We start from the raw sequence: 57,671 nt of genomic DNA, 5'->3' as shown, positions 1-57,671 counted from the left end.
TCCGGCGAATACCGGGGCCAGTACTTCGTGCTGATGGGGGAGCTCTCGCCACTGGATGGCGTGGGGCCCCGTGAGCTGGGGCTGGATGTGCTTGAGCAACGCCTTAATGAAGGGCAGATCAGCGAGTTGATTCTGGCTACTGGCACGACTGTGGAAGGCGAAGCCACAGCCCATTATGTACTGGACCTGGCCCAGGACGCGGGAGTGGGTGTCAGCCGCATCGCCCAGGGGGTGCCCATGGGCGGTGAGCTTGAATTCGTTGATGGCGCTACCCTGGCACAGGCGCTGAGAGGCCGCAGGCCCTTTGACGCCTGATAAAGGGCACCTTCCAGGGTGTCTATCGAAAGCGTAAATCTCCTTTTCTATCCGTAAACACAAGCCGCGGTTTCGTCTGGTTTCCCTTGGCGGCTTTCTGTTATGGTTAAACCAAGCAAGCGCTAGGTTGTGCGCAATCCAATGAATCCAAGGAGGTCCAGTGAGCACCCTGAATTATTTCAATGAAACCCACCAGATGGTGCGAGATACCGTCCGCAAATTCGTTGAGCGGGAAATCCTCCCGGAGGTGGATGACTGGGAAGAAGCAGGGGAATTCCCCCGGGAGTTGTACAAGACGGCAGCGGATGCGGGCATCCTCGGCATCAATGCTCCGGAAGAGTTTGGTGGGACGGGTGAAGACGTCTTCATGAAAATCGCCGCCTGCGAAGAGCTGGTGCGTTGCTCGTCGGGCGGGCTGTGCGCAAGCCTGGGGTCGCTGGATATCGGGCTGCCGCCGGTCTGGAAATGGGGCAGTGAAGCCATGAAGCAGCGGGTAATTCCCGAGGTGATCAATGGCGACAAAATTTCCGCCCTGGCCATCACCGAGCCCAATGGCGGTTCTGACGTGGCGAACCTGCAAACCCGTGCCGTGCGCGATGGTGATCACTATGTGGTGAACGGTGCCAAGACCTTCATTACCAGTGGTGTGCGCGCGGATTATTACACCGTGGCAGTCCGTACCGGCGACAAGGGATACGGCGGCATCAGCCTGTTGTTGATCGAGAAAGGGACGCCGGGCTTTACGGTGGGACGGAAGCTGAAAAAAATGGGCTGGTGGGCTTCTGACACGGCCGAGCTGTTTTTCGAGGATTGCCGGGTGCCGGCGGAAAACCTGATCGGCCCGGAAAATGGTGGCTTCTATTGCATCATGAGCAATTTCCAGATGGAGCGTTTGATTCTGGCCGTGACGGCAAACAGCACGGCCCAGTTGGCGCTGGATGAAGCCATGAAGTATGTGAAGGAGCGGGAAGCCTTTGGCCGTCCTCTTGCCGGCTTCCAGGTGACTCGCCACAAGCTGGCGGAAATGGCGACGGATGTGAAAGCCAGTACCGAGTTTACCTACCGGGTGGCAGCCCAGATCGCAGCCGGCGAAAACTGTGTGCTGGATGTGTCCATGGCAAAGAATGTGGCAACACGCTGTGCTGACAGGGTGACCTATGACGCCGTACAACTCTTCGGCGGCAGTGGTTACATGCGTGGCACGGTGGTGGAGCGTTTGTTCCGCGACAACCGGATTCTGTCCATTGGCGGTGGCACCCACGAAATCATGAACGAAGTGATCGCCAAGCAGTTGGGGCTTTAAGAGACGCGACACGCTTCATGCTGCACGCAAAGCACGCTTAAAACCAAAGAGGCCGCGCCCAAACTCATGGACGCGGCCTCTTTTTTTCAGATTGCGACACTCTTGATCCGCGTTGTCGCGTGCAGCATGCAGCGTGGTGCGTCTCCCTTTAAGTACACTCCGCCCGCGCCGGTTCCATCTTGCAGCGTACCTTGCGCAGCAGGGTCAGCATGTCCGGGTCGTAGTAGCCTTCGTCACGAAGCTGGTTGCGGGCTTCCTGCATCATCACTTCGTACTCGGCCTTGTCTGCATCGGGGATTTCCACCCACCAACGCTTGTCCACGTGCTGGGCTTCTTTGTCCAGTTGATCGGTGATGCGGTGCAGGTTGTTGTAGAAATACTCCCGGGATTTTTGCGCCATCTCTGCCGGGAATTTGTCTTTCTTGGCGATCAGCTGAATGGTCAGCTGGGCCAGCGGATAATTGATGATGCCACCGTCCGGGCTCAGGCCCTTGTAGAGTTCCAGCGCGTTGTAGGCAACCAGTGGCGCAGCGATCACGTCTACCACTCCATTGTTGAACTTGGTGGAGAAGTTGGTGATGTCCGAGGCAACCGGTGTAGCGCCGACCTGGGAAACCAGCTTGGCCTGGGTTTCATCATATTCCAGCACGGCCACTTTCTTGCCGGCCGCTTTGGCCAGGGAGTTCACCTGGCGATCGTTAACGAATACATACGCAGCACCTGCAGGCGCAATCCCCATGATCTGGTAGGAGCCCTGTGACAGTTTGTCTGCGCTCTGGGGGTGAGAGAGAACCTGCAACACCACTTTCATGTGGTCCATGGAAGGGATGGCACCAATGGAATCAACCGTGCCGGCGTATTTGTTGAACGCCCGGCCGCGGATACCGGTAATCAAGGAGGCATCACAGACACCGGCTTTCAGGTCTTCCGCCGCAATGGCTTCGTTGGTGTAGGGCACCAGCTCGGTTTCCAGGCCCCAGTCCAGTGCGGCGGCTTTCCAGTCTTTCATGGCACCCATTACCGGGCCCACATTACCGACAATATCGAATACACAGATTTTGCGTTTAATGGTCTCTGCCTGCACGGAGAGGGAGGCAGTGAGCGCACAGGCCGTGACAACGGCGGTGAACAGCTTCTTCATCAGTCTCTTCCTGATTGTTATTGCTAGTATTTTGGCTGACGCCGGGAGCGTTCCCCGATACTAGTGCCAGGATCGGGGAACGCAAAAACACCAAGCGTCAGGAATGCGGGATATTAAGTCAATGGCCCGGCTGAGAGGGTGTTTCGCCGTCGGGTACATTCTGGTGCTCTTCTTCTGCGCTGTCCCAGGAAGGGGGCGGTACTTTGGCGTTGCGGCGGACTTCTCCGGGGGTGTGCCCTGTCCAGCCCCGGTATGCCTTGCTGAAACTGGCCTGGTCGCTGTAGCCCAGATACTCAGCAATTTTTTCCAGTGCCATATCGGTGTCCACCAGGTAGCGGGTGGCAAACATTTCACGAATTTCGTTGCGAAGGCCGCTGAAGGCAAACCCGGACAGGCTCAAATGGCGGCGTACAGAACGAGGGCTCATGCCCAGCTTGGCGGCTACCCGTTCCAGGGTGCTGTCACGGCCGGGAGCGTTGCGGATTTCATGGCGTACCTGAATGACGACCTTGAGACTTTCATCGCCCTGGGCCTGCTCCTGGGACCGGGCCGTGGCCAGATAGTTAGCCACGGTGGCGTCATCATCACGAGCCTGGCGCCCGGATAGTGGCAGCAGTACGCGGTTGTGCTCACAGTTGAATTTCATTTCGATGCCTTCGCCCAGATGCTGGAAACTGGAGGCTTTGGCTGGGCACGGAAAATCGTATTCAAACGTGAAACGGCGACAGACAAGCGATGCCAGTGCATGAATGCTGCCCATGTAGATGTTGGTAACAAAGGGTCTTAGTTCGCCCAGGTCCCAGCTGTCATGCAGGCGAATGGAGATGTCTTCGCCTGTGCAGTGGATTTCCATATCCATGATAGGCAATGAAACACGCAGATATTGCACCACCATATTAACCAGCTTGCGGTAATCCTGTTGGCGAAGCAGGGCAAAACCCAGCAGGCCATGACCCTGTAAATCCAGTTCCTGACCAAAGCGAAATGATGCGGTGTCGTCTTTGAGAAGGGCGTCGGCATGACGGAGCATGGTGAGAAGCTGCCTCATGGTCAGAAAGGCATCCGGGTTATCCAATAAGGCGGGGTCGATGCGGGCTTCTTTGAGTACGATGGTTCCACTTATTCCGTGTTTTTGTGTGAACCGTAAAAAACGGCGGGCATAGCGAATAGAAATTAGCGGAACGTCCAGTGCCATTCCATTATTTTTCATTTTTCTGCCTCGGCCATGCGGCCTGACATTGTTGTTATTTTACTTGTGATACGCGTCTCATTGGACGCGTTATTGTTACTGGTTTAAACCAGTGTTGCCATTTTTAACAAAAAAATGGCCGCTTTGACTATTAAGTAAATCACGGTCCGTGTAGATCATGAGCACCGCTTTTCAACGCATAAAAATAATCATGGAGCGGGAAAATGCAACGGGAAAATGCATCTAACCTGAAAGCCCGATATCTGCCCCTTTCCAAGGTGTCGGTACCCATAATGCGAAGAATGTATGAGATCTACTCCGGGTACTACGAAAATATAAGCCTGGATATTTTTTGCCAGGATATGGTGGAAAAGAGCGGTATATTTTTAGTGGAGGAGAAAGCAACCAAGCGCGTGGTTGGTTTTTCTACCTTGAAAGTTATCGACATGAACGTGGAAGGTCGCCGGGTAAAGGGCGTGTTTAGTGGCGACACCATCATTGAAGAAAAATACTGGGGTAGCAAAGCGCTTCAAGTGAAGTTTTTCTTCCGGATGATTCGCGAAAAAATACGCCACCCGTTCCGCCCCATGTTTTGGTTGCTGATTTCCAAGGGATATAAAACCTATCTGTTGCTGGCGAATAATTTCCATAATTATTACCCCAACCCAGAGGGAAAGGATCAGCGGTTAGCGCCGCTGGTTGATGCGTACTGCCAATCTCTATTTTCTGATTATTACTGCAATCAGCGCCGTCTTCTTGATTTTGGTGAGGGGTACACACATCTGAAATCCGATGTGGCGGGTATTTCTGACGAAATGCGTTTGGCGAACGAAAAAATCCAGTTTTTTGAAAAACAAAATCCATCCTGGCAGCGCGGTACGGAATTGCCCTGTATCGGACAGGTTAACCTGAAGCTCCTGGTTAGCTATCCGTTTCAGCTTTGGCAAAAAAAGCGCCGTAAAACCAAGCCTGCAGTGACCGCTGTGGCCTGCGAATAAGCCGGGAAATATCATGTTTGGACATCGTCTTCTGAAGCTGGCCGCCTGGCCAGGTGAGCGTCGTTTTGCGGCTGGCCGTGAGCGGCTGGAATCGGTACAGCGACAGAAACAGGCCGCGCTGCTAAAGCGGGTGGCAGCCAGCCCGCTGGGGCATCGAAACGGCATTCGGGGTGACTGGTCGTGGGAGGCGTTTGCGGACCGGCAGCCGGTTACGGATTATGAGCAATGGGCGGATGCGATTACCTTGTCGCGCGAGCACGGTGATTGTCGCTTGATCGATTCCCCCCTGGTTCGCTGCCAGCCAACCAGTGGCTCCACGTCAGCGATTAAATGGATTCCCTATACACGCCAGTTTCTTGGTGAACTGGATGCGGCCATTAGCCCCTGGATTGTGGATTTGTACCGGCAGTACCCCCGGCTGGTGCAGGGGCGTCATTACTGGTCCATGTCCTGGGTGCCCACCTCGCTGCGCGACAATATGCGCGAGGATGTGAATGACGACATTCAGCTGATGTCCATGGGCAAGCGCTTGCTGGCCGGTGCGACCCAGTGTGTGCCGCAGGATGTGGCGCTGGCCAGAACCTCCGATGATTCCCTGTTTGCCACCCTTGCCTATCTGGTCAGCGATCCGGCCCTGTCCATGCTTTCGATCTGGAGTCCCACTTTCGGGTTGGGGATGCTGCGTGCCATGGCACAGTGGCGAGAGGAGCTGGCTGAGGTGCTTAACACCGGATCCTGGGGGAACCGCATGCTTGGTGGTGCGGTGGATTCCTGCCCCTGGTCTCCGCAAGCGGCAGCCTTGTTGCGCGAGTGGGATGGCCGGTTAAACGCGGATTTCCTGATGGCGTTGTGGCCAAAGCTGGCGTTGGTGAGTGCCTGGGATACGGCGGCCTCCACGCCGTGGGCGAAAGAGCTGCATGCTTTACTTCCCCAGGCCGCGTTTCAGGGCAAAGGACTGTGGGCCACCGAAGGCGTGGTCACCATTCCCTATGCAGGGCGTTATCCGCTGGCGTATCGCAGTCACGTGTATGAATTTCAGGACCCTACCGATGGCCGTATCTTCGCGCCCTGGGAATTGGAGGCCGGGCAGCAGGTGATGCCGTTGCTGAGTACCGGCAGCGGTTTGTTGCGTTACCGGCTGAAAGATCTGGTGGAAGTGGATGATTTTGTCGGCGGTATTCCCAGCTTGCGTTTCCTTGGCCGAGCAGGAACCACTGATCTGGTCGGCGAAAAAATGACGGCGGCCGCTGTGGATGGTGCCATGGCCGCCCTGGCGTTACCGGAGGAATTGCTACCCGTATGCACTGTGGCGGTGGATCAATCCGCGCAGGGTTTGCCTGGCTATGTGCTGTTACTGGAAGGGGAGAACCCGGCAGTTGCCCAGCACATAGCGGTGCAAATGGAGTCGGCGTTGCAGTTGCACTTTCATTATCAGTTGGCGCGCAATCTGGGGCAGTTGGCGCCTTTGCGCTGCGTTATTCATCCGGGCATGCGTGAGCGTTATCTGCAGCATTGCCGTCAACGCGGCATGATCGAAGGCAACATCAAGATGGAGTCCCTGCAGTACTGGGCAGGGAGGGTGCCGACCTGGCTGGAAGCGCGCTCGGCACAAACACAGGAACCCGGAGTGACGGTATGAGTTACCGCATCCGGCCTGCCTGTGACCAGGATAACGGGGCCATCCTGGCGCTGCTGCAGGGGACGCCCCAGCACGGCGCGGTGACCCTGAATTTTGAGCGGCATCCGGATTACTTCCGGGGCGCCCAGGTGACCTGCGAACAGCCGGACGTGTGGGTGGCTGAGCCCAAGGGCGGTGCCGGTGAACTGGGCGCTGTCTACAATGTGGGTTGGCGGCACCTGTGGGTGAATGGCGAGGTGAAACCGATTCGCTATGCTCACGATTTACGTATCGCGCCGCAATTCCGTAATGGCCTGGTGCTGCACCGCCTGTTTCGCCAGTTGCGCAAGCAACTGTCCGAGGGCGAGTGGATGCAGACCACGGTGCTGCGCGACAACGAGGCCTCGCTGGGCTCGGTGGCCAGTGGCCGTGCCGGGCTGCCCACCTATTACCTCCACGGCACGATCGAGACCAGCCTGGTGTATACCCGGGCGCGCCATCAGCGGCTGCCAAAAGATGTGCAAATCCGGCAAACCGGTGAAGCCGACCTGCCCGCCATGGCGGCATTGTTGCAACGCGAAGGGGCCAGCAAGCAGTTCTTCCCCTACTGGGATGTCAGCCGGGTACGCGGTGATGCCTATTGTTATGGACTGAACCCGGAGAGCTTTCTTGGGCTATGGGTCAAGGGGCAGCTCAAGGGGTTGCTGGGATTCTGGGATCAGCAGGGTATAAAGCAGACGCGCGTGTTGGGTTATGCCCGGGGCCTGCGGTTTCTACGCCACTTCTACAATACCCATAGCGTGTTGCGCGGTGGCATGAAGCTGCCTGCGCCCGGCGGCATTCTGTCTTATCTCACCTTGCACTGTGTGGTGGTGGAAGATAACCAGCCTGATTTGTTGCGTCTGTTGCTAGATCACGCCGTGGACCGTTTTCATGGCCGATATGATGCACTGGTGTGTGGCTTCTTTGCCCAGGATCCACTGGCAACGGTACCGGCCCGCTACCGCCGTCGTCTGTTGTTGAGCGATCACTTTCTGGTGAGTTATGACGGCGATCCCCGCGAGCAACTTGATGATCGCCTGCCCTATGTGGAAGTGGCGCGCCTGTGAATACCGTGTCGACCCGCACCCTGTCGTCCCGGCCGCCGGTGGATTATATCGGCATGTGGTATCGCGCCCGAGCCGGGCTGGGTATTGATGATCGCATCGAATTTATCTTTATCGATCCGTGCAGTGGTGAACGCGATACCGTCGCCCTGCGTCATCGGGACCATGATGGCGTGGGCGGTATTGCCCAGGCCCTGAAACAACGCGGGGTGGCACAGCCTCCCATGCCGCTGAGCCGCCAGAAGCAGGCACCGCGCTGGTGGCAGCGTTGGCAACGGTTGCCGCACGACCTGCCTGCGCGGGAACCGGTGTGGCGCCACTGGCGCGATTTCCCTGGGCAAGCCGAAGCTGAAGAAATCGAAGACAGCCCGGTCTGCGTGCAATGGTTGAATCCGGCGCAGACCCGTGCGCTGTATCAGCGGGCTCACCAAAACAAGGTGTCGGTGAACAGCTTGCTATTACTGGCGTTGCACCGGGCGGTCTGCGACACCCTGATGTTGCACGGCATTGCCGGTAGCTGGTGCTTTCCGGTGAACATGCGCGGTGTGGTACCCATGCTGCGCGCGGATATGAACCTGTCCAGCGCGTTCTATCTCACCGTGGACCATGAGGACAAGGCCGCCAGGCTGGACCGTTCCGTGCGTGGCTACCTCAAGGCCAATGTGCACTGGCGGTATTGGCATCTGGCGCGTATTGGACGCTTGATCGGCCAGCGGGGAGTGAACTGGTTGTGTGGGCGCTTGCAGAAAGGCACCCAGCACTGCGGGTCTTTTTCCAGCCTGGGTGAATGGGAGATCGATTTTGCCTCCGCAGGGATGCGGGAAGATACCGTGTTTGCCTGCTGCGGCCCGGGCAGCCCGAGCCATCCGGTCGCCAACGGTGTGATTGTGGTGAATGGCTGCATGAGTCTGTCCCTGAAAGTGCACTCATCCCTGGGCGCGCCGCAAGCCACGGTGCGCCAGTGCTTACAGCGCTGGGTTAATTGGCTGGGAGTGGTTGAATGAAGTTGCCTGCCGGTTTGCGTTCTCTCAGCTTGCGAACACTGGTGGCATTGCTGGCCACCCTGGCCATGGCGATGGCCGTTTTTTCGCTTTATCTGGTGCCACCGGCGCCGCCGCCGGCCAAGGCTCAGGATAGTGTGCTGGCCCTCAATACCATGACTGTGGACTGGCAGGATGTGGTGATTCCGGTCTATAGCCAGGGGCAGGCCACGGCGCGCCATGATCTGCCCTTGAGTCTGGAAGTCTCCGGGCGAATCCAGCAGGTGGCGCCGGCGTTTGCCGATGGTGGGCGAGTGGCTGCTGGCGATGTGTTGCTCAAGCTGGACCCGGAGCCCTTTGCGCTGGAGGTGACCTCACGTCAGAACAGTGTCCATGCGGCGCGTCTGCACCTGGCCCAGACCCGGGCCAAGGCGCGGGTGTCTGGGGCTTCCGGGCGCTCGTCGGCGCTGGGGCGGTTCGAACCGCAACTGGACGAAGCCCTGAGCCGGCTGAGTGCTGCCCGTGCCAGCCTGCGTCAGGCGGAGCGTAACCAGGAACAGACCGAATTGTTGGCGCCGATCAGCGGGCGTCTGAAAGCCGTGCAGGTGATGGCAGGGCAACATGTGCAGGCGGGCAGCAAGCTGGCCCAGTTGTACCAGGAAGACCAGGTGGAAATTCGCCTGCCGGTCCGTGATGAGTGGCTTGGCTTGCTGGGTATCGTGCCTGGTGATGACAGCACACTGGAGGCGGTCAGTGTGATCCTGACCGGCCGTTTCGCCGGCAGGGAGGGGCACTGGGAAGGCAAGGTGGTGCGCCGTGAAGGGGGGCTGAACCGCAACCAGATGATGTACCTGATCGTGCAGGTCGCCAATGACGGTCAGTCATTGCCACTGGAGCCCGGTGTACTGGTGCAGGCCGAACTGCGCGGTGCGGCGACGCCGGCGGTGGCGGTGTTGCCCCGTTCTGCCCAGGCCGGTGACCAGTCTGTCTGGGTGCTGGACGACGACCAGCGTCTGCGTCGCCAGTCGGTGGCGATACTGCATCAGGACAGTGACAACCTCTACCTCCACGATGGAGTCAACAGCGAGACGTCGGTGGTGTTGGCCGGGGATCTGCAATTGCTGGAAGGCATGCGGATCGATCCACGCCCGGCCCAGACCGGTCTGGCCCATCACAGCGAGAACAGTGGTGAGGGACATCCATGAATCGTTCCATTGCCTGGTTCGCCAGAAATGGGGCGGTTGCCAACCTGTTGATGATGACCCTGCTGCTGGCAGGGCTGCTGGCTATTCCCCATACCCGTCAGGAAACCCTGCCCAATGTGCCGCTGGACCGCATCGGCATTTATGTGGCGTATCCCCAGGCCACCCCGGAAACCGTGGAATCGCTGGTGTGTACGCCGGTGGAAACGGCGGTGGACGATGTGGAGGGCGGCACTGAGCTGATCAGCGAATCCCGTGAGGGGTTATGCAGCGTGCAGCTGGATGTGCTGGAAGGGCATGATACCGGCGATGTGCTGGAGCAGATCCGCACGCGCCTGGATGCTCTGGATAACCTGCCCAAGGGGGCCGCACGCCCGCGGGTGCAGGAGCTGATTGTGCGTAACCGGGTGGTGCGGTTGCTGCTCAGCGGCTCCCTGTCCCGCACGGATCTGTACCAGCTGGGCAACCGGGTTCGCCGGCAGCTGCTCAACCGTGATGCTATTTCCAGCGTGGATATTGAAAACCTGCCGGAACGGGAAATGGCGCTGCTGGTCTCCCGGGATGATCTGTATCGCTACGAGCTGACGCTGGATGGTATTGCGGCTGCAGCCAGCCAGAGCGTGCAGCGCATCGCCGGCGGTGTGCTGCGCAGCGACAAGGGCGACTGGCTGCTGCAGACCGGCGAGCAACCCGGTGATGCCCGCGCTTATGAGCAACTGGTGATCCGCCAGTCGGAGCAGGGGGACTTGTTGAGCCTGGGCGATGTGGCCCAGGTGCAGGACGGTTTTTCCCGGGACACCCAGGCGGCCTGGCTGGATGGCAAACCGGCGGTGGCGCTGGATGTGTACCGGGTAGGCGATCAGAACGTGCTGGATGTGGCCGGGGCTGTGCGTGACTACCTGGCAGAAGCGGATCTGCCTCCCGGTGTCGGGTTACAGGTGTGGAGTGACGATGCTCGCCAGTTCAGTGAGCGCTCCAACCTGCTCTGGCGTAACGCCTTGCAAGGCCTGGTACTGCTGACACTCATGCTGGCCATCTTCCTGACCCTACGGCTGGCGGGCTGGGTGGCACTGGGGATTCCCGTGTGCATGCTCGGTGCCTGCGCCATGCTGCCGTTGCTGGGCGAGTCCTTCAACACCATCTCCCTGTTCGCCTTTATTCTGGTGCTGGGGATTGTGGTGGATGATGCGGTGATCGTGGGCGAAAGCATTGACCACCAACGCCGCCAGGGGCTGACCGGGGGGCAAGCCGCTATCAGTGGGGCGCAACGGGTGGCGAAACCGATTTTGTTTGCGGTCATGACCACGCTTTTTGCCTTTGCCCCCTTGCTGTTCTTGCCGGGGCCGGAAGGGGCATTGATGCGGGTTATTCCCATCGTCTCGATGACCATCCTGTTGCTGTCGCTGGTGGAGTCGCTGTGGATTTTGCCAGCCCACTTGAGCCACGATCGTCCGGCGCGGGGGCTGTGGCTGAAATCCGAACAACTGGCTACGCGCCTTAACGATGGTCTGGAGCGCTGGCTGGACCAGCGTGCCCGGCCGATTCTGCAACGCTGCCTGCACTGGCGTTATGTGTTGGTGGTGGTATTCGTGGGCCTGTTTGTTTTCTGCTGCGCGTTGGTTAACAGCGGCTGGTTGACCATGGTGTTGTTCTCCCGGGTGGAAGGAGACCGGGTGATGGCGGAAGTGGTGTTCCCGCAGGGCACCGGTGATCCTCGTCTGGCACGGGAAGTAAGGGAGCTGGAAGATTCCGCCCAGGCGCTGGCTCGCCAGCTGGCAGGGGACGGTGAGGCTGCTCAAGCCGAGGCACCGATCCACATCGATGCGGTGTTTGCCGAACAGGGCGTGCGCCAGAAAACCTCCAACGCTCGTGATCCCGGTGCGCGATACCGGGTTCGGGTGACCCTGGCGATCAGCGGTGATACCAGCGCCCTGCCGCCTCGGGAAATCGCGCGGCGGTGGCGCGATCAGCACGGGGTGATCGCCGATGCGTTGTCAGTGAAATTCCATGCCAGCCTGATGCAGGTGAAACCGGATATTCATATCAATCTGTTCCACCCGGACCTGACGACGCTACAGCGGATGAGCGAGCAGGCGGCGCTGGCGTTGGCGCGCATGGATGGGGTCCACGAGGTGGCCAATAATCTGCATGCCCAGCGAACCATTGTGGATATCAATCTGCGTGAAGAAGGGGAGCGAGCGGGTTTGCGGGCCGAGCAAGTGGGGGCGCAGGTGCGCAATGCGTTCCACGGCATCGAACTGGATCGCTGGTTTGAACAGGACCAGGAGGTGCCGGTGATGCTGCGGCTGGCCCAGGCCGACAGTCGCCAGATTACCGATCTGGAGCGAATGCCGGTGCAACTTGCGGACGGTGAAATGACCGTGCTCGCGGCCGTGGCCTCGCTATCGCGCCGGCAGGCGCCGGCCATGATTAGCCACTATGACGGTCGTCGCAGTGCTACGGTGAGTGCCTTTGTGGATGAACACACCACGTCTCCAGCTCTGGTGATGGCAGAGCTGCGCAAGGCGCTGCTGGATCCGATGATAGCGGTTGACGATAAAGCCGGCTGGACGGTGGCGGGCAAGCAAGCGGCGATCAAGGACTTCCTGTCACACCTGTCGATAAGCTACCTGATTGCATTGGCCGCAATCTTCTTCCTGCTCACCATTCTGTTCGGCGGTTATGGCCAGCCCCTGCTGGTGATGGCGGCGATTCCGTTTGGTCTGGTGGGGGCCTTTATGGGGCACTTTCTGCTGGGTTACAGCGTGACACTGTGGTCGCTGGTGGGAATTATCGCGGTGAGTGGCGTGGTGGTGAATGACAATCTGGTGTTACTCGATGCCATCAACGACCTCCGGGATAAAGGCGCATCGTTACGGGATGCGGTGATTAGTGGTGTGAGCGGGCGGTTGCGGCCAGTGATGTTGACGTCCATCACCACGTTTGCCGGTGTCGCTCCGCTGATGCTGGAAACCAGCGTGCAAGCCCGCTTTCTGATCCCCATGGCCGTCTCGCTGGCCTTTGGGGTGCTGTTTGCCACCTTGGTGAGCCTGTTGCTGGTGCCCAGTCTGTTGGTGGTATCCAATGATGTGAAGGGACTGGTCACGCGTTGGCTGGCCCGCTGGCGAGCGCCGCAGGCATCGGAACAGGATACCGTGGAGATGGCCTATGAACGCGGCCGCTTGTATGCCGGATGGGGAGGGGCCAACCCGTATCACGATGCGGTGCTGGGCTCCGCCTGGGAGGCGGGCCGGCAGGATTATATGCAAGGCCAGGTAGGCGCGCAGTGATGCAGGTTTCTGGCGGGGCTTTGTGCGTCAGGCGTCAGCCGTCCAGCAAACCCCATGAATGCAAGAGGCCGCACCCCAAACAGGGGCGCGGCCTCTTCGTTAACAGCAAGCTTTGCGGTTGTACGCGTTGTGGCGTGCCCCGTGAAGCCTGCTGCGTCTCTCTTTACGCCTTACCTTGATTGGCCACCGCTTCAGCTGCTTTCGCTGCCGCTTCTGCGTCGCCCAGGTAGTAGTTCTTGATGGGCTTCAGGTTGTCGTCCAGCTCGTAGACCATCGGCACGCCGGTGGGGATGTTGAGCTTGACGATTTCCTCGTCGGAAATGTCACCCAGGTATTTCACCAGCGCGCGCAGGCTGTTGCCGTGGGCGCAGATCAGTACCTGTTTGCCCGCTTCGATTTGCGGTTTGATGTCGCTTTCGAAGTAAGGCACGAAGCGGTCGACCGTGTCTTTCAGGCTCTCTGACAGGGGAATCTGCGCTTCACTCAGGTTCTTGTACACCCGGAAGTTGCCGGCGTAGCGCTCGTCGTCTCGCTCCATTTTCGGCGGTGGTGTGTCGTAGCTGCGGCGCCAGATATGCACCTGGTCGTCCCCGTACTTGGCGGCCGTTTCCGCCTTGTTCAGCCCCTGCAAGGCACCGTAGTGGCGCTCGTTCAGGCGATAGTCACGGATCACCGGGATCCACATCTGGTCCATGTTGTCCAGAATGCTCCACAGGGTGCGCACGGCACGCTTGAGCACCGAGGTGTAGGCCACATCGAACTCAAAGCCGGCTTCCTTCAGCAGCTCGCCTGCGGTGCGGGCTTCCTCGCGGCCTTGCTCGGTCAGATCCACGTCTTTCCAGCCGGTGAAGCGGTTTTCCTTGTTCCATACGCTCTGGCCGTGGCGGACCAGTACCAGTTTCGTGCTCATTAGCGTCATTCCTGTGCGATTTCAATGCGGCGCAAAGAGTAGCAGAAATGCGCCGGGAAATTGAGCGCCACAGCCCGTATAATCGTCGCAAATTCTGTTGCCGCTGCCGGCAAGGCCTGTCCTGTGTGTTTTTTTGCAGGCCATTTTGCCCTTTTCATGCGCAGCGATGACCTGTGAAAGCCGCTTCAAGGGCTTTTCATTCCCGGACAAGGCGAAAACATGGCGTATCTTTGGTGCGAGGACAATCAGGCAATCAGTGAATGGCAAGGTGGGCTGACGGCGGGGACCCCGCTGTATCTGGACACGGAATTTATGCGCGAGCGCACCTTCTGGCCGCAATTGGCGCTGGTGCAGGTACACGACGGTGAACAAATCCGCCTGATTGATACCACCCGGGTGGATGGCCCCACGCTGTCTCCGGTATTTCAGCAGCACACCCTGGTCATGCATGCTTGCTCGGAAGATCTGGAAGCCATTGCCACCTTTACTGGCCAATACCCGGCAGCCATCGAAGATACCCAGATTGCCGCGGCACTGAGCGGGGAAGACATGCAGTGGGGCTACCAGAAAGTGGTCCAGATGCTGTTGGGTGTCGATTTGCCCAAAGGTGCGACGCGCACCAACTGGCTGAAACGGCCATTGAGCGACGAACAGCTTCACTACGCCGAAGATGATGTGAAATACCTGCCGGAAGTGGCGGCGATTCTTGCCGAGCGACTGGACAAGCTGGGGCGTCGCGCCTGGTGGCAGGAAGAGTGCGAACGTTTGTTGAACCAGGCTCGCAGTGTCACGCCTGCCCAGGATGCCTGGCGCAACGTGAAGGGGGCGGGCCTGCTGCAGGGGGAAAGCCTGGCGGTGCTGGCGGCCCTGACACCCTGGCGAGACCAGATGGCCCGGGAGCGGAACCTGCCAAAGAGTTTCGTGCTCAAAGATGCCCAGCTACTGGACCTGGCCCGGGCCAGTCGTAGTGACCGGGGCTTGCTGGCGGATCTGGGCTTTCATCCCAAGCAAATTCGTCGCGATGGTGATGCCTTGCTGGCGCTGATGGAAGAGGGCCGCCGGCAGACTCCGCCGGACCCGTTGCCGGGCCCGCCGGATGCGGCACAGAAGAAACTCGCCAAGACCCTGCGCAACCGGGTAGGCGTGATCGCCGAAGAGATGGACATGAAGCCGGATGTATTGATGCGCCGGCGTTGGCTGGAAGCCCTTATCCGTCACCCAGACCGGGTGCCGGAGCCGTTGACCGGGTGGCGCCATGACATCGTCACCCAACCCCTGCTGGAGTTACTGTAGTGAGTGAGGGAGTGTTGAAAGGCAAGCTGTTTTGTTCGATCTACAAGAGCCGCCGCAAAAGCGGTATGTATTTGTATGTGGATCGTCAGAAGGGCCTGAAAGAGGTGCCAGAAATACTGATGGGGCAATTTGGCCATGCTGAACATGTGACCGACATGATCCTTAACCCGGAGCGGCCTTTGGCCCGGGCGGATGTGGAGCAGGTCATGGGTAAAATCCGCGAGCAGGGCTTTTATCTGCAGATGCCGCCGCCGCCGGATGAAGACCTGTTCATGGCCGATGGCCATCCGGACAAACCGGCCGGGCGTGATGCCTGAGGTGACCCTGCCACTGCGTGCGCAGTTCTGGACCCTGCCACTGGGCGAGCTCAATGCCCGCGAGTGGGAGGCGCTGTGTGATGGTTGTGGCCGTTGTTGCCTGGTCAAACTGGAAGATGAAGATAGCGGCGAGTTGGCGTTTACCAATCTGGCCTGCCGCTTTCTGGATAGCAAAAAATGTCAGTGTCGGGTGTATCCGGAGCGTTTTCAGCGGGTCCCTGACTGTATTCAAGTGACTGAAGCCATTGCCCGGGATACGGACTGGCTGCCGTCCACTTGTGCGTATCGTTTGCGCGCCCATGGCCAGCCGTTACCCGGCTGGCATCCGCTGCTCAGCGAAAATGCGGGCAGCGTGAAGCAGGCAGGTATCAGCGTGGCCGGGCGCGTGGTGTCCGAGCAGCTTGTGCCGGAAGACGATTGGGAAGAGCATATTGTTCACTGGATAGACTGAATGCAGGTGAGTGCCTGGCAGTGGATTCAATCACACGTGTAGGAGAAGTTGTGACAACACAAGCATATCTATGGGGCTGGTTTGCCTACCTGATCGGCAGCGTCGGCGTATTGTTTGTCTGGTGGTGGCTGACACGCCCGCTGTCACGGTGGGGCAAGGTGCCACTGCGTACCGTGTTGACGGCCCTGTTGCTGACCCCCTGGTCTGTTTCCCCGCAACATGACGAATGGGCGCCGGCCTGGGTGGTCAGCCTGTTCGATGGCCTGGCGCAGGAAGACGTGAGCCTGTGGCGCGCTGGTGGGCCGCTGTTGGCCATGCTGGTGGTGGCATTGGTGGTGGCAGCATTTGAACTGTGGCGGCAGCGGCGCAAACAAGCGGCCATGCCGGTTCAGCAATGAGCCAGTGTATTTTCTGCCAGATCCAGGCGGGCACGTTGCCCGCCAGCGTGGTTTACCAAGATGAACAGGCCATGGTGATTCTGGATCTTTTCCCGATCCGTGAAGCCCATTGCCTGGTCATTCCGCGTGAGCACGCGCCTCTGCTGGAAGGGCTGGACGCTGCGGTGACACACCACTTGATGGATCTGGCGCGGCGGACCATTGTCGCCCAGAAGCGGGCCGGCCTTGCCGTAAAGGCACACAACGTGGTGGTCAACGATGGCCGTGAGGCCAATCAGCATGTGCCCCATGTGCACGTGCACGTGATCCCCCGTCGCGGCGGCGATACGCTGGTAACGGCGCTCACCTGGGCAACCCGTCTACTCAATGTCTTCGGCATGGCGAAACGACGCAAGCGCCTGGATCGGCTGGCAGGCCTGTTGTCTGAGCACTTCCCCGACAGCGCCTGACGCTCGCTCGCGTGCCGCTTAATGGGGGCGCGGCTTTCGCCAGGCGCGCACCCGTAGTGGCCAGTGCACGGTGCGTGTCTGTGGCCCCCATTGTGTTCGCAGCGCTGCACTGAAGGGGGCCAGCGGACTCTGGCCGGCTCTGGCTGCATGTACCAGCGCGGACCAGGTATCCAGATAACCAATAAACGTCTCCACGGACCATTCCCGTTTTATGGTGGTATCCGCAAAGTGCAGGGCTGGCCAATGCAGCTGTGCCTGGGGGGAGCCAGCCACCACATCGGCGCGTTCCGCCGGCCACCATGGGCCCAGTGGGCCATCATGGAATGCCCTGACCATCCCTTCCAGACCCTCCACATCGCACAGGCCATAACTGACCAGGGCCAGTACCCCGCCGGGTTTCAGAACCCGCTCAGCCTCGGCAAAGAAGGCGGTTTTGTCGAACCAGTGAAATGCCTGGGCAACGGTGATCAGGTCCACACAGGTATCTGGCAGGGGAAGCTGATGGGCCTGCGTCGCCAGAAAGCTTGTGGCTGAGGCTGGCGCAGCCTGAAGTTGCCGAAGGCTGATATCGGTGCCGATCACATGCTGGAAGTGGGGTTCCAGGCCGCGGCTGGCCTGGCCGCTGCCACAACCCACATCCACAGCAAGATGGCTGGCAGGGCTTTGGGCGCTGAGCCATTCAAAAAGCGTATCGGGGTAGGTGGGACGAAACTGCTGGTAGTGCTGGCCGCGTTGAAACAGGCTGTCAGTCACTGAAATAACCGGTGGTATCAAAATGCGCCGCCCACAGGCGTCCGTCCGCCCGTTCCAGGTCCAGGGCGACACCGGCCAGCAGGTGGCCTTCCGGGGCTGCGCACCAGGCAATGGTGCCGTAAAGGTGGTATGTGCCGTGTTTTTCCAGCAGGGCAACCCAGAGCTCAACATCCGTATTGGGCTTGATCGGCGCAGGCAACTCCACGCTGATCCCGGCGAGGGAAATATCGTGGGTGGTCAGATACAGGCGATCTTCCGGTGCCACGGCATCTGACCCGGCGGGCAGCAAGGTAAGAGACAGGTTCTCTTCACGGCTGATCCGGGGGTGGCGTCGGTTGTCCATTGCTGTAGCCATATGACTTACCCGTAAATCATTCTGTCAACAACGTAAGCGGCGGTGGCCATGGTGGCAACCACCCCGAACAGGAACAGCAAGAACAACAGGGCGGGCTTGATCGTTTTGGGAAGCGCTTCGGTTTCGCGTGAAGCGCGGGGTTCCTGCGTTTTACTCATCAGTTATCTCCCTGACATATCCGCCTACTTTACAGTATCAGTTATTCCGGGACGATAGGAAACTGGGGCCTTGCAGGGCTGGCAACTTGAGCCCTGCAAGGGTTTTTGGCAGTTTGCGACGCTGATCACCCTGTGACGTCTATTTTCTGAAATAGCCAGTGATGCAGGCTGTCAGAGAGCAGCGGCACAAAGGCAACCAGCAACAGGGCCGTGAGCATGACGGCAATGGGCAACAGGTATTTTTCGTAGCGCCGGTAGAAAGAGCCATTGATGACTTTGGCGCTTTCCACCTCGTCATCACCGACGACCTGGCGCGTCAACAGGTGGTTAAGGGCGACGGGTGGAGACAGGTAGCCCAGCTCGAAGGCAACGAGGCTTATCATCCAGAAGTGCAATGGGGCGATGCCGTTATCGAACGCCACCTGGGCGATGGTCGCGTTCACCAGAATGACCGCCCCAAAGGGGTCCATGATCATGCCGATGATGACCATGGTCACCACCAGCAGCGTCATGGCGACCCAGATCGAAGGGAACGTTTCCGGCAAGGCTTCCATGATCCCTGAGCGTTCCAATAGTCCCCCCATGCTGACGGTCAGTGCCATCAGCATGAGCAGCGCACCAATATGCCCGGTGGTTTCATTGGTGGAGAAGCGCAGAGAGCTTTCCAGGTTGGTTCCAACCCCTTCTTCCTTGGCTGGCAGTTCTGATACCTCGCCGCTGGGTTTGAACAGATAATGGATAAGCAGACTGATGCCGAGAATCAGGTTTCGCCAGAACAGCCCGGTTAACGTATCGGAAAGCTGGTTGGCGGAGGTGCCAGATGGAATATTGCCGGCATCCAGTGCGTTGCTGACCAACCAGGCGTCATAGCTTGAATGGATCAGCAGTAGAGCCAGTACCGCGGCGCACAGGTGCAGGAAATGACGGCTGAACTTCTCATAGATCAGCACGGCCAGCATGATCATCGGCAGGATGATGGGCGCATAGTTTTCGTTAAGTTGGGCCCCCAGGATGTCTCTGAAAACCACCACCACGGTGCCAATGACAATGACGTAAGGCAGCAGGGGGACAAGCCGTTTCAGGCTTGCGGGAAACGCTTGTGAGAACGGGGCGATGCGTGCCGGTTCGGTGCGGGCAAACTGACTGTAAATGAAGAACAGTAATAGCGATAAACCGAAGACCTTGATGCCAGAAGTGAACAGTTCATCTGTGGTCACGCTGTTATTCAAGGCGGCGATAATGACCACCAGCAAACAGGGGCGCAACACGACACCCATGGACCCGGACATGGCCGCCCCGGCCAGTGCCAACTGCTTTCTCGCGCCGGCGCGGACCAGCTCGTGGTATACGGTTGCACCGGCAGCGATGATAAAAATACCGGATGCGCCGGTATAGGCGGTGGGGATAGCGGTAACAGCAAGAATCACAAAGCACATCAGTTCGGGTGACATGCGCCAGGGGCGCAGCACATCGAAAACCAGATGCACCATCTTTGTCTGTCGCAGCATCATCCCTACCCAGATATAAAGCCCCAGGCTGAGAAACATGGTGGAAAATTCCATCATCATGCCCAGGTAGACGCTGGTGCCGTGCAGGTAGCCCTGAGACATGAACTGGATGCTGGCACTGAGGCACATATACGCGTACAGCGGAATCGTTAGCAGTGCCTTGCCCCAGCTACCGCCTTCTTCCAGATCCTTGGGCGGAGAAAAAAGCTGCCAGAGAGACGCGGCGCTGAGAATGGCGAAGCCGCCTATCCATACTTGATGTAAATAAAAGTGGTTTACCTGGACGCCATCAGCCATCGCCTTGATTTCCTCACTGCGATAGATCAAGGCAGAAGCCAGAAGCAGCACATTGGCAGTGAGCTGGCCGAGGGTGGAGACCAGATGATCCTTGCGGGTGCGTGCCGGGCGCAAAGCGATATGGTGACGGGTCAGGGTGGCCGTCGCTGCGCAAATGAGCAGCAGCAAGCAAAGAATCAGTCGCTTGTAGTCGCCCAGAATGCTGACCACCTGTGCCACGCCTCCCTCCAGGGTGCGAAAGGCAATGACGCCGGGGGTGACCTTTTCCTGGACCATTTGGTAGTTTGCCCACTTTTCACGGCACAGCGTTTGTGCGGACTCCAGGGACTGGCGCAACGCCTTTTCATCGATTTCGGTGCCAAAAAAACCGGCGAGGGGATCGTCGGCCATTTTCTGTTTCTTTTCGGCAATGGCGCGTTCCAGCTCCCTGTCCAGGTCAGCATCCGCGTTGCAGGTGGGCTCATTCAGGGCGCCGGCACTACGCAGTTGAAAATAGTTGTCCCAGGTGTTTTCACCGATCGAGAGAAGTTGGGAATGAATAACCTGCCCGGAAGCCAGGAAAATCGTCAGCAATAGCAGCAGCAGGGTAGGCAGGGAGGAAAACCACTCTCGGGCGGTACGCCGTTCCATGCGCAGGGATGTGGCCATGTGTTGTCCTTGTTATTTTCCTGTGAGCAAAGATTTTGCAAATTAGCACGCTGGCATAGGTATGGAAAGGCAGTGCTCGATGGCGCAGGAAGGGGGGCGGGCCGCAAAGAGATGAGGGCACAACGTTGCTGACCCCAAAACGCAAAAAGGGCCCGAATGGGCCCTTTTTGCTGTGTCGGTTAGCGTTAGTGAACGCCGACCTGGATCTTCTGGAACAGGAACTCGTGGAGCGAGTCCGACATCAGCGGTACGTAAGAGACCAGCAGCAGCGCAGTCAGCATCACCGCGATCGGCAGCAGGAACTTCTCGTAGCGGCGGTAGAAGCTGCCACCCGGTACCTTGGCGGATTCCACTTCCTCGTCCCCGACCACTTGCCTTGTCAGCAGGTGGTTCAGTGCCACAGGGGGTGACAGATAACCCAGCTCAAAGGCCACCAGGGTGATCATCCAGAAGTGTAATGGCGCAATACCATTGTCAAAGGCAATTTGGGCAATGGTTGCGTTGACCAGAATCACCGCCCCGTAGGGGTCCATGATCATGCCGATAATCACCATGGTGACGACCAACAGGGTCATGGCCAGCCAGATGCTCGGGAAGGTTTCAGGCAGCATTTCCATGACGCCGGAACGCTCGATGATGCCGCCGACACTGACCGACAGGGCCATCAACATCAGCAGGGCGCCAATATGGCCGGTAGTCTCGTTGGTCGCAAAGCGCAATGAGCTTTCCATCTTGTCGCCCACGCCGGGCTCTGGCTGATAATGCGGATCCATATCCGGGGTTTTCACCAGGTAATGGGTCACCAGACAGGCGCCAAGGATGACATTACGCCAGAACAGTCCCCAGAACAGGCCTTCCAATTGCTCTGCAGAGGTGCCGGTGGGAATGGCGCCGCTGTTCAGTGCTTCATTGATGATCCACAGGTTGTAGCAGGAGTAGATCAGCAATGGCACCAGGACCACGGTGAACACATGCAGGGATTTCTGGCTCAGCTTTTCGTACGCCAGGATAGACAGCAGCATCACCGGCAGAATGATCGGTGCGTAGTTTTCGTTCAGTTCCGTATCCAGCAGGTCACGGAAGAGTACGACAACCGTCCCCATGATGATCACATAGGGCAGCAGCGGGATCAGTCGTTTCAGACTCTGGGGAACCGCTTCCGAGAACGGCGCAATACGTGCCGGGGCAGTACGGGCAAACTGGCTGTAAATGAAGAACAGCAGCAGTGACAGACCGAAGATTTTCAGGCCGGACGTGAAGAGTTCATCGGTGGTTACACTGTTGTTCAGAGCCGCGATGATAACCACCAGCAAACAGGGACGTAGCACCACACCCATGGAGCCGGACATGGCCGTGGCAGCCAGAGCCAGTTGCTTGCGGGCGCCGGCACGAACCAGTTCGTTATAAATGGTGGCACCCGCAGCGATAACGAAGATGCCGGAGGCGCCGGTGTAGGCTGTGGGCACAGCGGCAACCGCCAGAACAACGAAACACATCAGCTCTGGTGACATTTTCCAGGGGCGCAACACGTCGAAGACCAGATGCGCCATCTTGGTCTGGCGCAGCAGCATACCAATCCAGATATACAGCGCCAGGCTCAGGAACAGTGTAGACAGCTCCATCATCATGCCGAGATAGACGCTGATGCCGTGGTAGTAGCCCTGGCTGATGAACTGCGCACCGGCGGTAAGACACATAAAGCTGTACAGCGGGATGGTCAACATCGCCTTGCCCCAGGTGCCGCCTTCCTCAAGGTCTTTGGGTGGGCGAATCAGCTGGTAGAGAGCGGCCAGAGACAGCAGCAGAAAGCCTGCGATCCAGAACTGATGCAGATAGAAATGATTGACTTGAACCCCGTCGGCCATGGCGCTAATTTCTTCGCCACGGTACAGCCAGGCAGACATGAGTAGCATCACGTTGGCGGCAAGTTGCCCCACGCTGGAAACAAAGTGATCTTTTCGTGTGTGTGCCGGGCGCAGCGAAATATGATGGCGACTCAAGGTGGCGGTCGCGGCACAGATCATCACCAGCAGGCAAAGCAGCAGGCGTTTGTAGTTGCCCAGGGTGGTAACCACTTTGGCAACGCCACCTTCCAGGGTTCGGAAGGCAATCACACCGGGGGTGGCCTTCTCCTGAATAAGCTCGTACCGCTCCCACTTGCCGCGACAGTTCGCTCTGGACGATTCCAGTGACTTGCGCAGGGCTGTCTCGTCGACCTCTGTGCCGAAGATGCCCGCGAGGGGGTCGTCAGCCATTTGCTGTTTTTTCTGCTTGATGGCTTTTTCCAGTTCCTGATTCAGGTCTGGATCACGGTTACAGGTGGGTTGCTCCACCATGCCCGCGCCACGTAGCAGGAAATAGCCTTCCCAGGTGTTTTCGCCGATTTTCAGTAGCTGAGAGTGAATGACTTCGCCGGAAGCCAGAAAAATAGTCAGCAGAAGAAGAATCAGGGTGGGAAGGGAGGATAACCATTCCGCCACGGAACGGTTTGCAACAGTCAGAGAAGGTTTATCCATTGTGCACCCGGTTATTGTTATACCGCCGAAAAAGCCGAAGAGGTGAGGGCATCAGAGGACTCAACACCTTAACCTTCGCCTTTCTGGAGCAGCGTAAACGTATTGTTTACCTGGTACCCGAAGAGCGGGTAACAGAAACGTTGGTCGTTAGGGAAAAATGGGGCCATCTGGCCCCGTTGGAACATACAGAACTGCTTATTCGACAGGGTTTACGCATTCTGCGCGGGACGCTTCATGCTTGCAGCGTACCTTGCGCAACAGGGACATCATGTCTTTGCTGTAAGTGCCGTCTTTGGTGAGGGCGATGCGCGCTTCACGCAGCATTTCGTCATAACGCAGCTTGTCGGCCTCAGGGATACGAATCCACCACTTCTTGTTCACTTCACTGTTGGCGTTTTCAATCACACGCATGGCGCGGTCAAACTGGCTCAGCATGTATTTACGTGATTGCGCTGCGAAGTCGGCGGGGAATTTGTCTTTCTTCAGAATGACCTGAGCGGTCAGCTGGCCAAGGACGTAATCGATGATGCCGCCGTCCGGCTGCATGCCTTTATACAGTTCCAGAGCGGAGTAGGCTGCAATCGGTGCAAAGCAGATATCCACGGAGCCGTTGTTGAAGCGTCCGGAGAAGTTGGTGATATCTGACATTACCGGGGACATGCCCACGCGGGACGCCATATTCGCCTGTGCGGTATCGTATTCCAGTACCGCGATGGATTTGCCGGACAGTTCGCCGACGGTATCGATGGTGCGATCTTTCACGAACAGGTAGGCCGCGCCCATGGGGGCAACGCCACCCACTTCATAAGGGCCGGAAACCAGTTTTTCATTGATGGCCGGGTTGCCGCTGGCGAGCACGGTGATAACGGTGCGCATGGCGTCATAGCTGGGAATGGCGCCGATGGAGTCCATGCTGCCGGTGTAGCTGTTGAACTGGCGACCACGGATACCTGTCAGGACGGCGGCATCACACTGGCCGGCCTTCAGGTCTTCGGAGGCAATTTTTTCATCGGTGTAGGGCTTGAGCTCAAGATCGATGCCCCAACCCAGGGCGGCGGTCTTGTAGTCCTTCATGATGTTATAGATATCGCCGTTGGCACCGATAATGTCGAATACGCACATGGTGCGTTTTTCGGCGGCCTGGGCGGCAGGGGTGAACGTCAATGCCAGAGCGGCAGTGGCGGCTGCAGTTAACGCTTTAACGTAGCGCATGATTGTCTCCTGGTTACTTCTTACAACTTATTCAAAAGCGGCCCGAAGGCCGCAACAGGCTTATAGCAAATCGTCAATATTAACGGAGGGGCCGGATTGGGCCTGGTCATCCCAGAAGGTGCCAATGCCACCGATGGGGGTACGCTTACCGGTATTTTCAGTCCACTCGCGATCTGAGATGCCCTGAACGATGAAGCCGGCAATGGCATCCAGCATGGCGTAATCCGGGTTCAGGTTCTGGCCGTTGGCGGCGTAGTCGCGGATGGCCTTGCGCAGACGCTCGTCATTGCCTTTGCTGAACGCGCTCATGGCGTAGAGGGCGCTACCCAGACGGATACCGTTGTCGAAACCGGCCTTGGCCGAGGCTTCCAGTTCGGCCCACGCGTCGGCGTTTGGCGGAGCCAGCATCGGCAGCAGGTTCCAGACTGCAGCACGGGTGCCGCGGGGCACGCCCCACCACTTGTCGTTCTCCAGGCACTTCATGTTGCGCTCGACCTTGGCGGCGAGATCGCGGGGAACGCCCACCGCACCATCGGATGCGCCATCATTGAGCAGGGCTTGAACGCCGGAGATGTTGCCGACCATCCATACCAGCTCGTCGAAGTCGGTTTTCAGTTTCGGGCATTCGCCGTCTTTCATATCGCCGTAGGCTTCAACCATGTAGTTGTACGCCTTGTACTGGCGATCAGCGGCAACAGCGGACCAGCGTTTCTGCTCGATGCGGGCATCCTGAGCTTCACTTACCCGTCCATCTTTCACTGAACGCATGTAGCGCAATTCAGCGTCGAGGGCGATTTGTTCGGCACAGGTGGCGGCGGTGGTGAATACCATGGCGCCAAGCTTGCTGGGGTCAGAGCCAACGCGCTCGAAAGACATCAGTAGCGGGGTTTGGGCTTCACCGGTGACACACGCCATGCGTACGTCGTCGTAGGTCATCATGTAGGGCAGCATTTCGGATCGACCGAAGCTGATGAGGACATCGCCGGTGGTTTTGTAGATGACGCCACAGCCTTGCAGAGCCAGGATGGCGCCCCCTACCAAGGCCAGACCGGAATGTCGTAGCATTTTTTTCATGGAAAGAGAACCCATTCGTTAGCTCCTTGTTATTGTTCTCACATAGCGCGGTCAAAGGTACGAAAGTCCGCCAATTGGCACAAGCGGCAATTACAAAAAAGCCTGCAAGCAATTACAAACAATAAATTTGCTATATCATGGATTGTGTTGATCAACCCATGGAATCTACAGGGAAAATACGATTTTATTATGAGTGACCACAGTGGCGTTAAAGACATGCGGGCCTGGCTGGCGGGCGAACGGAGTGGCCTTTCCCTGGCATTGAATACCGCCCGGGGCGGACTGCGTATTCTCGAAACGCTCGGCGTCCTGGGTCGCCAGGGGCTCGGTTGGGCCCTGGGGGATCGCCCGCCAGTGCCGGCTTTGCTGCGTACGACCTTCGAATCCCTGGGCACGACTTACATCAAGCTAGGGCAGTTTATTGCCAGCTCCCCATCGATTTTCCCTGAAGAGTATGTAGAAGAGTTTCAGCGCTGCCTGGACCGTACGCCCCCCCTACCTTTTCATTACATTCGCGAAACCATTGAATCCGAGCTGGGCGCCAGCCTTGAATCGCTCTATCAATTTGTGGATCCCAAACCATTGGCCAGTGCGTCAATTGCGCAGGTTCATGCAGCAAAGATGAAGAACGGCCAGGACGTGGTTATCAAGGTTCAGCGCCCGGGTGTGAAGAATGTGCTGCTGACAGACTTCAATTTTCTCTACTTTGCCGCACGGATTACCGAGCAGCTGGCGCCAGGATTGTCCCGTTCGGCCATTTCCGGGGTCATTGAAGAATTGCAGGCCGGCATGTTGGAAGAGTGTGATTTCATCAAGGAAGCGAACAACCTGAAGGCGTTCAACGTGTTTTTGCGCGATACCGGGAATACCCAGGCGGTGGCGCCGGAGCCGATCATGTCGCACACCACAGGCAAGGTGTTGACCATGGAGCGCTTCTTCGGTGTGCCGCTGACGGACATGAATGTACTTAAAAAGTATACCGACGATCCGGCAGGCACCTTGATCTCCGCCCTTAACACCTGGTTCTCCAGCCTTATGTTGTGTGACTTCTTCCATGCGGATGTGCATGCCGGAAACCTGATGCTGCTGGAAGATGGCCGGGTAGGGTTTATCGATTTTGGTATCGTCGGGCGGATACGCCGTGAAGCCTGGGATGGCATGGCCACCTTTTTTGATGCTATTGGTCGCGGTGATGTGCGGCAGATGGCAGAAGCCATGGCCGTGATTGGCATGACCCGTGAAGAGGTGGATGTTGCAGCGCTGGCCCGGGACATTGAGGGGCTGCAAGGCTCGCTGGGTCAGGTGGACCCGTCTTCACTGGTGCAGGCGGACCGTAACGACAAGGAGGTGAATCGCCTGCTGATGGATATCGTCAAAATTGGTGAGAGCCACGGTATCCGTTTCCCGCGAGAGTTTGCCCTGTTGCTGAAACAGTTCCTCTACTTCGATCGTTATGTGCAGGTGCTGGCGCCGGAAATGGATATGTTCAGCGATAACCGGGTGGACATGTTCGGTGCCGTTGACGAAATGCCGGGTGGCTTTCTGCACTAATAGCAGCAAGCTACGACCTATGAGCCACAAAAAAAACCGTACCTGCGAAGGTACGGTTTTTTTGTTTGGCCTTGATGCGAGTGACGAGTAACGAGTTTCGAAAATCAAGAGATGGCGTTGTCAGCCTGGTGTTACTGCTTCTTGCTCTTCGAAACTCGAAACTCGAAACTCGAAACTCGAAACTCGAAACTCGAAACTCGAAACTCGAAACTCGAAACTCGAAACTCGAAACTCGAAACTCGAAACTCGTAGCTATCATTCCACCGGATTACTACACTCCGCCCGGCTGGCGTCCAGCTTGCAGCGGATCTTGCGTTGCAGGGTCAGCATGCTCGGGTCGTAATATCCCTTCTTGCGCAGTTGCAGGCGGGCCTCCTGCATCATGATTTCATATTCCTGTTTGTCTTCCTCGGGGATCTGGATCATCCAGCGCTCGGGGACCTTGGCCGCTTCGATTTCCAGGCGCTCCATGATCAGGTGATAACTGTTGTAGAACTCTTCGCGCACCAGTTGTGCCACCTCGTTGGGAAACTTGTCCTTGCGGCCGATCAATTGCATGGTGATTTGCGCCAGCGGGTAATCGATGATGCCGCCGTCTGGATCCATGCCTTTGTAGAGTTCCAGTACTTCGTAGGCGACCAATGGCGCGGCCAGGACGTCCACTACACCGTTGTTGAATTTATTGGGTGCAGAAACAATATCGGATGCGACCGGTGTTGCCCCGATCTGCGAGACCATCTCCGCTTGCGTGGGGTCATAGTCGAGCACCGCAACACGCTTTCCTGCTGCATTGGCAAGAGTGTTGATGCTTCTGTCGTTAACGAAGACATACGCGCCGCCAGCCGGAGCCAGGCCGAGAATGACATATTCGCCGCTTGCCATCTTGTCGGCGCTTTTCGGGCTGGCCAGGACCTGCAGAAGAATTTTCATGTGGGCCTTGGTGGGAAGTGCACCAATGGCATCGATGGTACCGGTGTATTTATTGAACTGACGACCGCGTAAGCCGGTAATGAGTGCAGCATCACAAATGCCGGCCTTGAGGTCTTCGGCAACGACGCTTTCGCTGGTGTAGGGCTGCACATCCAGATCCACGCCGTATTGCAGCAGGCGTGTACGCTGGTCTTCTGCCGCCTTGAAAATTGGTCCGGCGCGGCCTGCGATATCCCAGATGCAAATACGTCGTTTGAGCGGTTCGCCCTGGCTGAAGCCCGCCGCTTTCTGCATGGCCTTGATGCGATCATCCAGGCTCCGGTTCTGGTCGAAGGCAATGGCGCGTAACTTTTCTGCCAGCGCGGGGGTTAACTCCACGCCGGGTGCAAAGCTCTCCAGTTCAGCTTGCTGGGCAGGCGTCAGATCAAGCCTGCCATCGCTGAGAGCAAAGGGGCTGCCAATTAGCAGGGAAAGCAGAAAAAGGTGACGAAGAAATCGCACGATAGCCTCCGTGGCCATTATTGTTTGTTGTTGGCATCACGAGCTGGTGTTAGCCGTAATAGCGTTACAGCATTGTGGGCAGGTTAGAGGCGGTGCGTCGCTGGCTGATCAGCCCGCCTGCCCGGCGGTGCCGCCAATCGGGCTGATCAATCTTGCGTGGAATTCGGTGCGCGTTGGTTACTCTGCGCTTTGGCTGCATTCCGGTCGGTCGGCTTCAAGGGTGCAGCGTATCCTTTTCATAATGCTCAACATGGCCGGGTCATAATAGCCACTGCTACGCAGTTTGATGCGTGCGTCCCGCATCATGCTGTTGTAGTCGCGTTTCTCTTCATCCGGGAGAGGGATCCACCAATGTGAAGGAATGCGCCCGGCTTCTTTTTCCAGGGCCGTCTGCACGGACTGGAAACTGTCGGCGGCGACTTCGCGGATCAGACCGGCAAAGGCGGGCGGGAAACGATCCGTGTGTGCAATCAGTTGCGCGGTCAGTTGCACGATGGGGTAATCCACAATCCCGCCTGCGGGCTCCATCCCCTTGTAAAGCTCCAGGGCTTGATAGGCAATCAGCGGAGCAGGCAGCACATCGACACTGCCATTGTTGAACTGGCTGGGAGCCGTGGCCAGGGTGCTGGCAACGGGAGTAGCGCCAATTCGGGTCACCATTTTTGACTGGCCGGGATCAAAATCCAGAACCGCCACTTTTTTTCCCGCCACTTTGCCGAGGGAATTCAGGGCGCGATCATTGACGAAAAGGTACGCGGCTCCCGCAGGCGTGATGGCCAGTGTCTGAAATTTATTGCTGACCATGTTGTCGGCCAGTTGCGGGTGGGCCAGCGTGCGTAGCAGAAGGTTGACGTGTTCCAGTGTTGGCAGTGCGCCCAGTGCATCAATGCTGCCGGTAAAACGATTGAACTGACGGGCGCGAAATCCACTCATCAGGGCGGCATCGCAGTGGCCGTTTTTCAGCGAGGCAACCAGTACGCCTTCATTGGTGAATGCTTCCAGGCTGATATCAACATCATAACGGAGCAAATCCACGCGCAAATTGGTGGCGCCGTTATACACGGGTCCGGAACGACCGGATAAATCCCAGAGGCAGATATGCCTTTTCAGCTTTTCGTTTTCCGCAAGGCCCATGGATTGCCGTGCCTGCTTGAGCTGTGTTTGCTGCTTGTCGGTGAGCGTCAGCGCTGAACCATTGGCCGCAGCAACAAAAAGCAGTGCCATGCATAAGTATCGAAACGTCCCCATGACCGATCCTTTGTCATTAGATGAAACGCTTATAGCATGTTGCCGGGCGGCGAAGTTTTACCGCCTGTATGACAATTGTACGAAGCGCCCTGAAGGGCGCTGCGGGGCTGGAATTCTGTGTAAAGTTGGCCTGAGATGTTACTGGGTGATACTGCACTCGGAACGTGCTGCGTTGAACTTGCAGCGAATTTTTCGCTGCAATGTCAGCATATCGCCACTGTAATAGCCCTGGCCGCGAAGCGCGTCACGGGCGTCCTGCATCATGACTTCGTATTCCTGTTTGTCTTTTTCCGGGATGTTAATCATCCAGCGGTCAGGTACCCGTTTGGTTTCCTGTTCAATGCGGCTCATTACCATGGGGTAGGCTTCAAACGAGGCTTCACGAATCAGCTGCGCCACTTCATTGGGGAACTTGTCCAGCCTGCCGATTAGCTGCATGGAAAGTTGCGTTAGCGGGTAATCGACAATGCCACCATCGGGGCTCATGCCTTTATAAAGCTCCAGAATTTCGTAGGCAACGAGGGGGGCCGGGAGGATATCAATCTGACCGTTGTTGAATTTGTTCGGAGCGGAAACGATATCGGTGGTGACCGGGGTGGCACCGATGGCGGCCACCATTTCTGCCTGGGTCTGATCATAATCGAGCACGGCCACACGGTGGCCGGCGGCCTTCGCCAGTGAGCTGATGCTGCGGTCGTTAACAAAAATGTGGGCCGCACCGGCTGGGTAAATGCCCATTACCACGTAGTCACCTTGCACCATATGGCCGGCTTGTTTCGGATGAGAGAGCACCTGCAACAGGGTTTGCATATGCTGGTCGTCAGGCACGGCGCCAATGGCGTCCACGCTGCCGCTGTAAAGGTTGAACTGACGTGCCCGCAGGCCGCTCATTAATGCCGCATCACAGCGGCCAGCCTTGAACTCCTCCACCATCACGGTTTCGTTGGTATAGGGCACCATGTCCAGGTTGATGCCGTATTCCACGGCCAATGCCCGCTGCTCCATGGCGGCATTGAAAACCGGCCCATTGCGTCCGCCAATATCCCAAATGCAGATGGTGCGTTTAAGGGTGCTGCCGGCAGGCATTTGATCGAGACCAACCATCTGGCTGATGGCCTTGAGGCGACTGCGCACCGGCATGTCCCGGGTATAAAAGACGTCTTCGAGTTTTTCGATGGTGCTGTCGCTCAATGTCACGCCGGGCAGCAGGGTCTTGAGTTGGTCTTTCTGGGCCTGTGTCAGTGTGGCGGCACTGAGTGAAGAGCACAGCAGGCTGACAAGAAAGAAAAGCGTGATAGCGGTGCGCATGGCGGTCTCCCTGACGCGGCATTTTTTTTATGAACGTTATAAGTAGCATGCTGTTGCAGGATAAGGGAGGACTTTTGCGCAGGGGGTGGCCGCGTTACGGCAAGCAGCGGCGAAACGGTCAAGGGGCAGGCTGGGGATACTGACGGGAAGGGGGAAAAGGAAAAGGAAAGGCAAAGCGAGTGGCGAGTTTCGAAAATCTTGATCTTCGCTCCTCGTCACTCGCTTCTCGCGACTTACTTGGGCTGCGCGTCGATGGACTCCCCGTTGACCTCGCGGCTGGCCGGGCCCAGCAGGTACAGGTAAGGAGCCATGATGTCCGCCGGGGTCTTCAGTGTCTGCGGGTCTTCGCCGGGATAGGCAAGGGCACGCATATCCGTGCGGGTGCCGCCGGGGTTGAGAGTGTTGACGCGAATATTGCTGGTATTTTCCAGTTCTTCGGCCAGGACCTGGGCCAGATTTTCGGTGGCCGCTTTGGAAACCGCATAGGCCCCCCAGAATGCCCGGCCCTTGCGGCCCACGCTGGAGGATGTGAACAGCAAGCGGGCATCGTCGCTGGCGCGCAGCAGAGGCAGCATGGCCTGGGTCAGGTAGAAAGCGCTGTTCACATTGGTCTGCATGACGGACTCCCAGGTGCCGGCACCATAGCGGTCCATGGGGGTGATATCACCGAGCATGGAAGCGTTGTGAAGGATGCCGTCCAGGCGGCCGAACTCCTTGTCGAACAGACCAGCCAGTTCCTGGAAATCTTCCGGGCGGGCGACCGTCAGGTTGACCGGTGCCAGGGCGGGTTCCGGCCCGCCAGCGGCCTTGATTTCATCGTAAACCGCTTCCAGTTTTTCCTGGGTACGCCCCAGCAGGATGACTGTGGCGCCATGGGCGGCCAGTGTGAGTGCAGCGGTGCGGCCGATGCCGGCACCGGCGCCAGTGACAAGAATAATGCGGTCTTTGAACGTGTCTTGGGCGCATTGATAGTTGAGGGCGTTTTGCTGGATGTCGGTCATGGTGATTCCTGTGTTTCTTGTGCTGCAGGCGTGATGCCCGGCGCCGAATGCTTTAATCGTAGGGCGGAAATCCGCGCGAGTCACATGTGTGGCACATAAGCCTGGCCGTTGTGACGTTGGCTGATGGCGGAGGCGAATAATTGGCCTACTTCCGCCCTACGGTTAGTGTGCTTTTTGCTCGTAGAGTTTCTGTAAAAGTGGCAACAGTTCGCTGCCTTGTTCCAGATAATAGTTGGCTTGCCAGCCGCGCGGATCGTCGTCCGCGTCGATGTAGCCGAAGGCGGCCACGGCGGTTTCCATGCCCGCGTTCTGGCCGGCCTGAATGTCCCGCAGGTGGTCGCCGACGTACAGGCAGTTGGCCGGGCTGACGTTGTCATCATGGGCCGCGATCAGCAGGCCTTCCGGATCCGGCTTGCGCTGCTTGACGTGGTCCGGACAGATGACGGGCCCCACCCGTTGGTGGAGGTTGAGCCCTTCCAGTACCGGGCCGGTAAAGCGGGCGGGCTTGTTGGTGACGATGCCCCAGGGCAGCTGCTGGGTGTCGAGCCAGTCGAGTACTTCGGCCAGGCCGGGAAACAGCACGGTATCCACGGCCAGGTGTTGCTCATAGGCATTGAGCAGTTCCTCCAGCAGAGGCGCAAAGCTGGCATCGTCCGGCCCGACACCAAAACCCAGCTCGGTGAGTGCGCGGGCGCCGTTGGAGACGTTGGCGCGTACGGCAGAGTAGCTCACTGTCGGGCGGCCGTGCTTTTCAAGCAGGCTATTGAGTACCGTATAAAAATCCGGAGCGGTATCGATCAGGGTACCGTCCAGATCGAAATAAACGGCTTCAAGGCGTTCCATATAGTTCTCCGCTTGCACGCATCACGCTGGACGCAACACGCAAAAAAGCGTGTAAACGAGAAGCGTGATGCGTGTCGGCATGACGCCGAATTTATTCGCCTTTCACTGCATGCATCAGATAGTTCACGGATACATCCCGGTTCAGCTTGTACACCTGCGTTAGCGGGTTGTAGACCATGCCGGCGGTGTCTTTGACTTCCAGCCCGGTATCGCGGGCCCAGCCGGCCAATTCCGACGGTTTGATCAGTTTGGCGTATTCGTGGGTGCCACGGGGCAGCAGGCGCAGCACATATTCCGCCCCGACAATGGCAAACATGAAAGCCTTCGGGTTGCGATTGATGGTGCTGAAGAACACCTGTCCGCCGGGTTTGACCAGGGTGGCGCAGGCACGGATGACCGAGGAGGGGTCCGGCACGTGTTCCAGCATTTCCAGGCAGGTGACCACGTCGTACTGGCCGGCGCGCTGTTCGGCGATCTGTTCTGCCGGGGTTTGCAGGTATTCCACGGCCACGCCGGCCTGTTCCGCATGAATACGGGCCACAGCCAGTGGCGCTTCGCCCATGTCGATGCCGGTCACCTCGGCGCCACGGCGGGCCATGCCTTCGGAAAGCAGGCCGCCGCCACAGCCGATGTCGATGACCTTCTTGCCCGGCAGGCTGACGCGTTCGTCGATATAGTTCAGGCGCAGGGGGTTGATGTCGTGGAGCGGGCGGAACTGGGAATTCGGGTCCCACCATTGCTCGGCCAGGGCGTTGAACTTGGCGATTTCACCCGCGTCTACGTTCTGCTTGGAGGAGTGAGTCTGGGCTTGTTGTTCAGTCACGGTCGGCTCCGGCAATTTTTTCTTGCCACTGCTGGGCATTGTTGAGGATCAAGGCTTCATTGAGCGTGGTCAGCTGACGGTTGTCCATCAGGCAGCGCCCGCCGACCCAGGTATGGGTGATCTGGTCGCGGGTGGCGGCGTAAATCAGCTGGGCCACCGGGTCATAGACCGGCTGGGTTTCCAGTCGGTTCAGATCCACGGCCACCATGTCGGCCTGTTTGCCGATTTCCAGGGAACCGATCTCGTCGTCACGGCCTAGTGCCTTGGCGCCATTCAGCGTGGCCATTCTCAGTGTTTCCATGGCGGGCAGGGCATCAGCCTGCAGGCTCACGCCCTTGGTCAGGAAGGCCGCGGTGCGGGCTTCGCCGAGCATGTCCAGGTCGTTATTGCTGGCGGCGCCGTCGGTGCCCAGTGCCACGTTGATGTTGGCCTTGCGCAGTTTTTCCACGGGGGCAAAGCCGCTGGCCAGCTTCAGGTTGGATTCCGGGCAGTGCACTACGTGGGTGCCGGTCTCGGCCACCAGCGCGATTTCGTCGTCGGTGAGCTGGGTCATGTGCACGGCCAGCAGGCGTGGCGACAGCAGGCCGAGGTTGTGCAAGCGGGTGAGCGGGCGCTCGCCGGTGTTGCCCACGGCCATCTGGATTTCGCCGGCGGTTTCATGCACATGCATCATTACGGGCACATCCAGCTCTTCGGCCAGGGTGATCACCTTTTGCAGCGGTGCATCGGAGACGGTGTAGGGGGCGTGGGGGCCAAACCCGATCTGAATGCGTGGTTCATGCTGCCATTCGTCCATGGCGTCCGTGGCCAGGCGCAGATAATCCTCCGGGCCGGCCCCCATGGGGGTGGGGAAATCCAGCAAAGGGCAGAACAGGCTGGCGCGCAGGCCGGCTTCCACGGTGGCCCGGGCCGCATGGGCGGGGAAGAAATACATGTCGGCAAAGCAGGTGGTGCCGGAGCGGATCATTTCCGCCGCCGCCAACCGGGTGCCGTCGTATACGAAGGCTTCACTGATAAAGCGCCCTTCGGCGGGCCAGATATGCTTTTCCAGCCAGGTCATCAGGGGCAAATCGTCGGCGATGCCGCGCAGCAGGTTCATGGCCGCGTGGGTGTGCGCATTGACCAGGCCGGGGATCAGCAGGTGGCCACCCAGATGCTGCTGGTCCTCGCTCTGCCATTTTTCGTTGGCCAGGGCTGTGGGCAGCAAGTCGGCTATGCGGCCGTCCTTGACCACCAGGGCATGGTTTTCCAGTACCGTGCCCTGCGGGTCGACGGGGGCGATCCAGCGGGCGTGGACGATCAGGTCGGCCTGATTGTCGCTCATGCATAACTCCTTGATGGAACAGGGGGCTGTGGCCCCGAATTATGCGCCGCAGTATAGCCTGTCACGGCGCGTTTTGCCTTTGCTCTATGGTGAGAAAGTGCTCTCGCACTGGCGAAGAAAAGCCATCTTGCGAGGATCGACGCGAGTATGGCGCCGATACCGTCCAGCTGTGCTATCATCCGGGGCTTTTCCGGGCTTTATGAGCCGGAATTCGCGACGGTAGTGGAGCCGGGTAGGGCGTCTGCCCCCTGAAATTCCACTGCCTATAAGAACAGACTGCACGGGCGGCCATGGGCATCCCGTGAAATCGGCCCCGAAAATGGGCCGGCTTGGGGAAGCCGCAGGGGCTTTCCCAACACCTTGTGGATAGTAAGGATCGCTATGACGGATCTCGCCAGAGAAGTTACCCCGGTCAACATCGAAGACGAACTCAAGCAGTCATACCTGGATTACGCCATGAGCGTAATCGTCGGGCGGGCGTTGCCGGACGTGCGCGATGGCCTCAAGCCGGTGCACCGCCGTGTGCTGTTTGCCATGCACGAGTTGAGCAACGACTGGAACAAGGCCTACAAGAAATCGGCCCGTGTGGTCGGTGACGTGATTGGTAAATACCACCCCCACGGTGATTCCGCGGTGTATGACACCATCGTGCGGATGGCGCAGCCTTTTTCCCTGCGCTACATGCTGGTGGATGGTCAGGGTAACTTTGGTTCCATCGATGGGGACTCCGCCGCTGCCATGCGTTACACCGAAGTGCGCATGGCCAAGATTGCCCACGAGCTGCTGGCCGATCTGGACAAGGAAACCGTGGATTTCGTCGATAACTACGACGGCACGGAAAAGATTCCCGATGTGATGCCCACCCGGGTGCCCAACCTGCTGGTGAACGGGTCTTCCGGTATCGCCGTGGGCATGGCCACCAATATTCCGCCCCATAACCTGGGCGAAGTGGTAGATGGCTGTCTGGCGTTGATCGACGACGACAGCCTGACCCCGGACGACCTGATGGAATACATCAAGGGCCCGGATTTCCCCACCGCCGGCATCATTAATGGCCGCGCCGGTATTGTGCAGGCCTACCGTACTGGCCGTGGCCGTGTGTACATGCGCGCCCGCGCCGAAATCGAAGCCACCGACAAGAGCGGTAAAGAAGCCATCATCGTCACCGAGATCCCCTATCAGGTGAACAAGGCGCGGTTGATTGAGAAGATCGCCGAGCTGGTGAAAGACAAGAAAATTGAAGGCATCACCGAGCTGCGCGACGAATCGGATAAAGAAGGGATGCGCGTGGTGATTGAGCTGCGCCGTGGCGAAAATGCCGAGGTGGTGCTCAATAACCTGTACCAGCAGACCCAGATGGAATCGGTGTTCGGTATCAATACCGTGGCACTGGTAGATGGTCAGCCGAAGATCCTCAACCTGCGCGAGCTGCTGGATGCCTTTATCCGTCACCGCCGGGAAGTGGTGACACGCCGCACCGTGTTCGAACTGCGCAAGGCCCGTGAAAAGGCCCACCTGCTGGAAGGCCTGGCGGTTGCCCTGAGCAACATCGATCCGGTTATCGAGCTGATCAAAGCCTCCCCCAGTGGCGCCGAAGCGAAGGCCAAGCTGTTGGACAAGGGCTGGAAGCCCGGCGATGTACTGCAGATGCTGGAGCGTGCCGGTGGTGAAAACGCGGCTCGCCCGGATGGCCTGGATGAACAATATGGCCTGGTGGATGGCCTTTATCACCTGAGTCCGGAACAGGCCCAGGCGATTCTGGACCTGCGTTTGCAGAAGCTGACCGGCCTGGAACGGGAAAAGCTGATCAATGACTATCAGGAACTGTTGGAGCAGATCGCTGAATTGCTGAAGATCCTCGGTAACCCCGAGCGCCTGATGGAAGTGATTCGCGAAGAACTGCAGGCGGTACGTGAAGAATACGCCGACGAGCGTCGTTCCGAGATCGTAGCGTCCCGTCAGGACTTCAGCATGGAAGACCTGATCGCCGAAGAAACCGTGGTGGTGACCCTGTCCAACGGTGGTTACGCCAAGATGCAGCCCATCGACACCTATCGCGCCCAGAAGCGTGGTGGTCGCGGCAAATCCGCCGGGCAGCTGAAAGACGAAGATTATGTGGAACACCTGCTGGTAGCCGGTACCCACGACACCCTGTTGCTGTTTACCGATGCGGGCAAGGTGTTCTGGCTGCGTACCTTTGAGCTGCCCCAGGGTGGCCGGGCATCGCGCGGCAAACCGATTGTGAATTTGTTGCCGGCACTGGGCAATGAAGAGCGCATTACTGCCATTCTGCGTCTGGACGCGGAAATGGTGCGCCAGCAGAAAGCCGGTGGCGAAGAAGAAGAGATTGTTGATGCGGATGACGTGATCGACGCGGTTGACGATGAAGCCGATAGTGAAGTGGAAGGCGATGTGGAAGCGGTGGCCGAAACGGTCCCCGGGCCCTTTATCTTCATGGCCACCTCCAGCGGTATCGTCAAGCGGACCGCCCTGGCCAACTTCGCCCGTCCGCGCAGCTCCGGCCTGATTGCGGTGAAACTGCAGGAAGGCGAGCATCTGGTGAACGTGGCGATTACCCAGGGCCACGAAGACATCATGCTGGTGGCGCGCAACGGCAAGGCTGTGCGTTTCCATCAGTCCAAGGTGCGTGTGATGAGCCGTCTGGCCCGTGGTGTCCGTGGCATCAAACTGGCCGAGGGCGTAGATCTGATTTCCCTGATCGTGCCGGAAGAAAATGGCCAGATCCTCACCGCCTCCGAACACGGTTACGGCAAGCGTACTCCGCTCACCGATTACCCCACCAAGGGGCGTGGTGGCCAGGGCGTGATTGCCATGGTGATCAACGAACGAAATGGTGAGCTGGTCGGCGCCACCCAGGTGTTCGGCGAAGAAGACATCATGCTGATTTCCAACCAGGGCACCCTGGTGCGTACCGGTGTAAATCAGGTGAGTACGTCTGGCCGTAACACCCAGGGTGTTCGCTTGATTCGCCTGGCCGATGGCGAAGCCCTGTGTGGCCTGGCCACGATTCCCGAGCTGGAAGGTGTCGAGGAAGAGGAAGGTGAAGACGGCGAGGTGATCGAAGGGGAAGCGTCCCCGGAAGCACCGGAATCCGACACCAGCGACGACGCTGAGGAATAACCTGTAGGAGCGTCGCTCGCGGCGCGATTTACTTGCGATCAAGAATGATCGCGCCGCGAGCGACACTCCTACAGCGGCTTCGCATGAACTTTTGAGCAACAACCCGAGCCCGGTGTTACCGGGCTTCTTTGATTAACCGGATTCGTTTAAACGGAGAAAATGCATGTCCCGCGCCTATAACTTCTGCGCAGGCCCGGCGGCGTTGCCGCAGGCGGTACTCGAACAGGCCCAGCAAGAAATGCTGGATTATCGGGGGCTGGGTCTTTCCATCATGGAAATGAGCCACCGCGATAACGTCTTTGTGGAGATTGCCGAGCAGGCCGAGAAAGACCTGCGTGACCTGATGGGCATCAGCGATGATTATGCGGTGTTGTTTCTGCAGGGCGGGGCATCCAGCCAGTTCGCCATGGTGCCCATGAATCTGTTGGGTGAAGGGCAAACGGCGGATTACATCAACACCGGGCAGTGGTCCAAAAAAGCCATCAAGGAAGCGGGTCGTTACGGCAAGATCAATGTGGCGGCCAGCAGTGAAGACACCAACTTCAGTACTGTGCCGCCGCAGGACAGCTGGAACCTGTCTGATAACCCGGCCTATGTGCATTACTGCCCCAATGAAACCATCGGTGGTCTGGAATACAGCTTTGTGCCGGCGGTGGGCGACACTCCGCTGGTGGCGGACATGAGCTCTACCATCCTGTCCCGGCCAGTGGATGTGAACCAGTACGGGCTGATTTATGCCGGTGCCCAGAAGAATATCGGCCCGGCCGGCCTGACTCTGGTTATCGTTCGCAAGGATCTGCTCGGCAAAGCCGCAAGCAGCGTTCCAGCCATGCTTAATTACCAGATCCATGCTGACAACGGCAGCATGTACAACACCCCGCCCACCTATGCCTGGTACCTGTCCGGCCTGGTGTTCTCCTGGCTGAAAAAGCAGGGCGGCGTGGGCAACATGGGTGAAATAAACCAGCGCAAGGCGGAAAAGCTGTATGGTTTTATTGATAACAGTGGCCTGTACAGCAACCCGGTAGAGGTGATCAGCCGCAGCCGCATGAATGTGCCTTTTGTGCTGGCTGATGACCGTCTCGACAAGCGGTTCCTGGATCAGGCTCAGGCCGCTGGCCTGTTGAATCTCAAAGGTCATCGCAGCGTGGGCGGTATGCGCGCCAGTATTTATAACGCGGTGCCGGAAGCGGCAGTGGATGCGCTGATTGCCTTTATGGCAGAGTTTGAGAAAAGAAACGCCTAGACGCCTCACGCACCATGCACCACGCCATGCTTGGCAGGGTTGCAGTAACGGGAAGCGCAGTGAATTGTTTGAAAAGGTGGGCAGGACAATGAATTTGAACGGTTGGCGCCAGATCGTAACCAACGCTCCCACGCTTGTTCGCGTGTTGCGTGAAGCGTGCAGCGTGCTTGCGAGGGCAATATGACCGATTCCCTGGACAACTTGCGTCACCAGATCGATGAGCTGGATCTGCAACTTCAGAATCTGCTTAACGAACGTGCGACCCTGGCCCATAAAGTGGCTGAGGTAAAAACGGCCACCGACCCCAACCCGGTTTTCTACCGGCCTGAGCGTGAAGCCCAGGTGCTGCGCCGGGTGAAAGAGCGTAATCAGGGGCCGCTGGATGGGGAGACCATGGCGCGCTTTTTCCGTGAAGTCATGAGCGCCTGCCTGGCACTGGAACAGCGCATGAAGGTGGCGTTTCTGGGGCCGGAAGGCACCTTTACCCAGCAGGCTGCTCTCAAGCATTTTGGCCATGCAGTGGAAAGCCTGCCGCTGGGTGCCATCGATGAAGTGTTCCGCGAAGTGGAATCCGGTGCCGCCAACTACGGTGTGGTGCCAGTAGAAAACTCCACTGAAGGGGTGGTGAATCACACCCTGGACACCTTTATGACCTCCAGTCTGAAAATCTGTGGGGAAGTGGAGCTGCGCATTCACCATCACCTGCTGGCCGGTGAGCATACCCGCCAGGACAAGGTGACCCGGGTGTATTCCCATCAGCAGACGCTGGCCCAGTGTCGCCAGTGGCTGGACGCCCACATGCCCGGCGTGGAGCGGATCGCGGTCAGCTCCAATGCCGAAGCGGCACGTCGCTTGAAAGATGAGTGGAATGCGCTGGCCATTGCCGGGGAAATGGCGGAAGAGTTGTATGGCCTCACTGCCGTACAGCGCAACATTGAAGATCGCCCGGACAACACCACCCGCTTTATTATCATCGGTCGCCAGGACACGCCGGCTTCCGGCTGCGACAAGACCAGCCTGATGATCAGTGGCAAAAACCGCCCGGGGTTGTTGTACGAAGTGCTGTCCCCTTTCCGGGACGAAGGCATCAACCTGACCCGCCTGGAATCCCGCCCCTCGCGCACCGCCAACTGGAGCTATGTGTTCTTCGTGGACTGCGAAGGCCACAAGGAAGACGCGACCTTGCAAGCGGTGCTGGACAAGCTGGAAGCGGCAGGCAACACCATCAAGCTGCTGGGTTCCTACCCGAAAGCGGTGCTTTAAGGGAGTGCTTGCACGCATCACGCTCCATGCCGCACGCCATGTTTGATGTGCCGGAGTGGGCGGATCGGCGTAAGGTTTTCTGGTAAGTGAAAGACTAGGTTGCTGGTTGCGGCGGTTCGCAAGCACTCGGTTTCAAGCGTGTTGCGTGCCGCGTGCCAGCCTGAAGCATTCGCGGAGCGAATATGGACTACATCAAACTCGCCAACAACGGTATCCAGCAGCTCAAGCCCTACGAGCCGGGCAAGCCCATCGAGGAGCTGGAGCGTGAGCTGGGCGTCACCGATATCGTCAAGCTGGCCAGTAACGAGAATCCGTTGGGGGCCAGCCACAAGGCTCTTCATGCCCTCAAGCATCTTCACGAGCTGCATTTGTATCCGGATGGCGCCACGTTTTCCCTGAAAGCTGCGCTCTCGGAAAAACTGGGTGTGCAGAGCACGCAGCTGACGCTGGGTAACGGTTCCAACGATGTGCTGGATCTGGTTGCCCGGGCCTACCTGCAGGAAGGCGACGAAGCGATTTTCTCCGAATACGCTTTTGCGGTGTACCCGATTGTGACCCTGGCTTGTAACGCCACGCCGGTGCAGGTGCCGTCCAATTTGTTCGGCCACGATTTGGCGGCCATGGCCGAGGCCGTGACCGACCGCACTCGGGTGATTTTTGTTGCCAACCCGAACAACCCCACCGGCACCTGGTTTAATGCCCATGCCCTGGATGAATTCCTGTCACGGATTCCCGAGCGGGTGGTTGTGGTGCTGGATGAGGCCTACGTGGAGTATGTGGAAGAAAGCCACTATCCGAATGGTATAGAGCGGCTGGGCAAGTACCCGAACCTGATCGTGACCCGCACTTTCTCCAAGATCTATGGTCTCGCCGGGCTGCGGGTGGGGTATGGCATCTCCAGCCCGCAGATCGCCGATGTGCTGAATCGCGTGCGCCAGCCGTTCAATGTGAATACGCCGGCCCAGGTGGCGGCGGAAGCGGCCCTGCAGGATGACGATCACATCGAAAATTCCCGCAGTGAGAACACCTCGGGTCTGGTGCAGATCGCCGAAGGCCTGCAGACGTTGCATCTTGAGCAGATCCCTTCCGTAGCCAATTTCATTGCCTTCGATTGTGGCCGTGACGCCATGCCGGTCTATGAAGGCTTGTTGAAGCAGGGGGTGATCGTGCGTCCGCTGGGTGGCTACGGCATGCCCAACCATTTGCGCGTCACCGTGGGCACCAGCCGCGAAAATGAACGCTTTCTGGATGCCCTCAAGCATGTGCTGAAGGATTTGGCGAATGGGTAACGTCAAGCCGTTGGTGTCTCCCCCTGTAGGAGCGCCGTTCAGGGCGCGAACCGTACTTGGCACGGCATATCGCAAGCAGGTTCGCGCCCTGAACGGCGCTCCTACAGAGGAAGGTAGGCGCTCGAATGTCTGACCCAATTTTTAATCGCATTGCCGTCATTGGCCTGGGGCTGATTGGTGGCTCCTTCGCCGCCGCCGCGCGCGAAAACGGCCTGGCCCGTTCCATCGTGGCCGGTTCCCGCTCCGAGCGGACCCTGGAACAGGGCATCGCTTTGGGCGTGGTCGACGAGGGCAGTCAGGATCTTGCCGAGGCCGTGGACGGGGCCGATTTGGTGTTCGTTTCCACCCCCGTGTCGGCCATGGGGAAGGTGCTGGCGGCTTTGAAACCGGGCCTGTCCGGCACGGCCATCGTCACTGACGGCGGCAGTGTGAAGGGCAACGTGGTTACGGCCGCCCGTGAAGCATTGGGGGAACATTTCTCCCGGTTTGTGCCCGGCCATCCTATTGCCGGTAAGGAAAAAAGCGGTGTGACCGCCGCCGATGCGCAGTTGTATCGCGATCACCGGGTGATCCTGACGCCCACTGATGCCACCGACCCGGCGGCCACCGCCAAAGTACGGGCCATCTGGACGGCCATGGGCGCGGAAGTGCTGCAGATGTCGCCGGATTACCACGACCAGGTCCTGGCGGAAACCAGCCATTTGCCGCATCTGTTGGCGTTCTCGCTGGTGGATACGCTGGCCAGGCAGGGAGATTCCACCGAGATCTTCCGCTATGCTGCCGGCGGTTTTCGCGACTTCACCCGCATCGCCAGCTCCGATCCGGTGATGTGGCACGACATCTTTCGTGAAAACAAGGCGGCCTTGCTGCAGGCGCTGGACCAGTTCAGCGATGGCATCGGCCGCTTCCGCCAGGCGGTGGAAAATGAAGATTCCGATGCCCTGATGGGCATCATGACTCGGGCGAACACCGCCCGGGCCCATTTTTTGGCTATGAACGGGCGCACTTCCTATACGCGCGCCCACCATGTTCAGTGTGCAGGTGACGACGTAACCATGACAGACAGTAATGACGCCGCCCAGAATCCCACTTTTGTGGTAACACCGGGTGGTCAGCTACAGGGCCGCCTGCGCGTGCCCGGCGATAAATCCATGTCCCACCGTTCCATCATGCTCGGTTCGCTGGCAGAAGGGGTGACCCAGGTAGAAGGCTTCCTGGAAGGGGAAGATGCCCTGGCGACCCTGCAGGCATTCCGCGACATGGGGGTGGTGATTGAAGGCCCCCATAACGGCCAGGTGACGATTCATGGGGTCGGGTTGCATGGCCTCAAGGCACCGGGTAAAGCGTTGTACATGGGCAACTCGGGCACCTCCATGCGCCTGCTGACCGGCTTGCTGGCCGGCCAGGCTTTCGATGTGGAGCTGACCGGGGATGCCTCCCTGTCCAAACGTCCCATGGAGCGTGTCGCCAAGCCGCTGCGGGAAATGGGCGCCCAGATCACCACGGGCGAGCAGGGGCGCCCCCCGGTGCGTATTCGTGGCGGTCAGCCCCTCAAGGGCTTCCATTACGACCTGCCAATGGCCTCCGCCCAGGTAAAATCGGCGGTCCTGCTGGGTGGCTTGTATGCCGAAGGGGAAACGTCGGTGACCGAACCGGCTCCCACCCGGGACCATACCGAGCGAATGCTGGGCGGTTTTGGCTATGACGTGCGCCGTGACGGCGCCACCAGTGCGCTGACGGGCGGTGGCACACTGTCTGCCGGCAAGCTGGAAGTGCCGGCAGACATTTCCTCCGCCGCCTTCTTCCTGGTGGGGGCGTCCATCGCGGCCGACAGCGAAGTGACCTTGCCGCACGTGGGCATCAACCCCACACGCACCGGCGTGATCGACATTCTCAAACTGATGGGGGCGGATATTCGCCTGGAAAATCAGCGAGATGCCGGCGGCGAGCCGGTGGCGGACCTGGTCGTCAAGGCGGCGCCGCTCAAGGGAATCGAGATCCCCGAAGCACTGGTGCCGCTGGCCATCGACGAGTTTCCGGCGATCTTCATCGCTGCGGCCTGCGCCGAAGGCGAGACAATCCTGCGCGGCGCGGAAGAGCTGCGCGTGAAGGAATCCGACCGCATCCAGGTGATGGCCGATGGCCTGGCCGCGCTGGGCGTGAGCCATGAGGTGTTCGAAGACGGCATTCGCATCACCGGGGGTGAGTTCGGTGGCGGTGAGGTCCAGTCCCATGGTGACCATCGCATCGCCATGAGTTTTGCCATGGCCGCCCTGCGCGCCACTGGCCCCATTACCATTCATGATTGCGCCAATGTGGCCACCAGCTTCCCCGGGTTCGCCCAGTTAGCGACCCATGCAGGCCTGAAGCTGGAGGTGAAATGACCCCGATTTTAACCATTGATGGGCCGGTATCGTCCGGCAAGGGCACCGTGGCCCGGTTGGTGGCAATTCGCCTGGGCTGGCACCTGTTGGATTCCGGTGCCTTGTACCGTGTGCTTGGATATCATGCACGAAATCAAGGTGTTGCGCTGGATAACGAGCCTGCATTGATCGCTCTCGCGGAGGATTTGCCGGTGCGGTTTGTGGAGCAGCAAGGCAATACCGCGGTGATTCTTGCTGGTGAGGATGTGTCCAATATCATTCGCCAGGAAAGTGTCGGCGAACTGGCCAGCCAGGTGGCCGTGCTGCAGCCTGTGCGTGACGCCTTATTGGCCCGTCAGCGGGCTTTTGCCGAGTCTCCCGGGCTAGTGGCGGATGGTCGTGACATGGGCACTGTGGTGTTTACCTCCGCTCCCCTCAAGATTTACCTCACTGCCAGCGCTGAAGAGCGCGCCAGACGGCGCTTTGAGCAGTTGAAGGAAAAGGGCTTTGGTGCTACCCTCGCGACCCTCGTCGAGGACATCCGCACCCGGGATGATCGTGACATGAACCGTGAGGTGGCGCCATTGCGCCCGGCAGACGATGCCGTGGTGATCGATTCCACCACCATGACGGTTGATGACGTGGTAAACCGGATTCTTGATGAGGCTGCCGCACGCCAGTTGGCGTAACGGTAGCACACACTTCGTTAGCGCCCTTCGGTGGACCGCCATCGTGGGGCAACTCTGTGTTAAGCGGCCGATCTGCTCAACCCTGAAAAAGTAAGCCAGCTGGGGAAGGGCGGGTCTCATCTATTGACTAACCCATGTCTGCTGGTTGGCATGTGCGAAAACTTGAGTGAATTTCATGACTGAATCTTTTGCTGATCTCTTTGAAGAAAGCCTAAAGGACCTGGACGTTGCCCGTGGCTCCATTATCAAGGGTACCGTTGTATCCATCGATAGCGACTGGGTAACCGTTAACGCAGGCCTGAAATCCGAAGGCATTATTGCCCGTGAAGAATTCCTCAGCGAGGCAGGCGAGCTGGAAATCGTTGAAGGCGACGAAGTCGATGTTGCTGTAGACGCCATCGATGACGGTATGGGCTTCACCCGTCTGTCCCGTGAAAAAGCCAAGCGCGCCGAAGTTTGGGGCGAGCTGGAAAAAGCTTTCGACGAAGACGAGATCGTAAAAGGTATGATTTCCGGCAAGGTGAAGGGTGGCTTCACTGTCGACATCGGCCCGATCCGCGCCTTCCTGCCCGGCTCTCTGGTTGATATCCGTCCGGTTCGCGATGTTGCGCACCTGGAAGGCAAAGAGCTGGACTTCAAGGTCATCAAACTCGATCCCAAGCGTAACAACGTAGTGGTTTCCCGTCGTGCAGTGATGGAAGCAGAGCACAGCGCAGAGCGCGAGCAGCTGCTGGAATCCCTGCAGGAAGGCATGGAAGTCAAGGGTATCGTGAAGAACCTGACCGACTACGGTGCGTTCGTGGACCTGGGTGGCATCGACGGCCTGCTGCACATCACCGACATGGCCTGGAAGCGTATCAAGCACCCGAGCGAGATCGTGGAAGTTGGCCAGGAAATCGACGTCAAGGTACTCAAGTTCGACCGCGAGAAGATGCGTGTCTCCCTGGGGCTGAAGCAGCTGGGCGAAGATCCGTGGCACGACATCGTGGGCAAGTACCCGGAAGGTACCCGCGTGAAAGCCAAGGTAACCAACCTGACCGACTACGGCTGCTTTGCCGAAATCGAAGAAGGTGTGGAAGGCCTGGTTCACGTTTCCGAAATGGATTGGACCAACAAGAACATCCACCCGTCCAAGGTTGTAGAGATTGGCGACGAAGTGGAAGTGATGATCCTGGACATCGACGAAGACCGTCGTCGTATCTCCCTGGGTATCAAGCAGTGTCAGTCCAACCCGTGGGATGCCTTCGAGCAGAAGTACCAGAAAGGCGAGCGCATCAGCGGCAAAATCAAGTCCATCACTGACTTCGGCATCTTCATCGGCCTGGAAGGCGGTATCGATGGTCTGGTGCACCTGTCCGACATTTCCTGGGAAGAGCAGGGCGAAGACGCCGTGCGTAACTTCAACAAGGGCGATGAGCTGGAAACCGTGGTACTTTCTATCGACGCAGAGCGCGAAAGAATTTCCTTGGGTATCAAGCAGTTGACAGATGATCCGTTTGCTCAGTATGTTGCTGCTAACGATAAGGGCGCAATTGTTAAGGGCGTAGTGAAAGCAGTCGACGCGAAAGCGGCCACTGTTGAGCTGGCTGAGAACGTTGAAGGTACCCTGCGTGCCAGCGAAATCAGCCGTGATCGCGTTAACGATGCGACCGAGGTTCTCAAGGTCGGTGACGAGGTGGAAGCCAAAATCACCAACGTTGATCGCAAGAACCGTGTTCTTAGCTTGTCCATCAAGTCCAAGGATCAGGCTGATGAGCGTGAAGCCGTCGAAGGCCATCAGGAGCAGCAAGACGCTAACGCTCCGAAGACCATTGGCGACTTGATCAAGAAGCAAATGGAAAGCAGCAACGAGTCATAAACGGCTCCTCCCGGGGGCCGGCATCGCGCCGGCCCCACTGGGCTGGGAGCCCAGGGAGTAAGCTGTAATGGCATTAACCAAGTCAGAACTGATTGAGCGCATTGCCGACAGGCAAGCGCAGCTGTCCCCCAAGGATGTGGAGCTGGCAGTCAAGACCTTGATCGAGCAAATGGCCGATTCCCTGGCCGGCGGTGGTCGCATTGAAATTCGCGGCTTCGGCAGTTTTTCCCTCCATTTCCGCGCCCCCCGTGTGGGCCGCAATCCTAAAACCGGTGCCAGCGTCGAGCTGCACGGTAAATACGTTCCTCACTTCAAACCTGGCAAAGAGCTCCGTGAGCGGGTCAATGAATCGCTGAGTGCAGACTCCGGCGAAGATGTTGATAATAACGGTAGCAACGGCAATCAAGCTGCCGCCAGTTAGTGTTGCCTGGCTTTCGAGCCTGGCCAGAAAAGGACGTTCCCGATGCGAAACCTTTACCGGATTCTCGTAATTCTGGCCGTTGTGGCCATTTTTCTTGTCGCCTTCCTGTTTGTGACCAGCAATCGTGATCTGGTGATGATCGATCTGTTGGTGGATGCCTGGCAGTGGCAGGTCTCACTGGGGGTACTGGTTGTCTCCGTGCTGGCCATCGGCTTGCTGCTGGGCCTGCTGGCCGGAGTGGGCCTGCGTGGCATCAAGGGCCTGTTTTCATGAGCGAATCGTTGTGGCTGATTCCGCTGTTTTTTGTGGCCATTTCTGCCGGTTTTTTCATGGGGCGACGCGAAAGCAAGCGTCGCCAGCGCCGCCGCATGGCGTCCCTGTCCAAGGACTATGTGGCCGGTATCAACTTCTTCCTCAATGAAGAGCCTGACAAGGGCATTGAGGCCTTGCTCAACAGCCTGGACGTGAGTGAAGAAGGGCTGGAAACCCACCTGGCCTTGGGCAAGCTGTTTCGCAAGCGGGGCGAGTTTGACCGTGCCGCGCAGTTGCATACTCATCTGCTTGAACATGGCGACTATGGTCGGCCGGTACAGGAAGAAATTCAGCTGGAGCTGGCCCAGGATTATCTGGCCAGCGGCATCTTTGATCTGGCCGAACAAGTACTGCTGGAAATGCTGGACCAGGATTGCCAGGCCAAGGATGAAGTGTGTGAGCAGTTGATGGGTCTGTACGAACAGGAGCGTGACTGGGTCAACGCTATCAGCATGGGTGAGCGCCTGCTCAAGAACCGTGCGAACCTGGCGCCGGTACTGGCCCAGTTCTGTTGTGAGCAAGCGGAAACCCTGCGTCGGGATGGCGACATCAATCCAGCCCGCCGTATGCTGCGCCGGGCGTTGTCATTCGATAACCAGTGCGTGCGCGCCAGCCTGGCGGAAGGTGACCTGGAAATGGCGGAATCCAACTGGGGCGCCGCGATTGATGCCTTTCAGCGGGTCTGGAACCAGGACAGCGACTTCTTTGATGAAACACTGGAACGCCTGCGAGAGTGTTTTCAGCATCAGGAAAAGGAAGAAGATTTCATCCAGATGCTGGCCGATTACAGTGCAGAGAAACCCAGCACCACGCGTATTCTGTTGCTCTCTGAAACGTTGAAAGAGCGTTATGGCGACAAGGAAGCGGCGGACTTTATCCGTGAATACATGAAGGCCAACCCGTCCGTGCGGGGGCTCAACCGCATCATCGATATGAGCCTGGCCAGCACCGCCGAGGGCGAGGCCCGTGAGCATCTGGACATGCTCAAGCAGGTGTCGGAGAAACTGCTGAGCGACAAGAGCCTCTACAAGTGCCGCCGCTGTGGCTTTGAAACCCCATTGATGCAATGGCGCTGCCCAAGCTGCAAACGCTGGGGCACCATCAAGCCGGTGGTGAAGGAAGTCTAGAAAGAAATCCAGAAGCGAGTTTCGAGCTGCGAGTTTCGAAGATCAAAGGCGAAACCCGCACGTGCCTCCGGGGTTTGCCTTTCGCAACTCGAAACTCGTCACTCACGACTGTTTGACCATTCTTGAACCGCTTCTGCGCAGCGCCTACCATAGCCCCGCCTACCCACCACTCAGGAAGCTCGCCATGTCCATCACCAGCCCCGTTATTGTCGCTCTGGACTACCCCGATGCAGCCCAGGCTCTGGCCATGGCAAAGCAACTGGATCCGGCCAAGGTGCGGGTAAAGGTGGGCAAGGAAATTTTTACCCGCAGTGGCCCGGCGGTGGTGGAATCGCTACACAAGCTGGGCTTTGAGGTATTTCTGGACCTGAAATTCCACGACATCCCCAATACCGTGGCAGGCGCTGTGGCGGCTGCCGCAGACATGGGCGTGTGGATGGTGAACGTGCACGCCAGTGGTGGCCAGCGGATGATGGAAGGCGCGGCCAATGCCATTGCCAATCACGCCCAGCGTCCACACCTGATTGCCGTGACTGTGCTGACCAGCATGGATGACAGCGACCTGCAGCAGGTGGGCGTGGTGGATGTGCCCAAGGTACAGGTGCAGCGCCTGGCAGAGCTGGCCAAGGCGTCAGGCATGGATGGCGTGGTCTGTTCGGCCCAGGAAGCGGTAATGCTGAAACAGGCCTGCGGATCGGCCTTTGAACTGGTGACCCCGGGGATTCGACCGGAAGGGTCAGACGCGGGAGATCAGCGTCGGGTGCTTACACCGGTACAGGCTCGTGATGCGGGGGTGGACTATATGGTAATCGGCCGGCCCATCACCCAGTCCGCCACACCTACGGATGTAGTCGACGCTATATTACAAAGTCTGGCCTAATCTGCTTACAACACCGTTTGTGGCTGGCGGATAACAGCAGTATTTATGCCTCCTTAAAGTGAGATTTCCATTCAGAATAAAGAATACGGAGATCTCATATGAAACCCTGTTACGTTGCGATTCTGCCTCTGCTGATGGCCTTGGTAATGCCAGCCGCTGCCGTCGAACTGCAGCCTGCCCCTGGCACAGACGCTGTCAAAACCGCCGCCGCAGAACCCGCCAAGGCGGCTGGGGCGAAGGCAGAGAACCGTGCCGTCAATTTGAATACTGCCGATATGGCCGAACTGGAAACACTGCACGGGGTTGGCCCGAAAACGGCCCAGGCGATCATCGATTTTCGGGATAGCCAGGGTGGCTTTACCAGCCCGGATCAGCTGCTGGCGATCAAGGGTATCGGGGAGAAAACACTGGCGAAAATGCGCGACCAGATCGTGGTGCAATAGCACGCCAGGGGCTGATTGCTGCGCGGGAAATCTATCCCGCGCAGCGATTCAGCGAGAGAATCAGGGGTGAGGTTCGTTGTCTTCATCATCCTGATGGTCGATAACACTGAGGTCGTCGACACGATCCACGTCCCGTTCAGGTCGCGGCGCCTTGGGAGGCACAGGCTCGCCGTTTTCCTCCGGGTTTTCCGCTTTCCCGCCTTTCTCTCCTTTGCTTTCTTTTTCCTTGCTGGCTTTTTCTGCCTGGGCTTCCACTTCCTCGGTGCTCTTCTCTTCACCGATGCGGAAGGCCGCAAAGCCGGCGTGGACCACCTGGTTAACCGCCATGCCCAGCACGCGCCCGTTGTAGGGGGCGATAATGGCGCTGCCCGTATTGCTGATGGGGTCGGTGACGGTGCCCAGAATCTGCCCCTTTTTCACCTTGTCGTTGAGTTTCACCTCGGAGAGCAGAATCCCGCCCTGGCTGGCACGAATCCATTCTGATTCGAAGAACACCGGCTGTGGAGCGCTCCAGAAACGGCTGGCCTTACGCATCTCCAGGTTTTCCAGCAGGGTTTCAATGGCCTGCACGCCATAGTTCACTGCCTGGGTTTCCAGCCGGTTGGGGCCACCGGCTTCCATGGTCACGGCGACGATGCCGTCTTTAACCGCCGCATCGCGGAGCATGCCGCTGACACCGGGGCTGTGCAGCACTGTCATGCCGCCAAAGTGCTTGGCGAAGGCGACCACGTCCTGGTTATCCAGATCCGCGCGTAGCTGAGGCAGGTTGACCCGCTTCTGGGAGCCGGTGTGCAGATCGACCAGATAGTCGCAGTGGCTGACGATATTGCCAAACAGGGAATGGGCCACGCGACTGGCCGCGCTGCCATCCTTGTTGCCGGGAAAATAACGGTTCAAGTCACGGCGATCGCTCAGGTAGCGAGTGCCACTGCGAAAACCGTCCAGGTTGACGATGGGGACACCAATCACCGTGCCGGCTAGCTGATCCGGTTCCAGTTCGTACATCAGCCGGCGGACCATCTCGATGCCGTTCAGCTCATCGCCATGGATGGCGGCGGTGAGGCAGAGTTTGGGGCCGGGTTTGTCACCGTGGGCGACCAGTACCGGCACCGGCGTGGCAATGGACGCGAAGGACTGATCCGGCGTCCAGTGCAGGGTGGCAAAGGTGCCGGGTTCCACTGTCTGGCCCAGCAGTGGCAGGGGGGAGGGTTTTTCCGGCTCCGCCTCGGCGTTGCCAGACGCTTCGTCTGCGTCACTCTGGTTGCTGTCCGCCCGGTGAGGAGGCTTGTTGGGCGTGTCAGCGTCGGTTTCCTGCTGCCGCTCCAGCGCTCGCTCTTCGTCTTCCATTTCGGTGGCCCAGACGGGCTGAGCCAAGGCGGTGAGCAATGACAGGATGCCCAGGGTTATCCATGACAGGCGTTTGTGCACAAACGGCTCCTTGCGTGTCGTTTTCCGTACGGCCGGCGCGGCGCACCGCGCCCGCGCTAGCCCTGTTGGTCCAGCTCATCCCAGCGGGAGAAAGCCACTTCCAGTTGCTGCTCCAGCTCACTTTGCCGGGCTTGTGCAGCACTGATATCAGCCGGCTCACCCTTGTAAAAATCCGGGTCGGACATGCGTGTCTGTACCGCGTCCAGATCCGCTTCCAGCTGTTCGATGCGAGCGGGTAATTGTTCCAGTTCCCGTTGATCCTTGTATGACAGCTTCTTGCGGGCAGGAGCAGGCTTTTCCGCTACTGCGGCCGGCTTGGCGGCTTTGACGGCTTTTTCCCGCTTCGGTTCCGGACGCTGGCGTAACCAGTCCTGATAGCCGCCCACATAGCTGTTCAATTCACCGTGCTCGAAGACCAGCGTGGAGGTCACCACATTGTCGATGAACTCACGGTCGTGGCTGACCAGCAGCAGGGTGCCCTGGTAGTTGATCAGCTGTTCCTCCAGGAGTTCCAGGGTTTCCGCATCCAGATCGTTGGTGGGCTCATCGAGTACCAGCAGGTTGAAGGGCTTGGTGAACAGCTTGGCCAGCAGCAAACGGTTGCGCTCGCCGCCGGACAGGGATTTCACCGGCTGGCGAACCCGGGCGGGGTCGAACAGGAAATCCTGCAGATAGCCGATCACATGCTTGCTCTGGCCATTCAGGTTGATCACATCGGAGCCTTCCGCCACGTTGTCGATCACGCTTTTTTCTTCGTCCAGGGTATCGCGCAGCTGGTCGAAATAGGCCACCTGCAGCTGAGTACCCTGTTTTACGGTGCCGCTGTCCGGAGCCAGGCGATCCAGCAGCAGGCGAATGAGCGTGGATTTACCACAGCCGTTCGGGCCCAGAATGCCCACCCGGTCGCCGCGCATCAGGGCCACGGAAAAATCGCGGACAATCTGTTTGCCGCCCACCGCATAGCTGATTTGGTCGGCTTCCACCACGATCTTGCCGGAGTTGTCGCTACTCTGGATGGTCAGGCTGGCGGTGCCGGTGCGGCTGCGGCGCTGGGAAAATTCGTCGCGCATGGCTTTCAGGGCACGCACCCGGCCTTCATTGCGGGTGCGGCGTGCCTTGATGCCCTGGCGAATCCACTTTTCTTCCTGACTCAGTTTCTTGTCGAACTCGGCATTGGCTCTTTCTTCCGCATCCAGCGCCGCTTGTTTGCCACTCAGGTACTTTTCATAACTGCCGGGCCAGCTGGTCAGCTTGCCGCGATCCAGCTCGATGATGCGGGTGGCCAGTGAACGAATGAAGGCCCGGTCGTGGGAAATAAAGACCAGGGTAGTGCCAAAGTTTTTCAGGAACTCTTCCAGCCACTGGATGGATTCCATGTCCAGATGGTTAGTGGGCTCGTCCAGCAGCAGGATGTCCGGGTCCTGTACCAAAGCACGGGCCAGCAGTACGCGCCGCTTCATACCGCCGGAAAGGCCGGCGAAAGACATGTCGCCGTCCAGATTGAGTTTGGAAAGCACGGTGTCCACCCGCTGGGACAGCTGCCAGGCACCGCGGGCCTCGATCTCGGTGCTCAGCTCTTCGAAGCGGGCCAGTATCTTGTCGTCCCCGTCGCCCAGATGGTGTACCAGCTCGGCGTGTTCGCTGAGCAGGGCGCCTTGCTCCCCCAGCCCTTCGGCCACCATGAAGTGCACGCTGTGCTCCTGGTCATCGGGCACTTCCTGTTCCAGCCGGGCCACACTCAGCCCCTGGCTCTTCTCGATCTGGCCGTCATCGGCCTGAATTTCTTCGGCGATGACCTTCATCAGGGTGGACTTGCCCGCCCCGTTACGGCCGATCAGACACAGGCGCTCACCCACGTCGATGGACAGGTTGACGTGGTCCAGCAGCGGTTGTTGGCCATAGCTGAGTTGAATGTCGCGAAGGGTAATCAGTGGCATACTTTATAAATCCAGGCGTCATGAAACGCGCATCACGCAGCCCTCAGCCTTCAAACCCAACAACACCGGGCGAACGAGACAATGGCAAGAGGTGAGAGTCAGTGCCTCGCGCCCGGGCCTTTAAGCAGGGAGAATGGGGGCCGGATAAGTACGGCCTGTCCCGGTTGAAGCGGGTCGCGTGCTGCGTGCAGCGTCTATCTAATTGAACGCGCAGTGTAGCAGCTTGTTACGGGCGTGTACTGGTACTTGGCGCCAGGCCGCTGCAGCATGGTCTGGCAAAGAAAGGCTGGCGGCAGGGCCGCCACAGGACAAGAAAGAACAAGGAAGGGAGGGGTAATGTCGGAATTTCTGCGCGAACGCTACGAAGAGGTGGATCTGACGCCGGGGCAGGGCAAGATTACGGCGACGATCTCCATCGGGCTGGGTTTTTTGGCGCTGCTGGGAAGTTTCTGTTTTCTTTATCCGGAACTGTTTACCACGCCTGAATTCAGGGCGTTTTACAATGCCGAGATCTTGCGGCTGCTGCTGTTTATCGGCATCGGTATCGGGTTTACCTGCGGGTTTTTCAGCGTGTTTCGTCACCAGGAACGGCGTTACGGCATCATCGGCATGGTGCTGGCCTGCATGGCTGCGCTAATCGGTTCCGGGCGCCTGGATGTGCCACCGGTGGATGGCCGCAGCCTGTATGCCGGCCTGGATTATTTTATCCTGACACTGCTGGTGCTGGGGCTGGTCTTTATTCCGCTGGAGCGTGCCTACCCGAAGAACCGGGAACAGAAGACCCTGCGCGGTGGCTGGGTGACGGACATGAAGTACTTCCTGTTCAGCCACGTGGCCCTGCAGCTGATCAGCTTCTTCACCATTATCCCTATTCAGGTGTTGCTGCACGACAAGGTGGATATCGGCTTCCAGCAGGCCATTGCCAGCCAGCCCTTGTGGCTGCAGTTCATTGAAATTCTGATTGTGATCGATCTGGGCAGCTACTGGATTCACCGGGCCTTCCACGAAGTGCCCTGGCTATGGAAATTCCACGCCGTGCACCATTCCACCACCCAGATGGACTGGTTGGCCTCCTCACGGCTGCATGTGGTGGAAATCATCGCCAACCGTTTTATTGGCTATCTGCCGATCTTTATCCTCGGCTTCTCGCCCTCGGCGGTGTATGCCTATCTGGTGTTCGTGTCGTTCCACGCCATCTTTATCCACGCCAATGTCCGTTTCCGGTTCCCGGGCGTGCGCTGGCTGATCGCCACCCCGGAATTCCATCACTGGCACCATTCCTCGGAAGACGAAGCCGTAGACAAAAACTACGCCGCCTTCCTGCCCATCTACGATAAACTGTTCGGCACCCTGATCATGCCGGATCGCCTGGCCGCCGAGTACGGCACCCGTGCCAGCACCCAGGTGCCGGAAGGGGTGGTCAAACAGTTCCTGTTCCCGTTCCGTCGGGGCTGAATATGCATTCCCATCGCAACCCTCAAAGATGAATTTATGGATGACGTGATAGACATGCTGCGCGAACGCCATGACGGCGGTCTGGTGGCTCTGGAACTGCCAGACGAAGACCGTTTGGTGGAAATTGAAGAGCAGCTGCTGATTTCACTGCCGGGGGACTACAAGGAATTCCTGCTTACCGCCAGCGACATCGTCTGTGGCAGCCTGGAGCCCGCCACGGTGATGGACGACTACGCCCACAACTTCCTCCCGGAAATGGCCGCCAACGCCTGGGACCAAGGCCTGCCTCGCTATCTGATTCCCGTTTGCGAAGCCGCCAACGGCATCTACGCCATGTCCCAGGAAGGGGAAGTGGTGCTGTGGGAGCCGGGTAGCGGCATCAACGAAGACGAGGTGTGGGGCAGTATCTGGCAATGGGCGCGGGAAGTGTGGTTAGAGAGTTAATTAACAGTTAATAATGAATAATTAATAGCTAACTAAAACCCAAAACCTGTCTCACGAAGCCGCTGTAGGAGCTCCTCTCGAGGTGCGAACCCTTGCGAAGCAAGGCTCTTCATTGCGCTGGAGCCACCGCTCCTACAGAGGGCGGTGTATCCATTTCGAGGAACCGGGAGGCCACGGCCAGCGCCGTTTCCTCGCCTGGGCTTGGATTCGCACCTCGAGAGGAGCTCCTACAGCGAGTCGGCCAGGCGTGTCAGAATCCCGCCAGATCCAGTTCATTATTAATCAGCACTACGCATTGCGACGCAAACAGCATGGTCGGTCCCAGGCTGATCTTCTCCGTGCCCAGTCGCTTCAGGCTGTTGAAGCTCTTCTTCGGCATGGGAATGTGATCAGTGAGCAGGAAGCAGGGCTTCTCGGCAAAGGTGAGCTCGCGGATGCTCTCTCCCTTGGGGTCCATCATGTACAGCTGATGCCCATCCTCAGCCAGTTCCTTCACCAGCTTTTCAAAGCTCTGCGTGCGCACGGTAATCCCGCTCTCCACGGCTTTCATCTGTTCCTTGCCCATGCCGGCAGAGGCATCCAGCGCCCGCACCACCTTGGTCAGCAGTGCCTGCTCATGAAACCCGCCAATATCCCGCATCTCTGCCGCCACAAAGGTAATGGTGCGGGAATAGTCCTGAGTGCTTTCCAGCACCAGATGCACTACCGCATCGTCTCGGTGCGACTGGGCCACAAAGATCGCATTCATCAACGTATGCGCCAGAATCTCGCTATGGGCATCCCCGCCCACATTGGCGAGCAAGGTCTGGCTGTTGGTGGAGGCCGCGCGGGCACGGAGGACAAAGGTACGCATGGTCAGTGGCTCAGAAAAATGTGGAAATATTGTACATCACAGGAGGCTCTAACGTGATCGCAAGATCGTAAAGTTGCATGCGTCGCTCGTTTTCAGCGGAACGTTCCGCATAACCCGGAACGGGCAATACCAATACGCTGAATCCACGAATTGAATAGGGGGGCTCCTTACTCTTCAGAATTTCTATTCTTTTTAGGGTCGATAATACACTCAAGTCTGATGGCCTCCTGATTGAACTTTCCTAAGGTTGTGGGAATCGAAGGAAGCAAATTCAGGGTGTGCTTGTGCCCTGGATGAAAATAAAAAGCTGGCCTAACGCTTCCCAGGTAAATGACTCATGTATAGAACTCTCGCGATAATCATGGCGTTTTTGCTGTTTGCCATTCAGTACGGGTTTGCAGAAGAGGGAGTGCCTTTAATGCGGCCGGATGGATCTGCAATCACTTTCTATCTGGACAAGAAAGGAGGTCGGCATCTGCTGGTGCTGATGCAGGGATCGGATTGCAATAGTGTGGTACACAGCAAGGTGATTAATGACCGCTTTGCCGCTGTGATCGGTGATGCGGATGTTCTTACGGTGGAAAAATATGCCCTTACCCGGTCGGTTCCCTGGAACGGTTCGGGTGACAGTCCGGAGTGCCCGGCATCGTATTATGAGCATGATTCTCCGCGACAGCGGGCGGACGACTATCTGCAAGTGATGTCATGGTTAGATGAGCAACTTGAATATGACGACATTATTCTTCTAGGGGGGAGTGAGGGGGCACTGGTTGCAGCGATGGTTGCTTCCCGGAGTGATAAGGTGAGTGCGGTTATCACTCTTAATGGCGGAGGCCGATTTTTCGTTGATGACGTTTTTTATAGCATGAGCATTGATCTTCCACCGGAAGCATTTGAACAGGCAAAACAGGGGTTTCTGGAATTTAAAGGAGCTATCGAAAGTTCCGAGAGTATGACTCTTGTGATGAGTGGGCACGGTTTTCGTTGGTGGAAGAGTATGTTGGCTGCAGATCAGACTGAACTGTTGCTGAGTGTCAGCGCCCCTTTGCTGATTATTCAGTCCGAACTGGATAAGAGTGTTTCGCCAAAGCTGGCTTATGATCAAGCGAGAATGCTGATGAAAAAAAGGAATAACGTCGAATTTCGCACGGTTAAGGGAGTTGATCACAAGTTTCATGATCCTTCTGGAAAGGACCGCACAAGCGAAGTCGTCTCTTCCGTTAAAAAATGGTTGGGAAGCAGCCAGATAACAAGCGAAATCCGGTGATGATGTAGTTCCCCCGCTTTAGTGAACACTTTCTCATAACGGTGTAGCGTATCCGCAGTCAAACCTCTCGTTTCCCCTTACTTGCTTTCAGCAGGGAAATGGGAAGATTGGCCTTTTCCTCGATAGCCTGAGTTCCAGGAGAAATTCAATGCACACCAACGAACGACCACCGGGTATGAATGAAGCGGATCGTGTGATCCTGTTTGATGGTGTTTGCGTGCTGTGCAGCTACTGGGCGCGGTTTC

The 57,671-nt window shown here is 58.3% G+C and carries 50 protein-coding genes (2 of these 50 running past the window's edge); 30 read left to right on the top strand and 20 right to left on the bottom strand.

Annotated elements, in window-relative coordinates:
• Positions 1-315, top strand: partial view of a recombination mediator RecR gene (recR, locus tag F1529_RS15465; protein WP_007149477.1) — the 3' portion only. 288 nt of this gene lie to the left of the window's left edge; only the last 315 of its 603 coding nucleotides appear in the window; its start codon lies beyond the left edge, outside the window; its stop codon occupies positions 313-315.
• A gap of 160 nt (positions 316-475) precedes the next feature.
• Entirely contained in the window at positions 476-1,618 is a 1,143-nt protein-coding gene (locus tag F1529_RS15460; RefSeq protein WP_290518092.1) for an acyl-CoA dehydrogenase family protein, read from the top strand.
• A 148-nt stretch (positions 1,619-1,766) separates the two neighbouring features.
• On the opposite strand, the gene F1529_RS15455 is transcribed toward F1529_RS15460, so the two are convergent.
• Positions 1,767-2,759, bottom strand: a complete 993-nt coding sequence (locus tag F1529_RS15455; protein ID WP_155136083.1) for a putative solute-binding protein — start codon at positions 2,757-2,759, stop codon at positions 1,767-1,769.
• A gap of 118 nt (positions 2,760-2,877) precedes the next feature.
• Positions 2,878-3,969, bottom strand: a complete 1,092-nt coding sequence (locus F1529_RS15450) for an AraC family transcriptional regulator (protein ID WP_155136080.1) — start codon at positions 3,967-3,969, stop codon at positions 2,878-2,880.
• Between the two features lie 203 nt (positions 3,970-4,172).
• Between F1529_RS15450 and F1529_RS15445 the strand changes: the two genes are divergently transcribed.
• Genes F1529_RS15445 through F1529_RS15420 form a run of 6 tightly spaced genes read left to right on the top strand, consistent with a single transcriptional unit; the run spans position 4,173 to position 13,142 of the window.
• A complete protein-coding gene (locus F1529_RS15445) occupies positions 4,173-4,946 on the top strand; it encodes a hypothetical protein (RefSeq protein ID WP_039926139.1) in 774 nt (257 codons plus the stop codon).
• A gap of 13 nt (positions 4,947-4,959) precedes the next feature.
• Positions 4,960-6,585, top strand: a complete 1,626-nt coding sequence (locus F1529_RS15440) for a GH3 auxin-responsive promoter family protein (protein WP_155136077.1) — start codon at positions 4,960-4,962, stop codon at positions 6,583-6,585.
• Entirely contained in the window at positions 6,582-7,673 is a 1,092-nt protein-coding gene (locus F1529_RS15435; RefSeq protein ID WP_155136074.1) for a hypothetical protein, read from the top strand. Before F1529_RS15440 ends, F1529_RS15435 begins: the two co-directional genes overlap by 4 nt.
• Positions 7,670-8,674 (top strand): hypothetical protein, encoded by a 1,005-nt coding sequence (locus F1529_RS15430; RefSeq protein WP_155136071.1) that lies wholly within the window; start codon positions 7,670-7,672, stop codon positions 8,672-8,674. The genes F1529_RS15435 and F1529_RS15430 overlap by 4 nt, the downstream gene beginning before the upstream one ends.
• Entirely contained in the window at positions 8,671-9,855 is a 1,185-nt protein-coding gene (locus F1529_RS15425; protein ID WP_007150274.1) for an efflux RND transporter periplasmic adaptor subunit, read from the top strand. Before F1529_RS15430 ends, F1529_RS15425 begins: the two co-directional genes overlap by 4 nt.
• Positions 9,852-13,142: an efflux RND transporter permease subunit gene (locus F1529_RS15420; RefSeq protein WP_155136068.1), complete on the top strand. Its 3,291-nt coding sequence runs from the start codon at positions 9,852-9,854 to the stop codon at positions 13,140-13,142. The genes F1529_RS15425 and F1529_RS15420 overlap by 4 nt, the downstream gene beginning before the upstream one ends.
• A 163-nt stretch (positions 13,143-13,305) precedes the next feature.
• Here the strand turns inward: F1529_RS15420 and gpmA are convergent, their stop codons facing one another.
• On the bottom strand, positions 13,306-14,052 hold the full coding sequence (gene gpmA / locus F1529_RS15415; protein WP_039926133.1) for a 2,3-diphosphoglycerate-dependent phosphoglycerate mutase: 747 nt from the start codon (positions 14,050-14,052) through the stop codon (positions 13,306-13,308).
• A gap of 219 nt (positions 14,053-14,271) precedes the next feature.
• On the opposite strand from gpmA, the gene rnd reads away from it, so the two are divergent.
• Genes rnd through F1529_RS15390 form a run of 5 tightly spaced genes read left to right on the top strand, consistent with a single transcriptional unit; the run spans position 14,272 to position 16,960 of the window.
• The gene (gene rnd, locus F1529_RS15410; RefSeq protein ID WP_039927209.1) at positions 14,272-15,345 is read left to right on the top strand and encodes a ribonuclease D; all 1,074 of its coding nucleotides are present in this window, start codon (positions 14,272-14,274) and stop codon (positions 15,343-15,345) included.
• A complete protein-coding gene (locus F1529_RS15405; RefSeq protein ID WP_156790342.1) occupies positions 15,345-15,662 on the top strand; it encodes a YcgL domain-containing protein in 318 nt (105 codons plus the stop codon). Before rnd ends, F1529_RS15405 begins: the two co-directional genes overlap by 1 nt.
• A complete protein-coding gene (locus F1529_RS15400; protein ID WP_155136065.1) occupies positions 15,655-16,113 on the top strand; it encodes a YcgN family cysteine cluster protein in 459 nt (152 codons plus the stop codon). Before F1529_RS15405 ends, F1529_RS15400 begins: the two co-directional genes overlap by 8 nt.
• Before the next feature lie 50 nt (positions 16,114-16,163).
• Positions 16,164-16,511, top strand: coding sequence for a hypothetical protein (locus tag F1529_RS15395; protein ID WP_290494233.1), 348 nt, complete (start codon positions 16,164-16,166; stop codon positions 16,509-16,511).
• Entirely contained in the window at positions 16,508-16,960 is a 453-nt protein-coding gene (locus F1529_RS15390; RefSeq protein WP_007148530.1) for an HIT family protein, read from the top strand. Before F1529_RS15395 ends, F1529_RS15390 begins: the two co-directional genes overlap by 4 nt.
• Positions 16,961-16,978: 18 nt before the next feature.
• Here F1529_RS15390 and F1529_RS15385 read toward each other — a convergent pair whose 3' ends face one another.
• The 7 genes from F1529_RS15385 to F1529_RS15355 form a co-directional block, all read right to left on the bottom strand.
• Positions 16,979-17,713 (bottom strand): class I SAM-dependent methyltransferase, encoded by a 735-nt coding sequence (locus F1529_RS15385; RefSeq protein WP_370457050.1) that lies wholly within the window; start codon positions 17,711-17,713, stop codon positions 16,979-16,981.
• Positions 17,706-18,068: a PilZ domain-containing protein gene (locus F1529_RS15380; RefSeq protein WP_039926129.1), complete on the bottom strand. Its 363-nt coding sequence runs from the start codon at positions 18,066-18,068 to the stop codon at positions 17,706-17,708. Before F1529_RS15380 ends, F1529_RS15385 begins: the two co-directional genes overlap by 8 nt.
• A gap of 5 nt (positions 18,069-18,073) precedes the next feature.
• Entirely contained in the window at positions 18,074-18,226 is a 153-nt protein-coding gene (locus tag F1529_RS15375; RefSeq protein WP_007149819.1) for a hypothetical protein, read from the bottom strand.
• A 125-nt stretch (positions 18,227-18,351) separates the two neighbouring features.
• Complete coding sequence (locus tag F1529_RS15370; protein WP_155136059.1) at positions 18,352-20,679, bottom strand: TRAP transporter large permease subunit; 2,328 nt, start codon at positions 20,677-20,679, stop codon at positions 18,352-18,354.
• A gap of 185 nt (positions 20,680-20,864) precedes the next feature.
• Entirely contained in the window at positions 20,865-23,195 is a 2,331-nt protein-coding gene (locus F1529_RS15365; protein ID WP_155136056.1) for a TRAP transporter large permease subunit, read from the bottom strand.
• Positions 23,196-23,390: 195 nt separating this feature from the next.
• Complete coding sequence (locus F1529_RS15360) at positions 23,391-24,407, bottom strand: putative solute-binding protein (protein ID WP_155136053.1); 1,017 nt, start codon at positions 24,405-24,407, stop codon at positions 23,391-23,393.
• Between the two features lie 60 nt (positions 24,408-24,467).
• On the bottom strand, positions 24,468-25,496 hold the full coding sequence (locus F1529_RS15355) for a hypothetical protein (RefSeq protein ID WP_007151554.1): 1,029 nt from the start codon (positions 25,494-25,496) through the stop codon (positions 24,468-24,470).
• Between the two features lie 174 nt (positions 25,497-25,670).
• Here F1529_RS15355 and F1529_RS15350 point away from each other — a divergent pair, with 174 nt between their 5' ends.
• Entirely contained in the window at positions 25,671-27,032 is a 1,362-nt protein-coding gene (locus F1529_RS15350) for an AarF/ABC1/UbiB kinase family protein (RefSeq protein ID WP_196220416.1), read from the top strand.
• A gap of 255 nt (positions 27,033-27,287) precedes the next feature.
• Here F1529_RS15350 and F1529_RS15345 read toward each other — a convergent pair whose 3' ends face one another.
• The 7 genes from F1529_RS15345 to F1529_RS15315 form a co-directional block, all read right to left on the bottom strand.
• The gene (locus F1529_RS15345) at positions 27,288-28,481 is read right to left on the bottom strand and encodes a putative solute-binding protein (protein ID WP_155136050.1); all 1,194 of its coding nucleotides are present in this window, start codon (positions 28,479-28,481) and stop codon (positions 27,288-27,290) included.
• A gap of 159 nt (positions 28,482-28,640) precedes the next feature.
• Positions 28,641-29,687: a putative solute-binding protein gene (locus F1529_RS15340; protein ID WP_007149097.1), complete on the bottom strand. Its 1,047-nt coding sequence runs from the start codon at positions 29,685-29,687 to the stop codon at positions 28,641-28,643.
• Positions 29,688-29,849: 162 nt separating this feature from the next.
• Positions 29,850-31,019 (bottom strand): putative solute-binding protein, encoded by a 1,170-nt coding sequence (locus F1529_RS15335; protein ID WP_007149124.1) that lies wholly within the window; start codon positions 31,017-31,019, stop codon positions 29,850-29,852.
• A 233-nt stretch (positions 31,020-31,252) separates the two neighbouring features.
• Positions 31,253-32,020, bottom strand: coding sequence for a YciK family oxidoreductase (locus F1529_RS15330; RefSeq protein ID WP_007151550.1), 768 nt, complete (start codon positions 32,018-32,020; stop codon positions 31,253-31,255).
• A gap of 162 nt (positions 32,021-32,182) precedes the next feature.
• Positions 32,183-32,863: an HAD-IA family hydrolase gene (locus tag F1529_RS15325; protein WP_155136047.1), complete on the bottom strand. Its 681-nt coding sequence runs from the start codon at positions 32,861-32,863 to the stop codon at positions 32,183-32,185.
• A gap of 91 nt (positions 32,864-32,954) precedes the next feature.
• Positions 32,955-33,686, bottom strand: a complete 732-nt coding sequence (gene ubiG, locus F1529_RS15320; RefSeq protein ID WP_370457049.1) for a bifunctional 2-polyprenyl-6-hydroxyphenol methylase/3-demethylubiquinol 3-O-methyltransferase UbiG — start codon at positions 33,684-33,686, stop codon at positions 32,955-32,957.
• Entirely contained in the window at positions 33,679-35,010 is a 1,332-nt protein-coding gene (locus tag F1529_RS15315) for a TRZ/ATZ family hydrolase (RefSeq protein WP_155136044.1), read from the bottom strand. The genes ubiG and F1529_RS15315 overlap by 8 nt, the downstream gene beginning before the upstream one ends.
• A 381-nt stretch (positions 35,011-35,391) precedes the next feature.
• Between F1529_RS15315 and gyrA the strand changes: the two genes are divergently transcribed.
• The 12 genes from gyrA to F1529_RS15255 all read left to right on the top strand — a co-directional run bounded on the left by gyrA (position 35,392) and on the right by F1529_RS15255 (position 50,042).
• Entirely contained in the window at positions 35,392-38,151 is a 2,760-nt protein-coding gene (gyrA, locus tag F1529_RS15310; protein ID WP_155136041.1) for a DNA gyrase subunit A, read from the top strand.
• 163 nt (positions 38,152-38,314) lie between these two features.
• Positions 38,315-39,397, top strand: coding sequence for a 3-phosphoserine/phosphohydroxythreonine transaminase (serC, locus tag F1529_RS15305; RefSeq protein WP_155136037.1), 1,083 nt, complete (start codon positions 38,315-38,317; stop codon positions 39,395-39,397).
• Between the two features lie 180 nt (positions 39,398-39,577).
• Complete coding sequence (gene pheA / locus F1529_RS15300) at positions 39,578-40,660, top strand: prephenate dehydratase (protein ID WP_155136034.1); 1,083 nt, start codon at positions 39,578-39,580, stop codon at positions 40,658-40,660.
• Between the two features lie 182 nt (positions 40,661-40,842).
• Positions 40,843-41,949: a histidinol-phosphate transaminase gene (gene hisC / locus F1529_RS15295; protein WP_155136030.1), complete on the top strand. Its 1,107-nt coding sequence runs from the start codon at positions 40,843-40,845 to the stop codon at positions 41,947-41,949.
• 125 nt (positions 41,950-42,074) lie between these two features.
• Positions 42,075-44,333, top strand: coding sequence for a bifunctional prephenate dehydrogenase/3-phosphoshikimate 1-carboxyvinyltransferase (locus F1529_RS15290; RefSeq protein WP_155136027.1), 2,259 nt, complete (start codon positions 42,075-42,077; stop codon positions 44,331-44,333).
• Positions 44,330-45,001, top strand: a complete 672-nt coding sequence (gene cmk, locus F1529_RS15285; protein WP_155136024.1) for a (d)CMP kinase — start codon at positions 44,330-44,332, stop codon at positions 44,999-45,001. Before F1529_RS15290 ends, cmk begins: the two co-directional genes overlap by 4 nt.
• Before the next feature lie 175 nt (positions 45,002-45,176).
• On the top strand, positions 45,177-46,859 hold the full coding sequence (gene rpsA, locus F1529_RS15280) for a 30S ribosomal protein S1 (protein WP_155136020.1): 1,683 nt from the start codon (positions 45,177-45,179) through the stop codon (positions 46,857-46,859).
• 67 nt (positions 46,860-46,926) lie between these two features.
• Complete coding sequence (gene ihfB, locus F1529_RS15275; protein ID WP_011589025.1) at positions 46,927-47,280, top strand: integration host factor subunit beta; 354 nt, start codon at positions 46,927-46,929, stop codon at positions 47,278-47,280.
• Positions 47,281-47,322: 42 nt separating this feature from the next.
• Positions 47,323-47,553 (top strand): lipopolysaccharide assembly protein LapA domain-containing protein, encoded by a 231-nt coding sequence (locus F1529_RS15270; protein ID WP_007148948.1) that lies wholly within the window; start codon positions 47,323-47,325, stop codon positions 47,551-47,553.
• The gene (gene lapB / locus F1529_RS15265; protein WP_155136017.1) at positions 47,550-48,719 is read left to right on the top strand and encodes a lipopolysaccharide assembly protein LapB; all 1,170 of its coding nucleotides are present in this window, start codon (positions 47,550-47,552) and stop codon (positions 48,717-48,719) included. The genes F1529_RS15270 and lapB overlap by 4 nt, the downstream gene beginning before the upstream one ends.
• A gap of 184 nt (positions 48,720-48,903) precedes the next feature.
• On the top strand, positions 48,904-49,599 hold the full coding sequence (gene pyrF, locus F1529_RS15260; RefSeq protein WP_155136015.1) for an orotidine-5'-phosphate decarboxylase: 696 nt from the start codon (positions 48,904-48,906) through the stop codon (positions 49,597-49,599).
• A gap of 98 nt (positions 49,600-49,697) precedes the next feature.
• A complete protein-coding gene (locus F1529_RS15255) occupies positions 49,698-50,042 on the top strand; it encodes a helix-hairpin-helix domain-containing protein (RefSeq protein WP_007150004.1) in 345 nt (114 codons plus the stop codon).
• Positions 50,043-50,102: 60 nt separating this feature from the next.
• Here the strand turns inward: F1529_RS15255 and F1529_RS15250 are convergent, their stop codons facing one another.
• On the bottom strand, positions 50,103-51,470 hold the full coding sequence (locus F1529_RS15250; RefSeq protein ID WP_370457048.1) for a succinylglutamate desuccinylase/aspartoacylase family protein: 1,368 nt from the start codon (positions 51,468-51,470) through the stop codon (positions 50,103-50,105).
• 56 nt (positions 51,471-51,526) lie between these two features.
• Entirely contained in the window at positions 51,527-53,407 is a 1,881-nt protein-coding gene (locus tag F1529_RS15245; protein ID WP_155136012.1) for an ATP-binding cassette domain-containing protein, read from the bottom strand.
• A 336-nt stretch (positions 53,408-53,743) separates the two neighbouring features.
• Here F1529_RS15245 and F1529_RS15240 point away from each other — a divergent pair, with 336 nt between their 5' ends.
• Both F1529_RS15240 and F1529_RS15235 read left to right on the top strand, forming a co-directional pair.
• On the top strand, positions 53,744-54,862 hold the full coding sequence (locus F1529_RS15240) for a sterol desaturase family protein (RefSeq protein ID WP_007149728.1): 1,119 nt from the start codon (positions 53,744-53,746) through the stop codon (positions 54,860-54,862).
• Between the two features lie 36 nt (positions 54,863-54,898).
• Entirely contained in the window at positions 54,899-55,306 is a 408-nt protein-coding gene (locus F1529_RS15235) for an SMI1/KNR4 family protein (RefSeq protein ID WP_155136009.1), read from the top strand.
• Positions 55,307-55,556: 250 nt separating this feature from the next.
• On the opposite strand, the gene trmY is transcribed toward F1529_RS15235, so the two are convergent.
• Positions 55,557-56,159 carry a tRNA (pseudouridine(54)-N(1))-methyltransferase TrmY gene (trmY, locus tag F1529_RS15230; protein WP_155136006.1) on the bottom strand — a complete coding sequence of 201 codons (603 nt, stop codon included), beginning with the start codon at positions 56,157-56,159 and terminating at the stop codon, positions 55,557-55,559.
• A 361-nt stretch (positions 56,160-56,520) separates the two neighbouring features.
• Here trmY and F1529_RS15225 point away from each other — a divergent pair, with 361 nt between their 5' ends.
• Positions 56,521-57,426, top strand: coding sequence for an alpha/beta fold hydrolase (locus F1529_RS15225; protein ID WP_196220415.1), 906 nt, complete (start codon positions 56,521-56,523; stop codon positions 57,424-57,426).
• 148 nt (positions 57,427-57,574) lie between these two features.
• Positions 57,575-57,671: the 5' portion of a thiol-disulfide oxidoreductase DCC family protein gene (locus F1529_RS15220; RefSeq protein ID WP_230457811.1), read on the top strand. Its footprint extends 341 nt past the window's final position; the window shows 97 of its 438 coding nt (coding positions 1-97); it begins with the start codon at positions 57,575-57,577; its stop codon lies beyond the right edge, outside the window.

It is taken from the genome of Alcanivorax sp. VBW004 (assembly GCF_009718865.1).
Classification (GTDB): Bacteria; Pseudomonadota; Gammaproteobacteria; order Pseudomonadales; family Alcanivoracaceae; genus Alcanivorax.
Note: the sequence above shows the minus strand (reverse complement) of the source record. Positions and strands in the feature narration are given on the sequence as shown.

Excerpts from the sequence above, each read along its gene's own strand:
- F1529_RS15455 (WP_155136083.1), bottom strand. The coding sequence starts at position 2,759 with ATGAAGAAGCTGTTCACCGCCGTTGTCACGGCCTGTGCGCTCACTGCC.
- F1529_RS15450 (WP_155136080.1), bottom strand. The coding sequence starts at position 3,969 with ATGAAAAATAATGGAATGGCACTGGACGTTCCGCTAATTTCTATTCGC.
- F1529_RS15445 (WP_039926139.1), top strand. The coding sequence starts at position 4,173 with ATGCAACGGGAAAATGCATCTAACCTGAAAGCCCGATATCTGCCCCTT.
- F1529_RS15440 (WP_155136077.1), top strand. The coding sequence starts at position 4,960 with ATGTTTGGACATCGTCTTCTGAAGCTGGCCGCCTGGCCAGGTGAGCGT.
- F1529_RS15435 (WP_155136074.1), top strand. The coding sequence starts at position 6,582 with ATGAGTTACCGCATCCGGCCTGCCTGTGACCAGGATAACGGGGCCATC.
- F1529_RS15425 (WP_007150274.1), top strand. The coding sequence starts at position 8,671 with ATGAAGTTGCCTGCCGGTTTGCGTTCTCTCAGCTTGCGAACACTGGTG.
- F1529_RS15420 (WP_155136068.1), top strand. The coding sequence starts at position 9,852 with ATGAATCGTTCCATTGCCTGGTTCGCCAGAAATGGGGCGGTTGCCAAC.
- gpmA (WP_039926133.1), bottom strand. The coding sequence starts at position 14,052 with ATGAGCACGAAACTGGTACTGGTCCGCCACGGCCAGAGCGTATGGAAC.
- rnd (WP_039927209.1), top strand. The coding sequence starts at position 14,272 with ATGGCGTATCTTTGGTGCGAGGACAATCAGGCAATCAGTGAATGGCAA.
- F1529_RS15400 (WP_155136065.1), top strand. The coding sequence starts at position 15,655 with ATGCCTGAGGTGACCCTGCCACTGCGTGCGCAGTTCTGGACCCTGCCA.
- F1529_RS15390 (WP_007148530.1), top strand. The coding sequence starts at position 16,508 with ATGAGCCAGTGTATTTTCTGCCAGATCCAGGCGGGCACGTTGCCCGCC.
- F1529_RS15380 (WP_039926129.1), bottom strand. The coding sequence starts at position 18,068 with ATGGCTACAGCAATGGACAACCGACGCCACCCCCGGATCAGCCGTGAA.
- F1529_RS15375 (WP_007149819.1), bottom strand. The coding sequence starts at position 18,226 with ATGAGTAAAACGCAGGAACCCCGCGCTTCACGCGAAACCGAAGCGCTT.
- F1529_RS15370 (WP_155136059.1), bottom strand. The coding sequence starts at position 20,679 with ATGGCCACATCCCTGCGCATGGAACGGCGTACCGCCCGAGAGTGGTTT.
- F1529_RS15365 (WP_155136056.1), bottom strand. The coding sequence starts at position 23,195 with ATGGATAAACCTTCTCTGACTGTTGCAAACCGTTCCGTGGCGGAATGG.
- F1529_RS15360 (WP_155136053.1), bottom strand. The coding sequence starts at position 24,407 with ATGCGCTACGTTAAAGCGTTAACTGCAGCCGCCACTGCCGCTCTGGCA.
- F1529_RS15355 (WP_007151554.1), bottom strand. The coding sequence starts at position 25,496 with ATGGGTTCTCTTTCCATGAAAAAAATGCTACGACATTCCGGTCTGGCC.
- F1529_RS15350 (WP_196220416.1), top strand. The coding sequence starts at position 25,671 with ATGAGTGACCACAGTGGCGTTAAAGACATGCGGGCCTGGCTGGCGGGC.
- F1529_RS15345 (WP_155136050.1), bottom strand. The coding sequence starts at position 28,481 with ATGGCCACGGAGGCTATCGTGCGATTTCTTCGTCACCTTTTTCTGCTT.
- F1529_RS15340 (WP_007149097.1), bottom strand. The coding sequence starts at position 29,687 with ATGGCACTGCTTTTTGTTGCTGCGGCCAATGGTTCAGCGCTGACGCTC.
- F1529_RS15335 (WP_007149124.1), bottom strand. The coding sequence starts at position 31,019 with ATGCGCACCGCTATCACGCTTTTCTTTCTTGTCAGCCTGCTGTGCTCT.
- F1529_RS15330 (WP_007151550.1), bottom strand. The coding sequence starts at position 32,020 with ATGACCGACATCCAGCAAAACGCCCTCAACTATCAATGCGCCCAAGAC.
- F1529_RS15325 (WP_155136047.1), bottom strand. The coding sequence starts at position 32,863 with ATGGAACGCCTTGAAGCCGTTTATTTCGATCTGGACGGTACCCTGATC.
- F1529_RS15315 (WP_155136044.1), bottom strand. The coding sequence starts at position 35,010 with ATGAGCGACAATCAGGCCGACCTGATCGTCCACGCCCGCTGGATCGCC.
- gyrA (WP_155136041.1), top strand. The coding sequence starts at position 35,392 with ATGACGGATCTCGCCAGAGAAGTTACCCCGGTCAACATCGAAGACGAA.
- serC (WP_155136037.1), top strand. The coding sequence starts at position 38,315 with ATGTCCCGCGCCTATAACTTCTGCGCAGGCCCGGCGGCGTTGCCGCAG.
- pheA (WP_155136034.1), top strand. The coding sequence starts at position 39,578 with ATGACCGATTCCCTGGACAACTTGCGTCACCAGATCGATGAGCTGGAT.
- hisC (WP_155136030.1), top strand. The coding sequence starts at position 40,843 with ATGGACTACATCAAACTCGCCAACAACGGTATCCAGCAGCTCAAGCCC.
- F1529_RS15290 (WP_155136027.1), top strand. The coding sequence starts at position 42,075 with ATGTCTGACCCAATTTTTAATCGCATTGCCGTCATTGGCCTGGGGCTG.
- cmk (WP_155136024.1), top strand. The coding sequence starts at position 44,330 with ATGACCCCGATTTTAACCATTGATGGGCCGGTATCGTCCGGCAAGGGC.
- rpsA (WP_155136020.1), top strand. The coding sequence starts at position 45,177 with ATGACTGAATCTTTTGCTGATCTCTTTGAAGAAAGCCTAAAGGACCTG.
- ihfB (WP_011589025.1), top strand. The coding sequence starts at position 46,927 with ATGGCATTAACCAAGTCAGAACTGATTGAGCGCATTGCCGACAGGCAA.
- F1529_RS15270 (WP_007148948.1), top strand. The coding sequence starts at position 47,323 with ATGCGAAACCTTTACCGGATTCTCGTAATTCTGGCCGTTGTGGCCATT.
- lapB (WP_155136017.1), top strand. The coding sequence starts at position 47,550 with ATGAGCGAATCGTTGTGGCTGATTCCGCTGTTTTTTGTGGCCATTTCT.
- pyrF (WP_155136015.1), top strand. The coding sequence starts at position 48,904 with ATGTCCATCACCAGCCCCGTTATTGTCGCTCTGGACTACCCCGATGCA.
- F1529_RS15255 (WP_007150004.1), top strand. The coding sequence starts at position 49,698 with ATGAAACCCTGTTACGTTGCGATTCTGCCTCTGCTGATGGCCTTGGTA.
- F1529_RS15245 (WP_155136012.1), bottom strand. The coding sequence starts at position 53,407 with ATGCCACTGATTACCCTTCGCGACATTCAACTCAGCTATGGCCAACAA.
- F1529_RS15240 (WP_007149728.1), top strand. The coding sequence starts at position 53,744 with ATGTCGGAATTTCTGCGCGAACGCTACGAAGAGGTGGATCTGACGCCG.
- F1529_RS15235 (WP_155136009.1), top strand. The coding sequence starts at position 54,899 with ATGGATGACGTGATAGACATGCTGCGCGAACGCCATGACGGCGGTCTG.
- trmY (WP_155136006.1), bottom strand. The coding sequence starts at position 56,159 with ATGCGTACCTTTGTCCTCCGTGCCCGCGCGGCCTCCACCAACAGCCAG.
- F1529_RS15225 (WP_196220415.1), top strand. The coding sequence starts at position 56,521 with ATGGCGTTTTTGCTGTTTGCCATTCAGTACGGGTTTGCAGAAGAGGGA.